Consider the following 57,671-nt stretch of genomic DNA (forward strand, 5'->3'; position numbering starts at 1 on the left):
GCTTCAATATTGCAGTCGTATTACCTTACTTTACAAAAATGCCAGATATTTATAAAATACAGTGCGAAGAGGTTGCTACGTTTTCTGTCGAAGTTGGTTGGCGTCATCAATATTGTGGTGTCAAGCAACTGATTTTAAAAGGGATTTCGTAGTACTTTATTGATAATTTATATTATTTTGATCGTGAACAATTGTATGGTTATGAGGATGACGCTGAACGCTTTGCTTTCTTTTCATTGGCGATTATTAAAATGCTTGAAAACATTGAGTTTAGACCTGATGTAATTCATGTCAATGATTTCCATACCGCAATGATCCCTTTTTTAATAAAAGAAAAATACCAAACAGTTGAAAACTTTCGTGCAATAAAAACAGTATTGACTATTCATAATATTGAGTTTCAAGGAGCTTATAGTAAAGATTTACTCCCGGATCTTTTTGGAATGGGGTCGGAACGGTTTAATGATGGTGCTACTCGTTTTCGGGATGGTGTCAATTATTTAAAAGCGGGGATCTTATATGCTGATCGTGTGAACACGGTGAGTCCTACTTATGCTGAAGAAATCAAAACAGCTGAATTTGGGTTTTGTTTAGATGGAATCTTACGTTTGGAGCAGGGAAAATTAAGTGGTATTTTAAATGGCATCGACTATGAAATGAATGACCCTGAGACGGATCAACTGATTTTAGAAAATTTTTCTTTAAACGATTTGTCCGGTAAACAGAAAAACAAACAAGCGTTACAAAAAAAAAACTGAACTTACCTGTTAGGACAGAGGTACCCTTGATCGGAATTGTTAGTCGTTTAATTTTTCAAAAAGGATTTCATTTAGTTTTGGATGAACTAACCAATTTTTTGGAACAAGATGTACAGCTAGTTTTATTAGGAACGGGAGATCCCGGAATCGAACATTCTTTCCGTTCTTTTGGAGAGCGTTATCCAGATAAAATTAGCGTAAATATAAAATTTGATGTGTCGTTAGCACAATTGATCTACGCTGGTGCTGATTTGTTCTGGATGCCCTCTGAAACTGAACCATGCGGATTATCTCAAATGATTGCTATGCGTTATGGAACGTTGCCGATCGTCCACGAAGTAGGGGGGGTAAAAGATACGGTTCCCCCGTATGATCTGACCACAAAAACGGGAACAGGCTTTGGTTTTTCTGAATTTAGCTCGAATTCCTTGATGTATAGTACGCTAACCGCCATTGATCTTTATAGAAAGGATCAGCAGACATGGCAACAGCTAATCAAAAACGAAATGAAAAAAGATTTTAGCTGGGAAAAATCGAGTCAAGTCTATTTGGATTTATATAAAGAGATCATTCAAGTAGGATAAAGCAATGCTGTTTTTCGTTTTTAAGTATTGACGACAGCATAAAACCAAGGTATACTTTTAGCGAAAAATGAATAGCCAAAGAAAATTATGAGGTGTTTTTGTGAGTGTAAGTATCTAACCTAAGGAAATGAATAGCTGAAGAATAAACGACCATTTTTAGATGGCTTCTTTAGTGTACTTACGTTGATACCTATCTTAACTCATACAAAAATACCAGATAGACTGCAGGATGACTGTTTTTATTTAGTGATTATTGAGGGATGAAGGGGACACTTCATCCCTTTTTCTATTTTCAAGCAAAATCATTGCTGTAGCTAAAAAATAAATTCTTTGTCCTATTCAAAAGAAGATAGGTATCTCTTAATTAAAAGGAGAGATACAGATGAATCAAGAAACCTATAATAAAACACAATTTAATCAAATCAAAGAAAAATTAATGACCTATGCTATCAGTTACTATGGAAAAGAGCTAATTAAGCGACTAAAACCAAACAGTCACTTAGATGTAGTGAAAAAACGATTACAAGAAACTTCCGAAGCAAAAACGCTGCTTATGGCCAATTTACATGTCCCATTTATGGGATTAAACAACATTGAGCATTTGACCAGCCAAGTTGAAAAGGGCTTTATTTTAGAACCAACTGAATTAATCAGCTATGCAGATTTTCTTAGGAGTAGTCGTTTGATCCAAGCTTTTATGCAAAAAAATAAATTTATTGCACCGCTTTTAGCCAGATATAGTGATTCATTACAACTATTTTCAATGATCGAATTGGAGATCTATCAAGTCATTCGGAACAATCAAGTGGAAAATGATGCTAGTCGTGAACTACGTAAAATTCGTAGAGCTATTCAAGAATGTGAAAAAGAAATTGAAGCGAAACTAACGTCATTTCTTAGAAATACGCAAAATAAACCTAAAATTCAAGAAGCAATCGTGGTTAAAAAAAATGACCGTTATACCATACCAATCAAAGCTACCTATAAAAATCAAATTTCTGGAACCGTCGTGGATGCGTCCTCTAAAGGAACAACGGTTTTTGTAGAGCCAACAACGGTAACGAAGTTAAATGACAAACTCTATCAATTGAAAATGGAAGAAGCGACAGAAGTCTATCAAATTTTATCGACACTGACTGGTCTGATTGCCGAACAAATGGTTGCTATCCAGTCAAATCTAGAGGTAGTGGCACAATATGACATGATCTTTGCGAAGGCTAAATATAGTCGAGAGATCAATGGAATCGAACCAGAAATTAACCAAGACGGCATTATTGAGTTTGTAAATGTAAAACACACTTTGTTAGGTGAAAACGCTGTTCCGTTAAATGTAACACTAGGACAAGATTATCGAGGATTAACAATCACGGGTCCGAATGCAGGGGGTAAGACGGTTGTGCTCAAAACAGTTGGACTGATTACCTTACAAACGATGATGGGTGTACAAATCATTGCGGATGTTGGGACAAATGTCGGGATTTTTGATCAGATTTTTGTGGATATTGGGGATCAGCAAAGTATAGAAAACGCCTTAAGTACCTTTTCAGGTCATATGCAGAATATCTCTGAAATTCTTGCTAAAACAAAACGAAATAGTTTGATTTTATTAGATGAAATTGGGAGTGGAACAGAACCAAACGAAGGAGCCGCGTTGGCGATCGCAATCATGGAAGCTTTTTATAAAAAAGGAAGTATCTTGATTACAACGACCCATTATGGTGAAATTAAACGATTTTCAGAACAACATGAAGACTTTCTAACCGCAGCGATGGCCTTTGATTCTGAAAATTTAATGCCGAAATACCAGTTGATTCTAGGGGAAACTGGGGAGAGTAACGCTTTTTGGATTGCGAACAAAATGAATTTGGATGAACACGTCGTAAAACAAGCGCAAAACTATTTACACAATCGCAATTACTCGACTGAAAAAGAACACTCATTGCAAAAGGTAAGAAAGCCAAAAGAACAAACGATTTTTCCAACTTATGAAAAAGGGGATCGTGTATTTTGGACAGAGAAAAAGACAATCGGACTAATTTTTGAATTAATCGAACTATCAGATGAGGTCATCATTTTTGTAGAAAACCAAAAGGTAAGAGTACCTAAACGACAATTGAAATTGGATCGTAGCGCAAAAGAATTATATCCACCAAACTACGATTTAGACTCTTTATTTGACGATTATCATGAGCGTAAAAAGATCCGTGATCTAGAGCGAGGCTCTAAAAAAGCCCATAAGAAATTAAGAAAAGAGATGCAAGCGAGAGCGATTCAAAGAGAAGAATGACCGTACTAACGATTTTAAGCAAACGAGAGGAAGACAAAAGTCTTGCTCTTATTTGCCAGTCAATACTTCTTTCACAACCACATCTTACAAGTTTTCAAGGCGGTTTTTCAATGGTATAATAGCCACGGAGGAATATATATAATGAATGAAAATCAATTATCAAAACGTTTAGCGCGTGTGGGAGAATTAGTTCCAGAACAAAGTCGTTTAGCAGACATCGGTTCTGACCATGCGTATTTACCTGTAGCATTAGTTTTACAAAATAAACTTGATTTTGCGGTGGCAGGAGAAGTTGTAAGAGGTCCTTTTGAAGCGGCTAAAAAGCAAGTACAAAAAAATGGCTTGAATGATCAAATTATTGTCCGTTTGGCAGACGGTTTAGATGCTGTGGAACAGACAGACGGGATTACTGCCGTGACGATTTGTGGGATGGGTGGTGTTTTGATCCGAGATATTTTAGAGGCTGGTTGGAACAACCAACGGCTTCAAGGAAATGAGTGCCTCGTTTTACAACCAAACATTGGTGAAAAGCCGTTACGTGATTGGTTGACAGTACACGGTTTTACAATACTTGAAGAAGATATTATAGAAGAAAATAATAAGATTTATGAAATCATTGTGGCGTCAAGACTTGAAACTAGAGTGGCTTATTCAGAAAAAGAACGACTCTTCGGTCCACTGTTACTGCAAAAGCAGTCCGCTGTTTTTCGTAAAAAATGGTTAGGGGAACTAAATCAGCGTGAAACGATTCTAGCACAATTGGCCAAAGCATCTGGTGACCAAACGGTTAGAATCCACCAAATAGAAAAAGAAATTGCTGAAATCAAGGAGGTTTTGTCAGATGAGTCTTGATGGAACGTTATTTATTGAACACTTTGAAGCCTATTGTCCTCAGTGGTTAGCTGAAGCAGATGATCCTGTGGGGTTGCATATTGGCACTTTAAATAAAAAGCTAGACCGAGTAATGGTTACTTTAGATATTCGGCCAGAAGTCGTGGCTGAAGCAATCGAAAAGAAAGTTGATTTGATCATTGCCAAACATCCACCGATTTTTAGACCAGTCAAACGATTAGATACAGATGATTTTCAGACAAAAATGTATGCAGATTTATTGAAACATGATATTGCTGTTTTTGCTGCACATACGAATATGGATATTATTGAAAATGGCTTAAATGACTGGTTTTGCGATTTATTAGGAATTGAAGATACTACCTATTTAACCAAAACGCACACCGTCGGTTATAAGAAGTTAGCGGTTTTTGTACCAGTCGATCATGCTGCCAAGATGCGAAAAGTTCTTGGCGAAGCGGGTGCAGGTACGCAAGGGGATTATACCAACACTAGTTACTCAATGATTGGCACAGGACGTTTTACACCAGCTACTAATGCTAATCCAACAATTGGTACAGTAGGTGAAGAGGCGGCTGTTCAAGAGGCTAAAATCGAAGTGATTTTTCCAGAAACGATTCAAGCAAACGTGATTCAAGCAATGCTGTCAGTTCACCCATATGAAGAACCAGCCTATGATCTTTACCCGATAGAAAACATTACCAAAGAATATGGGTTAGGACGAGTAGGGAATTTAGCTAAGGCTGTACCGCTAAAAGAATTTGTTGCTTTTATTAAAGAAAAATTTGCTTTGGATGGTGTACGGATTGTAGCAGAAGATGAGACAAAATTAGTCCAGCGTATTGCGATTTGTGGTGGCAGTGGTGAAAAATTTTTCCGTGATGCTCTCAAAAATCAAGCGGATGTTTATATCACGGGCGATGTCTATTATCATACTGGCCATGACATGCTGACAGAAGACCTACCAGTGATCGATCCAGGACATTATATCGAGCAATTATGCAAACCAAAGTTGGTTGAACTATTCAATCAATGGAAAAAAGACTATAATTGGGATATAACATTTATCGAATCTGAGGTAAATACGAATCCTTTTAAATTTAGATAAAGTAGAAAGAGGGAACGAAACGATGTATGAAAATTTATTGCCACGTTTTTTACGCTATGTAAAAACAGAAACACGCTCTAATCCAGCTAGCGAAACAACACCTTCAACACAAACGCAAGTAGCTTTCGCTCAAACGTTAAAAAAAGAGTTAGAAGAACTTGGTATGAGTGATGTACTATACAATGAAAAAAATGGTTTTGTGATCGCTACATTACCAAGTAATATAGAGAAAGACGTTCGTTCGATCGGCTTTATTGCTCATATGGATACAGCAGATTTTAATGCTGTTAATGTGAATCCGCAAATCATCGAAAAGTATGATGGTGAGTCAACGATTAAATTAGATAGCGAGGGTAAATTTACTTTAAATACAAAAGATTTTCCTAACCTAAAAAATTATGCTGGTCAAACGTTGATCACAACCGATGGAACTACGCTTTTAGGCGCTGATGATAAGTCAGGGATCGCTGAAATCATGACAGCCATGGAAATTTTGATCAAAGATCCATCAATCAAACATGGTACGATTCGTGTTGCATTTGGTCCAGATGAAGAAATCGGTGTGGGGGCTGATAAATTTGATGTCGATCAATTTAATGTGGATTTTGCCTATACGATGGACGGCGGCCCAGTGGGAGAATTACAATACGAAACCTTCAATGCAGCTCAAGCTGAAGTAACGATCCAAGGAAAAAATGTCCACCCGGGAACAGCTAAAAATACGATGATCAATGCATTACAGTTGGCAATTGATTTTCATAATCAGTTACCGCAAAATGAAGTGCCCGAAAAAACGGATGGCTATGAAGGATTCTTCCACTTAGCGCAACTGAGCGGCACACCAGAAGAAGCGAAAATGACCTATATCATTCGTGATCATGATCGTGAAAAATTTGAAGCGCGTAAAGCGCTGATTACAAAAGTTCAAGAAATCATCAATCAGTCTTTTGATCAAGAACGGGTACAAGTTGATTTATTTGATCAATACTACAACATGGGTGAAGTAATCGAAAAAGACATGAGTATTATTGAATTAGCCAAAAATGCGATGATCGAACTTGATATCACGCCATTGATCGAACCTGTTCGCGGCGGAACAGACGGTTCTAAGATCTCCTATCTAGGTATTCCCACGCCTAATATTTTTGCTGGTGGCGAAAACATGCATGGTCGTTTTGAGTTTGTTTCATTACAAGCAATGGAAAAAGCTACAGATGTTATTGTGAAAATTGCAGAGAATAACGCTAAATAATCAGTATTTAGTAAAAATTGAAAAGAGGGAGTACAGTTACAAGGTGTGACTTACTTCCTATTTTTCTGTCAAGGTTGGATCATTTGCTACACATTTAAATCGGAAGGAAACGTGATGACAATGGAAAATGTAATGATTCTTTTTAATGAAACATCAGGGAAAGACAAAGGCAAAGAATTAGCAGAACAGTTTGTTGATTATGCAAGAAATCATGGACAAGCGGACACTCATTTTCTATTAGAACAAGTAGGACCAGATTGTGATAGTCAAAAAATCGTTGAGAAATCCAAGCGTGAAATGATTGATACACTGATTTTTATTGGTGGAGATGGTACGATCAATCATAATGTGGCAGACTTCAAAGAGGAATTACCACATCTAAAAGTCGGTTTGCTGCCTGGCGGGACGGTTAATAATATGGCAAGAGTTTTAGAAATTCCGCTGAAATTTGAAGATGCTGCCGCTGTTATTTTAGGAGGAGTTACCAGAAAAATAGACTATGGAATGATCAATCAAAAAGTAATTGTCAGTACAATGACTATTGGGATTTTAGCTGACACAGCGGCTCGTATCAGTCAAAAAGAAAAACAAAAATATGGGAAATTGATTTTTGTGAAAAATTTTTTCAAATTATTGGCTAAGAAAAAACGTTATCGCTTAGAGATCAAAACTGAAAAAGAACAATGGCAAGGGAAAACACAATTAGTTACAGTGACAATGACAAATTCTGTTGGAGGATATACAAATTTTGACGATTCAGCTTCTCCAGATGATGGTTTGTTCCATCTAACTATTTTACCTAAACTGAATTTTTTCAAATTGGCCTTTTATCTGCCAAAAATTATTTTAGGTAAAGTCTATGAAATTCCAGATGTGAAGTATATGACTGCAGCTGAACTATCGATTAAAAGTTCGAACGAAAAGAAAATTGGTACTCGTGTTGATGGTGATCCAAGTGAGGATCTACCTGTTGAAATGACCGTCATCAAACATGGTCTAACTGTTTTTGTACCAGAGCAAAAACAGTGATATTGTCGAAATAACTTTACATCTTATACTCTTTCAAGGTATTCTATTAATACAATGATTTTGGAGGAAGAAGGATGACAGGTTTGTTGAAGCATTTACCATGGGTGTATTTACTCATTGTAAATTTGGTTGAGTTTTTTATAATGTACCTTGATAAACAAAGAGCGAAAAGAAGAAGATGGCGAGTCCCAGAGTCTGAACTCTTATTTATTGGCTTGATTGGAGGAGGATTTGGCGGTTTACTTGCTCAACAACTTTTTCATCACAAGACAAGAAAATTACGCTTTTATTTTGCTTTTATTTTTGGTACACTTGTGACTATTGCAATTATTTATTATCATTATAAAAGATAATCGTGAATACAATTTAGTGGGGAGAAACTATGAAAAGCAATTCCAAGACAAAAGTTTTTCTAAATATCGGCTTGTTAGCTATTTTTATTGGAGTGATCATCTATGTGATGGATAATTCACTCAGTGATATCTTTGCTCAATTAATGAAGACAAGTTGGATCGTTGTTGCCCTAGTTATCTTACTAGGAGTCGTTTACCAGATAGTGGAAGGACGCTCGATCAAAGAGATTGCTGCCTATTTTCAAAAGGATTTTACGACAAAAGATGGTTTTTTTACCTCTTGTTATGTGGCTTTTTATCGCGTAATTTCTTTTGGGACGGGTACATTGCTCTCTGAAATTTATTTTTACAAGAAAAAAGGACTGGCTGTTTCCCAAGGAGTTGGTGTGACGGCTCTGCATATGATCATGTATAAAGTAGCAGTGATTTTTCTATCTGTTCTCGGGTTGATTTTTCAGTTCTCTTTATTTTATGAACGTGCACCAAAAATGATTCCTTTTATCTTAGTTGGTGTTGGGCTGACCTTTGTTATTATTTTTTCATTATTGATTCTTTCAAGCAGCATCAATCTTCAAGTGATTTTAATAAAGTGGACGAATAAACATTTTAAACGTAAAAGATTGCGTGACTGGGTGGATAAGTGTAATCTTCAAATTTATTCATTAAGAGAAACGGTTCAAACTATCACAAAAGACCGTTCAGCGATGATTCGAATTTTTTGCTGGAATGTAGCGAAGTTGCTTTTCTGGTATGTGATTCCTTATGTTGTGCTCGTTGAGAATCATCCAAATATTGATTTTCTTTTGGTTCTTTCTTTTACAAGTTTTTCGGTTATTTTGTCGGGAGTATTTCCAACCCCAGCTGGTATTGGACCGTTTGAATTCGTTTATTTATTGCTATTCAAACCGCTTGTTGGAACGGTCGATGCAGTATCTTCGTTGTTATTGTATCGTTTTGGCAGTTTTGTTTTGCCTTTTCTGATTGGATTTATTTATGTATTGATTCAAAAAAGAAGAGATATTAAAACGGATCTTTCCGCAGCAAGAAAAGAGAAAAAGGAAACGTTAGAAGAATAATGTGTAGGCAAGCTTTGAGAATCGAAAGATTTTTAAAGCTTTTTTTTTATCGATTTTGCAAAATACTATGGTATACTTTAGATAAGTACTAGGGGAGTCATTTTGACTGAGATGTTCGCTTGAACGGACCCTTTGAACCTGTGAGTTGAGACTCGCGTAGGGAAGTAGTCTAAGAAATAGAATAACACGGCTAAACTCTATGAAATGGTTCTTTAACATTTTATGGCGTTTTTTTCTGTTTTTAAGATTCTTCTCAAAAATATCGAGGAGGAATTGTATGACATTTACTGAAGAAATAAGAAAATCTGCTGATATAATTTGGCAGGAAAGTAAGGACCATCCATTTATCTTAGAGTTAAAAGCTGGAACATTACCACCAGAAATTTTCCGATTTTATCTGATTCAAGATCGGTATTATTTGGAGCAATTTAGTAAAATTCATTTAAAAGCTGCAGAATTAGCAATAGATAAAGAAGTCAGAAGCTGTTTTTTAGACGGTGTAAAAAGTTTAGAAGCCGCAGAAATATCAGTTAGAAAAACCTTTTTCAAAAAATTAAAAGTCTCAAAAGAGGAAATCAGTCAAACACCGATTGCACCAGCAGCCTATCATTATACCTCACATATGTATAGAGAAGTTGAAAGCAAAAGCATAGCTAGGATTGCAGCAGCCTTATTGCCTTGTTATTGGTTATATCAAGAAATTGGCGAAGAATTAATAGCAAATGGTTCACCAGATCCGTTGTATCAAAGGTGGATCGAAACCTATGATAGTGAAAGCTATCAGAATGCGGTTCGCAGGCAAATTCAATTGACGGATCAGCTAGCCCACCAAGCTTCTTTCGATGAGCAATTATTGATGAAGCAAGCCTTTATTGTTAGTAGTTATGAAGAATTGAATTTTTGGGAAATGGCTTATACAAAACAAAAATGGGGGTTAAAAAGATGATCAACTATCAATTGATTGATACCTTACGCATGAAAAATCCGTTAGTTCATACTATTACTAATATTGTGGTTGCAAACGATTCAGCTAATGGATTACTGGCAATCGGAGCATCACCATTTATGTCGAGTACACTTGCTGAAATGGAAGAAGTGGCGGTGATTGCTGATGTTATAGTGTTGAATATGGGGACGTTGAATGACGAACAATTAGCTGCGATGATTCTTGCTGGTAAAAAAGCGAACGAATTAGGAAAACCGGTTGTTTTAGATCCTGTTGGCGCCGGCGCGACAAATTATCGTAAGCAGGCGGTTGAGCAATTATTGAGCCAGGTCAAACCAACATTGATTCGGGGAAATGCCGGAGAAATTGCAGCGTTAAGTGGAACGGCTTGGGCTGCTAAAGGAGTAGATGCTGGAACTGGATCAGCAGATATTACTGAAATTGCCGAAAAACTAGCACTTGATGTGAATTGTTTTATTGCAGTAAGTGGTGAAACAGATACGATAACAGATGGCAAGCAAACTTATTTTGTTAAAAATGGAACACCATATTTTACGAAGATGACCGGAGCAGGTTGTTTACATGGATGTGTTTGTGGAGCTTTCTTAGCAGTTGCTAAGGAGTCTACTTTAGAAAGTGTCGTTGTTGCAAGTACAATGTATGCTTTAGCAGGAGAGCTTGTAGCGGAGCAGTTAACAAGTGTTTCTGTCGGGTCATTTAGAACGTACTTATTAGATCAACTATCGGGATTAGATAGTATATTGGTTCAGGCAAAAGCGAGAATTGAAAGGATGGCTGAAAAATGAATGAAACGATCCAAGCGTTAACGATTGCAGGGTTTGACAGTGGCGGCGGAGCGGGAATGCAAGCTGATTTAAAGACCTTTCAAGAGCGTTTTGTATTTGGGACCTCTGTTTTAACGGCGTTACCGATTCAAAATACGCAAGGGGTTAAAAAGGTTTATGATATTCCCCTAGAAGCAATTCAAGATCAGTTAGACGTTATCAATGAAGATTTTAAAATCTCAGCTGTAAAAACGGGTATGTTGTTTACAGCTAGTATCACGCAACTTGTTTCAGCATTTTTAAAGACGGTTGATTTTGGTCCTTTAGTTGTTGATCCTGTAATGATTGCTAAAAGTGGTCATGCTTTACTAAAAGATTCCGCTGTTAAAGCTTTAATCGAAGAGCTGTTGCCGCAAGCTTTTGTTATTACGCCAAATATTCCAGAAGCTGAGGTGATCACAAACATGACCATCACAACGAAAGAGGATATGGTAATCGCTGCAAAAAAAATCCAATTGCTAGGTGTGAAAAATGTCGTTGTAAAAGGCGGTCATCATCTTGAAGGAACAGAATCCTCTGATTTATTGTTACTCGAAGATGGCCAACAAGAATGGTTGTCAGCAACAAGGATCGAGACGAAAAATACACATGGTACAGGCTGTACTTTTTCGGCTTGTATTGTAGCGGAATTAGCCAAGGGAAATGATGTAAGGGCGGCCGTTCATACTGCAAAAGGATTTATTCAAGTAGCTATTGCAGATGGTATTCAAGTGGGCTGTGGCAATGGACCAACCAATCATTGGGCTTTTAGAAAGGTAGAACACAATGAAAACTAGTCAAGAAATGTTAGCCATTTATTTTATTGCAGGAACACAAGATATAATGGATAGAACTTTACCGGAAGTGTTAGAACAGGCTTTAAAAGCTGGAATCACATGTTTTCAATATCGAGAAAAAGGTGAAGGGAGTCTGACCGATCCTAACGACAAAAAGCTGATGGCAAAAAGATGCCAACAACTATGTAAAGAATATCGAGTGCCATTTTTGATCAATGATGATGTAACGTTAGCCTTAGAAATAGAGGCTGACGGAATTCATGTTGGGCAAACAGACCAAGCAATCCAAGATGTATTAGCTTTGTTCTCTGATAAAATCGTTGGTTTATCTTGCTACGATGAAAAGGAAGTCAAAACCGCTAATAAAGTGCCCGCTATCACGTATTATGGTATTGGACCTGTTTACGGTACGCTATCGAAAAAAGATGCTAAACAACCGATCGGTTTAGTAAAACTACAAAAATTGACAGAGCTAGCAGAAAAGCCTGTTGTGGCAATAGGCGGTATTAATACTGGAGATGTTGAGCAGATAATAGAAACAAATGTTGCTGGTGTCGCAGTGATCTCCGCAATCACACAGACCAAAGATATTCACGAAGCTGTTAAAAGCTTAAGCTAAGCGGGTTAGATGCATACGCAAGGTTTTTCAAAGAGCAAATAAAACCATTTCGTTGGATTTTATTTGTTCTTTATTTTTTATTAAAAAGAAATTGAATTTTTTTTGCAAGTAGTGTACTATCTAACTAGAACACTAGTGAAGGTGAAAATCAATTGGAGGTAAAGCCATGGATTTCCATACAGATCGGCCGATTTACTTACAAATAATGGATTTTATCATTCAGCAAATCGTTTCTGAAAAATTGCAACCGGGAGACAAAGTAAAAGCCGTGAGAGAAATGGCAGTTGAATTAGCTACGAATCCAAATACCGTGCAACGTGCTTTGCAAGAATTGGAGCGGGAGGACATTCTGTTTTCTAAACGCGGCTTAGGGCGTTTTGTAACAGAAGATACTGAAAAAATTAAAGATTTGCAAAATCAAGCGGTTGAACAAGTCATTGAGAACTTTTTAGCTGAAATGAACAAGTTTGGATGGTCAGAAAAAAAAGCGAGCGATTTATTGGGAGAGTATATCGAAAGGAAGAAATAACATGGAGGAATTAGTTAAGATTCAACAATTAAGCTACCGTAAAGGAAGAAAACAAATTTTTAACCAGTTGGATTTTTCTGTTTCATCAGGGAAAATCATTGCCTTGATTGGTGAAAATGGTTCTGGAAAAACAACCATCATGCGCTTGCTTTCTGGCTTAGCATTAAATTGGAAAGGAAAAATGTTGATCGATAATTGCGCCGTTGGAACAAAGACCAAATCATTTGTGGCGTATTTAGAAGATCAAAATAATTTTCAAGCAAATCAACAATTAGAAGAAGTTATTTCATTCTATGCGCATTTTTATCCAGATTTTGATAAACGAAGGGCGTATGAATTGTTGCGTTTCATGAATTTGAGTGAGTCGGAAAAAATAGGAAATCTATCAAAAGGGAATGCAGAAAAATTTGCTTTAAGCATGACCTTAGCTAGGAGAGCCAAATTATATTTATTAGATGAACCATTAAGTGGTGTTGATTTATTATCAAGAGAAAAAATCATTCAATCCTTACTGAAATGGTTTGATGAAGGAAGTACGATCATTATCACAACACACCAGTTAAGAGAAATCGAAACTATTATTGATGAAGTGATGTTTTTACGAGATGGACAGATTATTTTACATGAGTCGTTAGAAACAATCAAAGAAGTAAAACATAAAGATTTAGAAGATCTATATCGTGAGGTGTACGAAATATGATCAAATTATTTCGTTTATTCTTTTCAAAAAAAAATCTATTCCTGTATAGCACTACGTTGATTCTTACGTTCTTACTTGGACTTGCCAATGTCTATAACATAAATCAACAATCCACAGATTTTAGTCGGGCCTTTTTACTTTTTTCATTGATGATTTACTTTTTACTTTTTTTCGTATTAGAATCAAATCGGATCTACCAATTTTTTCGGACAGCCGATTTTCGATTACTGCCGATCAGTACAAGCAGGTTGTATGTTTATAATTTAATTTTTAGTATGCTTGTAGGAATTATCTTTTTTATAGGAAACGTGATTATTGGTGTAATGATCAATTATCTGGCACTCAAGATACCATTTATTTTGGATGCGACGTGGATTGAAGTTGTGGCTGCAGTCATCGATAGTGTAGTGTTGTTTTTAGTGGTGCAATTTCTGGTTTGTATTTATTCTGCTATGAATCAGTTCGTACAAAAAAGATTTCGCTGGGTTTTAGAAATTGTTTTATTCATTTTATTTATGATTCTGATCGATTATTTATCAGGGTTTGATTTAGGGGCAGCAAAAGGGATTGTAATGACCTATTTTGGTTTACAACACGAAGTCTATTTCCGGATGATTGTACAATTAGTAACCGCTAGCCTTTATTTTAGCTTAAGTATTTGGGTAATCAATCGATATGTGGAAGCGGGGGATTAATAAATGTGGTTGCTATGGAAGGAATATCGAAAAGAAAGTCGGTTATTTTGGGTATTCAGTAGTTTTGCTTTTCTATTGATTGGTGGATTCATGATATATAAAGTAGGGTTTCAGCACATTCATATTGAAGGAATAGCGCAGATTATTTTGGTCTTAGTGTTTTTCTTCTTGCTTGCTAGTTTTGTTTGGGAGATGTACCGTCAAATCAAAAGTTGGAAAAAAAGTCAGTACCGTTTACTACCAATCAGTGAGGGAATGTTCTATTTTAGTAATATTTTATTTAGTTGGTTCACAACGACGATGCTTTCATTTATTTACTACTTTGGCTTTGTTGGATTAGTTTTTCTTTTGGATAAACAAGTGGATATGTTCGCTTTTCAAGAATATTGGAAACATCTTTTTATTGCTAGTTATCTGTTTTTTTCAGCATCAGTCTTATTTCAATTTGTTTATTTATTAAGCAGTTTGATCAGTGCTAGAGTAGCAGTTAAGTTACAAAGGGTTTCAAAGTTGCTACTTTTTCTTCTATTGTTTACAGGAGAAGTAACCGTTAGTAACCAACTTTTAGAGGGGTACAAAAAAATTGCGTTTATAGATAATCATCAGTTTAAAATTATTATCGGCTATGTCCCTTTGTATCTAGAGGATTTAGTTTTTGATATGCTTTTACTTATCCTATGTAGTATAGCAAGTATTTTTATTTTAAGAAATTATATTGAAGCAGAAAGAGGGTAGCGTATGGAGAATAAACAAGTATTAAATGTTGAAACGATTTCCAAACATATTGGTAAAAAAAAGATCATTAAAGAAGCGTCATTTACGGTTGCTAGTGGGAAAGTTACTGGTCTGTTAGGACCTAACGGCGCTGGGAAAACTACGATCATTCGCATGTTAGTAGGGTTGATGAGTCATGATCAAGGCTCAATCCAAATCAATGGTCAATCCCTTTCTACCAATTTCAAAGAAGCAATGGCACATGTCGGGGCTATTGTTGAAAATCCGGAATTTTATAATTATATGACGGGTAGGGAAAACCTCATGCAGTATGTTCGCATGGCCCAAAAAACAATAACCGATGAAGCATTGAATCAAGTGATTTCTAGTGTTCATTTAGAAAATAACATCGATCAAAAGGTTAAAACCTATTCATTGGGAATGCGTCAAAGATTAGGTGTGGCACAAGCAATTTTACATCAGCCGGATCTCTTACTGTTGGACGAACCAATGAATGGGTTAGACCCAAAAGGAATGCGCGAATTTCGAGAAATGATTCAAGCGCTGAAAGCTCAAGGTGTTGGGGTGCTGATTTCTAGCCATCAATTGAGTGATATGGAGTTATTGTGTGATGACTTAGTCATCGTTCAAAAAGGGGAAATTACCTATGTCGGGCCAATGAATAATCCAGCAGATGAAAATAAGTTAGTTCTATTAGTAGAAACAGATCAACAAAAACAAGCGTTGGATTTCTTAAAAGAAGCTGACTACGTTGTAAGCGTAGACGGTAATTACCTAAAGATTGAACTGAGTGAAGATACTCGAACAGTCTTAGTCAAACAATTAGTAGAAAATGGGATTGGAATCAAAGAGTTGAAAGTGCATGTCGATTCTCTAGAAGAAAATTTCTTGCGCTGGACAGAAGATGGAGGATTATAAGATGAGCGTGCTGATAAAAAATGAATGGCTAAAACTAATTAAGAAGAAATCCTCTTGGATCATGTGGCTTATATTAGTCGCAATGACGTTTGGGATTACGTTGTTAGTTAGATCAACAACCAAATCACATAATGGAGAAATCATGATGAAAGCCAATGATTTGTTTGCAAGTTTGACTGAAATGACTTCATTTCTTAATTTATTTGTTGTTATTGTAGCGGCCTCGATCGTAGCGGAAGAGTTTAGTCGAGGAACAATCAAATTTTTGTTGATTCGTCCATTTTCAAGAAGTCAGATTCTTTTTTCAAAATTTGTTGTTTGCTTGATTTATAGTGTAATCGGAACGGTTATTTTGTATATTAGTAGTCTTGTTTCGGCAAATTTATTGCTAAATAGCCAATCACCATTTGATGTGGTCAATGGTTATCACGGTTGGAATGCGTTGACGGTCGCGGGTGCTCATGCAGGAGCAAATCTATTGCTCCTTCTATTATATAGTACGATCACATTATTTATCTCAGCTGCAATTCGTTCACAAAGTTTAGCTGTGGGTGTTGGATTAGGTGTTTTGTTTGGTAGTAGTATTATTAATTCATTTTTAAATGTTGTGATCCCAAAACATCAATGGTTGAAATGGAATCCGTTTAATATGCTCAATATCAAGAATACGATCATGGAGAACACTGGTGCTGAGAATAGTTATCCAGCGTACTTGAATTTCTGGCAAATGGCTGGCGGAATTTTAGTGTATAGTTTGATTATTTATTTAGTCATGCAGCTATTGTTCAAGAAGCGAGATGTTTCACTTAGCTAATCGTTTCGTACAGAGGTGTTAGCATGATTATTGAAACCATTGTAAATGTTTGTCTGCAACGGTTCAATTGTTCCGAGTTGATTGATCCATAGGTGTATGAATTTCTGTTCTTCTTTAGTATTAATAGTCATATTTTAATATGGATGAGAAAAAACAAATAAATTAGAAGTGACGATAATGTCCGAAACTTTGTATTAGAAAGGTTTCGGTCTTTTGTTTTAAAAAAGAAGAAATCTTTTATTAGAGAAGCTGGATATTCGGAATTTTAATCTAATAAATTGCTGATAAAATCAATATTTATGCATGTGAAAGCTTGTCTAAACTCTTAAAAATGATTATGATTAAAAAGATATTTTATAGTTGATTATGAATAGGAGTGTTTTGATGGAACAAAAGCAAATGCGATGGTTTACCGTTGGCCTAATTGCCTTCAACATGGTTTGGGGCTTAGGTAATGTAGTGAATAACTATGCACAACAAGGGATTTCCGTTGTAACGTCATGGGTATTGATTTTGGTCTTATATTTTATTCCCTATGCGTTGATCGTCGGACAACTTGGGTCAACTTTTAAGGAAAGTAGTGGCGGAGTTAGTTCTTGGGTCCAAAATACGAGTACGAAGCGTTTAGCTTATTATGCTGCTTGGACATACTGGGTCGTACATATTCCGTATTTAGCCCAAAAGCCTCAGCTAGTCTTGATCGCTTTTGGTTGGGCAGTACAAGGCAATGGTGATATTGTAAATAATTTTTCTGTTGTAGGGATTTCGTTGATTTCGTTGGCGATTTTCTTGATTTTCTTACTATTGTCTACTAAGGGGTTAATGACCTTAAAAGTTATTGGGGGAATGGCAGGAACGGCAATTTTTGTCATGTCTATGCTATTTATCCTACTAGCAATTGGTGCACCAATGATGAATTCTAGTGTTGAATTTGCGACACCTCATATGGATAAAATCAGTACGTATATTCCTAAATTTGATTTTAGTTACTTTACGACAGTTTCCATGTTGGTATTTGCTGTTGGTGGGGCTGAAAAAATTTCACCTTATGTGAACTCAATGAGAAATCCAGCAAAAGAATTTCCAAAAGGGATGATTTTCTTAGCGGCAATGGTTGGTGTTTCAGCTGTCTTAGGTTCATTTGCGATGGGGATGTTATTTGCAAGTAACAATATTCCAGAAGACTTGATGGCCAATGGAGCCTACACTGCTTTCCAACTATTAGGTGAGTATTATGGTGTAGGGAATTTATTAATGATCATCTATGCAATCACTAATGGAATTGGGCAAATATCTGCTTTAGCCTTCTCAATCGATGCTCCATTACAAATTCTTTTGGCCGATGCAGATCCTGACTACGTTCCAGCAGCATTACGTAAAAGAAGTAAAAAAGGTACCTTGGTCAATGGCTATTTGTTAACAGGTATCTTAGTTAGTATTATTATTGTCTTACCAATGTTTGGGATCGAGAATATCAAAGAATTAGTCAAATGGTTGACCAACTTAAATTCTGTTGTGATGCCGATGCGTTACCTATGGGTGTTCTTTGCTTATATGATGCTAAATAAAGCGTATAAAAATTATCAATCTGAATACAAATTTATTAAAAATCCTAAAATCGCTTTTGGATTTGGCTTATGGTGTTTCTTATTCACAGCATTCGCTTGTATTTTAGGAATGGTACCAAAGGTCGATTTTACGGTAGACCCGAAAGCTTGGTTCTTCCAATTAGCTTCTAATATTATTACACCCGTCGTGTTGATTTTATTAGGGATGATTTTACCTGCTTTAGCTCGTCGTGACAAAAAGAAAGCGCAAGTTAATTAAAATAAAGAGGGAAAGAGACTCAATAAGAGTGTTTTTCCCTCTTATTTTTTATTAGACATAAACGATTGTTAGTATTGAAAAAAATATTTTTTTCTGAACCTGTAATCATATTTAAAATGAAATCTTTATCATGATTTTCTTTTAATTACGTATATTCGTAAAAAAATGAGAACATTTTTTTCTTTTTATCGGTATAATAGAGAGGAAGACTGTTTTTTTTTCTAAAAAAATGATACGATTTATAAAGGAAAAAAATTGAGGAAGTGAGAACGATTAGTAAGCGACAACGTCAATCAGAAAAAGAAGAAAGATCAACATATCTTTGCAAAGAAGTTGATCCCGATTATTTAGGTCGTGAGATTTACGCCGATAATGTTGATACGCCGTATTCATTTTATTTAGTGCGAAAACTAAATTTAGCAAAAGATTACCAAAATTTAGCTGAAGGTGAAGCTTTTTTTGAAGCAATCTGCGATAGCTGGGACGAAACCGAAGAGTTTGAAGAACTGGTAGTCAAGAAGATTTATATGTATGTTGAAACTGAAATTATGTACTATACATTATTAATGGGAAGTTTTGAGCCTACGAGAAGAGAGCTTCGGATGAACTTAAAGCAGTGGTTCAAGGAAATTACGCTTGAAAAACAAGACCGATCTCTAGCTTATAAAGGTGAGCCTACATTAAATTCTGGAGAAATACAGGGAATGATGAAGCAGATGCTTGAAACGTCAAATGAGATTTTCCGTTTACGTAAAATGATTACGGATTTAACTGAGACGATCAATCACGGAAAAATGGAGCTATCTGCAGCTAAAAATGACCCCATTATTTCAAGAAGTATTCAAACGATTCATCTTAAACGAGCGCAACCTTTAGTGATTGAAGAAGACAAGGTTGAAGAAACAAAAATCACTGATTCTGATGAAACAGTTGCTGTTGATATGGATATTAAGCTTGTTGAAGAAGCGGTTGTTGAAGCAGAAATTGTAGCGGATACTACAGAACTCCCAGTAGAACCCAAGGAAGCAGCAGGAGCGCAACCAGAAAAAAAGCTGGAGAACGAATTGGCGAAAAAACCAATTCAAGAAGATTCCCTAGCAGAAGAAAAACCTACAGCTTCACAAATGCAAGAACCCGAAAATAATGAACCATTGAAAAAAGAACGCACATCAATCAAGTTGAAACGTAAACAAATGGCGCAATCCAACGAAAGTGCTGAAACTGAGACAACAGATGCAACACAGCAAGAAACCACTGAGTTAGAACCGTTGGATCTTCGATTGCTTGTATTCAAAAAAAGAAAAACCAAAAAAGCAACACCAAGTAATTGGCCGCGTTTTTCTAAACAATTGAAAGCAAGTAAACGTATTGAATCTCCAGCTAAAATCCCTAATTTTTCTAAGAGTGAAATGGAAAATTTAGAAGATGAAATCTATCTATGTTTTATGAATAAACGGATGCGCTTAGGAACAAAGAAAAACGCTACTCAAAAGAAGAGTGTTTTACGATCTGACTTACTTGCTCAAATCAGCCAAGCTGAATATTTGAATTATTCTTGGGGACAAGTATTGCGACAACGTAAAGAAGATGTCTTGATTTGTGGTCGCTTGAGTTGTGGTGGTTTAGTTTCTTCTTTAGATGATTTCCTAAAGGAGATGCGCGAGATTGCCTATAGTCGTTCGTTATTTGGTAAAAAAGTTCGCTGTTCAGTTGATTTATTACGCCGTTTAGAAGGCTATATTTTAATGGATCAGTATATGCAAAATCTAAGCCTGATGCCAGTTGAAAAATAGTTATCAGGATAAAATGAATAAATTTTGAGAGCGAGACAAAAGCTTATTTTTGAAAGAGCTGCTTTTGTTTCGTTCTTTTTTGTATTCTTGTAAAATAAACTATGAACAAGTGAAAAGTGATCTTGATTGGTGAAAAAAGTTTTCTACGGTATGATTAGATTATAAAAAAACGGATAGTGATCGATCATAATGGAGGTAAATACTATGAAGAAAAATGGCGAAAAGAAGCTTGCAGAAGGAAAAAAATCATTTTTTAAGAAAGTAAAACCGAATCCCAAGCAAAAAGAAACGTTAGTTGTAGAGGACAAAGAAGAAAAAGAATTTGAATCTTTTTTTGCTGAAGTAATCAAAAAATTTCCTCAAAAGACAGCTACGATCATTTTGAATAGTTATGGAAAATCGAAAGAACGTGCTGAACAAATTTTAGCTAAAAGCAAAAATCAATTTGATGGTATTTTTGATGAGTTTTTGCAGGGCGTGGATGCAGAGACTCGTAAAAAATGTCATAAAACTGTTCATGCAGCATCCTTGACCGCTGCAATCATCGGTTGTTCACCGATCCCTTTTTCAGATGCAGTGTTACTTGTCCCTGTGCAATTAACCATGATGGCTCGTTTGCATAAGTTATTTGGCCAATCATGGTCAGAAAGTACGGGGAAAAGTATCGGTAAAGAAATCATCGTTGTGGGCCTAGGAAAAAGTGCTGTTGGTAATATACTCAAATTTATTCCAGCAGTGGGGACTGTTGCGGGAGCTGCAATCAATGCAACAGTTGCAAGCACAATTACTGAAACTTTGGGATGGGTGACGGTAAAAATGTTAAATGATGGCGAAGATATTTTTGAGCAGACAATGACATTTAAAGGGCAATTTCAAACATTGTTTAAAGCAGTACAAAATTCGGGAAAAAAAACAAAATAAAAAATACTTGTCAATAAAAGTTGAAAAATGATTCTTCTATTTGACTACGCTACTTTTTGATTCATTATCCTAAACGAGCTTGTAAAGGCAGCGAGTAAGAGATAAAGTAAATATAGACGTATGAAAAATGGAGGGATTTGAACTTGAAAAAGATAATTGTGACCGGTGCTGGAGGCGGACTTGGCAAGGCCATCTGTGAGAGGAGTGTCAATGAAGGCTTGGGTGTAATTGCCGTAGACATAAATGCCGCCTCTCTCAAGGAACTTGAACAGTTGCCAAATTGTCAAACTAGCATCCTTGATATTAGTCATTATAATGATACACAACAATTTTTTAATCAGTTAAAAGATGATCCTACTATAATTGGACTAGTGAATAATGCAGGTATTTACAAAGGGAAAAGTCTTCTGGATTATAATGAAGCAATGATGGATACTGTTTTAAATGTTAATATTAAGGGACCAACGATCTGCTCAAAATTTTTTATAGAAAATCTGCAATTGAATAATTAAAAAGGGAAAGATCATCAATATATCTTCTATTTCGGGACAAGAAGGCAGTTCAGATGCGCTATACGGTTTATCCAAAGCAGCGATTATCGGGTTAACAAAGAGTTTAGCACTACGTTTTTTTGAAACTGTTTTGGTCAATACTGTTGCGCCAACGATGATCGAGACAAAAATGATGGAAAAAATTCCTACATGGCGAAAAGAAGAATATTACGCTCATCATCTGATTAAAGAAGCAGTATCAGCAAATGATGTGGCAAATACTGCGAATTTCTTACTATCAGATGAGAGTAATCATTATACTGGAGCTACTTTTGATTTGAATAATGGTGGTTATTTAAGGTGAATGAAAATAGGATAGTGCTTCTAACTTCATAGGGAGGAGAAAGGACTTACTGATTCGTATAAAAAAGATTGAGTTCAAACTGACGAATTCAGAAACGCTAAAACCAAAAAGGAGCTCTTTTTATGAAACAATCGATTGTTCACATTGCTTTAGTCGTTGATGATTATGACGAGGCAATTGCTTTTTATACTCAAAAACTTCATTTTACTTTGATAGAGGACACGTATCAACCAGAGCAAGGAAAAAGATGGGTGGTAATAGCACCACCAAATTCAAAAGGTACAACTATTTTATTAGCAAGAGCATCGAAACCGATTCAGCATGAGTTTATTGGCAATCAAGCAGGTGGCCGAGTATTTCTATTTTTAGCTACGGATGATTTTTATAGAGATTATACTCACATGGTTGCAAACCAAATCGAGTTTGTTAGAGAACCTAAAGAGGCTGACTATGGAATCGTGGCCGTGTTTAAAGATCTTTATGGTAATTTATGGGATTTAGTCCAGTTTGATGAAGATCATCCTATGAGTGAACGATTATAAGGTGATAACTAAGTTTATTTCTTTAAGAGGGGGAAAAGATGATTAAAAATAATGGTGATTCTATAGCAATTGGTATTTGTTTAGGTGTAGCATTTGGTTTGATTTTCGATAATTTAGCTTTAGGAATAGCCTTAGGTGTAGCCATAGGAGCTGCTGGAATTTTTGACAGCAAGAAAAAAGCAAAAAATAAAGGAGCCAAAAAGGATTGAAATGAAAAAACTACATTTTAAAAAGATGCTACCTTTTTTTAGAAAACGTAGAAATTTTCTAAACCTTTCTATAGTATTAATTGCAATTTCCATTTTTAGCGGTTGTGGAAATAATAAAAATGAGAGAGCAATTAATGGGGCGAGCACTGATACTAGTCTAAAAGATACAGCAAAGATTTCTACATCAAGTTCAACATTCGATAGTAATTCAAAGCAAGAAGCAGGAATAAAAAGTGAAGCTACCGCACAATTAGAATTAAATTATGAAGATTCACAAATAGAGTACGCTCGAGTAATTGCTAATCTAGGCGTTGGGAACAAAATAGGATACACGATAGAGAGGGTTAGAAGCAATCAAATAACATTTAATACATCGGTATCAGATGTGTATAAAAGCATCCACATTCAAGAACTAGGTTCTGAGGATAGATATATATATTATTTGCCTTTAGGGGATGGTTTTATAGAACATTATGGCATGAAAAAATATCCCTCTGCTCCAACTACATCACCTGCTAAGGTTTATTTAAAAACTGATTATGACGATATTGCTTTAGCTCTGTTAGAAAACCAAAAGGATATCTCTGATAATGATTTAAATATTGAAGCGATAAACAATGGCGATTTCACTTCGTTGATCGGAACCTGGAAAAACGGTAAGAATGATGTTTTAATCATAAATACTGACGGTACAACCAATATGGCGTTTGTAGTTCATGGGGTACCGGAATCTGATAAAACAAGTAAGGTTCCATTTGCAAGTTTAAGCGCAGGTGGTCCTGGTGGTGCAGCACTTGGTCTGTATAAAATAGGGTTCAAAAATCCGGATGGTGATAGTTCAGATAGTACGAAACCTAGGTTAATAATCACACAGCAAGGTGGAAACTATTCTTCAGATAGTTATTATTACAGACAATAAATTAGACAGAATCAATTTAAAAAAAGCTGATTATAGAAAAATAAAGTAGAGGTAAGCGTTTAGGCCCGAGAATAAGTCAGTATTCACGAAAATTGTTCTTCGAATTTTTGTGAGTGCTGGCTTATTTCAGGAGCCTTCAACACTTAATGCTTCAGCACTTAGAAAATGAAGGAAGCACGTGTTTTTCAGTGCGCATCGCCGAATCACTTCCAAAAAAGCAGCTAAAATCCTTTTACTTTCAAACCTTTTAAACTAAGACTAAAAAAAACTTCTGTTTTGTAGTATAATTTTCAAGGATAGAGGAAAGGCGGGGAAGTCAATGAGAAAGAAACAAACATACGCAGTAGTGGATCTAGAGACGACGGGAACCGATCCAAAGGTAGATCGGATTATCCAGTTTGGCTGTGTGTTGATCCAAGAAGGAAAAATCATTTCCCGTTTTGCTACTGACATCAACCCCAATCAGGCCATTTCCAAACAGATTCAGCAGTTGACAGGTATTAGTAATAGCCGTGTACAAAAGGCGCCTTATTTTGAGGATGTGGCACTAACGATCTATAACTTATTAGCTGATACGGTATTTGTGGCACATAATATCTTTTTTGATTATTCATTTTTAGCGCAAGAATTGACCCGTTGTGGTACACCAAAATTGCAGATTCCAGGTATTGATACGGTGGAGTTGGCTCAGATTTTTTTACCGACAGAAAAGAGTTTTCGTTTAGGGGATTTGTCTGAGAGTTTAGGTTTAGTACATGATAATCCTCATCAAGCGGATAGTGATGCACAAGTGACGGCTGAACTATTACTATTGATCGAAGCAAAAATGCGCCGCTTACCATTAATTACAATGGAAGTAATCGACCGCTTAAGTCAACAAACAGGTATGGATACTAGCTCTTATATCCATCATATATATGAAGAAATGAAACAAGATATTCAACCTTTGGCAAAAGAGCAACATGTTGTTTCTGGCATTGCGTTAAGAAGAAAAGAAGTTCCGCTTTATGAAGAAAAGTTATATGAACATGCCGTTTTTCCTCATAAGAAAAAAGCCAAGGAAAAACTTTTTAAAGATAAGATCGTTTATCGTTCAGAACAAAGTCGTATGATGAACTTAGTCTATGAGCATTTTACAACTGCTGAAAACAAAAATTTATTTATTGAAGCAGCGACGGGAACGGGAAAAACGCTGGGCTTTTTATTTCCATTAAGTTATCTGGCTACACCAGATAATCCAGTTATTATCAGTACGGTTTCGATCGTCCTGCAAAATCAATTGATAGAAAAAGATATTCCTTTAGCAAATCAAATTTGTCCTAAATCACTCAATGCTACGATCATTAAAAGTCATCGTCATTATCTAGATTTACAGCGGTTTAAGGATACTTTGAAAAACCCTTTGCAGCAAAAGCAATATGCTCTATATCAAATGGGTGTCTTAGTTTGGTTGGTGGATACAGAAACAGGTGACCTTGATGAGTTGCAATTAACGAATTTTAATCATGTTTTTTGGCGGGACGTTGCCCATCGTGGGATTGATTTTTTATCTAATCAAGATCCCTTGTATCAGGAAGACTTTGTTCATTTTCTTTATAAGAAGGTCAGACAAAGCAATGTATTGATTGTCAATCATGCCTTTTTGGCACAAGAAACACTAAGGGAAGTCCCACTTTTACCTAAAAGTGCTTATTTGATTATTGATGAAGCACATCATTTGCCCGATATTGCTGGGAAGATTGCAAATCGTCAATTTAATTATACTTCGTTCAAAAAACAAACAAGCTTATATTTAGAGGAAGAACAGTTGTTTGATCAAGTTAACCAAATTTTTGAAAAGAAAACGCAAGAACAACGATTATTGCGTATTTATACGAAAGCCTTGAATGATTTAGTAGAAGAATTTAGTGATTTGTTTTACGAAATAAATCAGTTATTTCCAAAAGCTAAACAGCAGCATATAGAATCCAATCTGTTGACTAAGCCTGTATTCGATCATTTGTCGTTAAATGGTGAGACTTCAATTCAAAAAATTGACATCCTTTTGACCGAGATGCAAGAAATTCAAGCGCGATTGCAGCAGTTGATCGTAAATCAATTGGAAAAAATTACTACCTCTCAACGCATTATATTTGTTAGTTTACTACAATTCTTTGAGCGGATCGTGTTTCTTTATGACTGTTTTGATATCTATGTCAACGAATGGCAGCCACGCTGGATCAAGGAGTATAGCACTACCCCGCAAGGCTATGGGTTACTTTCAATCAATGATTTAGATGCTAGTATTTTGCCAGAGACGACTTGGTATAGTCGTTATGAACGAATCTTATATACTGGTGGAACCTTGAAATTTGGGCATGATAAAAAATATTTGCCGCATAAATTAGGGTTGTCGGATGTCTTATTTAAAACATTGCCTGATCCTTATAATTATGAAGAAAATGCCCGTTTATTTATTCCTACAGAAGCAATTGCAATCAGTCAGGCTGATGCGGCAGAGTTTTCAGGATATATTGCTGAAGTGATCGAAGCATTATCACAGCACCAAGACCGCTCTGTGTTGGTTTTGTTTACGTCACATGAAATTTTATCTAGTGTGTATTATCGTTTACATCCACAATTTCTAAATGCTGGTAGAGAACTTTTAGCTCAAGGAATCAGCGGTAGCCGAGAAAAAATTCTGAAACGTTTTGCCCATTCAAAAAATAGTATTTTATTAGGTGCTGACAGTTTTTGGGAGGGTGTCGATCTACCAGGTGAAGCATTGTCACTTTTGATCGTAACTCGTTTGCCATTTGAAAATCCTAAGAGGCCTTTTGTGAAAGCTCGTTATGATTATCTTGAAGAAAAAGGCATTAATCCTTTTGCCCATGAAGCTTTGCCGAAAGCTTCTTTACGTTTACGCCAGGCTCTGGGCCGTTTGATTCGATCTGACGGTGATAAAGGTGCTTTAGTCGTGTTGGATAGACGATTGATAACGGCTAAATATGGAAAACGTATGTTAAAAGCCTTACCTAAAGATCTACCGGTAAAGGAAGCTGCTCTAAGCGACATCATTTCAGAGCTAAATGAATTTTTAAAATAATAAATTTAGCAACTATACTATTAAAATGAACTGATTTTCTGCTATAATAGTAGCCAGTAAGTTTGGAAAGGGCGAGACGATTGCAAGAACAAGAAGAACGAAATGAAACAAGAAAAACCAAGATTCTTTTAAGTATAATCGCAATTTTATTAGCGATTATCGTAATGATTGCTATTTTTTATGTTCGCTCAACACATCCAAGAACACAAGCGAAAAGAGAAGCAACTGAAATCGCAAAAGAGTATGCACGTTTAAACACAGTTGATAACTTTTATTGGTTTACCAGAAAAGAAACGTATTTCAGTGTAACTGGTAAAGATGATAAAGGGGAAGAACTAGTGGTGATCATTCCTAAATCAGGAGAAAAAGTCACCGTTTTAAATCAAAAAGACGGCCAGAACGAAAGTCAGATCCGCCAAGTTGTTGAAACAAAGTACAAAGAAAAAAATATTCAAAAAATTAGTTTAGGGTTATACAATGCTCAGCCAACTTGGGAGATCGTTACAAAAAACGATGATGGACTATTAAGTTATTACCTCCTATCGTTTGCAAATGCTGAAGAAGTCATGATTATTAAAAATGTCTGACGAGACAAGCTTATGAGAATTATTTGACCAGAATTCAGCCTCGAATAACTATTTTAAATCCTTGATGAAACAAGGCTAAAAAATGAATGGAGTGGAAGTATGGATATATCAAAACGCGCACAAAAATTAGAACCTTCTGTTACATTAGCGGCAGCGGCGAAAGCGAATGCGCTAAAAGCTTGTGGCAAAGATATTTTAAGTTTAACGGTTGGAGAACCTGATTTCACTACGCCTAAAAATATACAACAGGCAGCAATCCAAGCCATCGAAAGTGGCAAAGCCAATTATTATACACCGTCAGCCGGAATCAAAGAATTAAGAGAAGCGGTTGTACAGCACATTGAGACTTACTATCAATTGAATTATCAAGCAAACAACGTAATCATAACAGATGGCGCAAAATTTGCTTTATATCTGCTTTTTCAAGCGGTCCTGAATCCCAAAGACGAAGTAATCATTCCTGTTCCTTATTGGGTAAGCTATGGAGAGCAGGTTAAACTTGCGGAAGGAGTCCCTGTTTTTATTCCTTGTGCACAGGAAAATGAATTTAAAGTCACTGTAGCACAATTGGAAGCAGCTAAAACGGCAAAAACCAAGTTATTGATTTTAAATTCTCCTTCTAATCCAACTGGAATGATTTATTCTGAAGCCGAATTGCGTAACATTGGTGAGTGGGCTGTAGCAAATGATGTGTTGATTGTATCAGATGATATTTATGGCAGACTCGTCTATAATGGAGCAGTCTTTACCCCGATGGCATCTTTGTCACCAGCGATCCAAAAACAAACAATGATCATTAACGGCGTCTCTAAAAGCTACGCCATGACTGGCTGGCGTATTGGTTACGCGGTAGGTGATGAAACAATTATTTCAGCAATGAACGATATTGCCTCGCAATCTACTAGTAATCCTACTGCTGTTAGTCAATATGCAGCACTTGAAGCCTTAAGGGGTGAACAAGATACAGTAGAGTCAATGAGACAAGCGTTTGAAGCACGTTTAAATGAAATTTATCCGATATTTGCTGCATTGCCAGGCTTTAAATTAGAAAAACCACACGGCGCATTTTATCTGTTTCCAAATATCAAAGAAACGTTAACGATGTGTGGCTATAGCGATGTTACAAAATGGGTCGATGACTTGTTATCAGAAGGGGAAGTTGCACTTGTCACAGGGGCAGGTTTTGGTGCTCCAGAAAATGTTCGGATCAGTTATGCAACAGATTTAGAAACATTAAAAGAAGCAGCGAAACGTATCCGAGCATTTATTGAGAAAAAAACAGCAAAATAAACACTACTTAATTCGGGATAGGTAAAAGACTAAATGAATGGAGAGACGATCGTGGAACAAATTCAAATTATCGATTCAAAAAATCATGTGGGAGAAACAGTAAAAATAGGGGCTTGGATCGCTAACAAACGTTCAAGCGGAAAAATTGCTTTTCTACAATTACGTGATGGAACAGCTTATTTTCAAGGAATTGTTGTGAAAAGTGAGGTTCCAGAAGAAGTTTTCCAATTAGCGAAAGGCTTGACACAAGAAACATCTGTCTGGATCACTGGAGAAATTAGAGAAGACAGCCGTTCAAAATTTGGTTATGAAATCGGTGTAACAGGGATCGAAGTGATCGGCGAAAGTCATGATTACCCAATCACGCCTAAAGAACACGGAACCGACTTTTTGATGGATCACCGTCATTTATGGTTACGCTCTTCACGTCAGCATGCGATCATGCAAATCCGTAACGAGATCATTCGTGCAACCTACGAATTTTTCAATAACAATAACTTTGTTAAAATCGATCCGCCGATTTTAACAGCTAGTACAGCAGAGGGTACGACCGACTTGTTTGAAACAAATTATTTTGATCAAAAAGCGTACCTGTCTCAAAGTGGACAATTGTACATGGAAGCGGCAGCTTTAGCTTTTGGTAAAGTCTTCTCCTTTGGACCGACTTTTAGAGCGGAAAAATCAAAGACTCGTCGTCACTTGATTGAGTTTTGGATGATTGAACCAGAGATGGCTTTCATGCATCAAGAAGAGAGTTTAGAAGTGCAAGAACAATACGTAGCGTTCCTTGTTCAAAGTGTATTAGACAATTGTGATCATGCTTTGGATGTTTTAGAACGTGATAGAGAAGTCTTGAAAAAATATACACAATTGCCATTCCCACGTATTTCATATGATGAAGCAGTTGAATTATTGAAGAAAAATGGCTTTGATGATATTGAGTGGGGCGATGATTTTGGTTCACCGCATGAAACGTTTATCGCAAACTCATTTGATCGTCCAGTGTTTATCTTAAATTATCCAAAAGCAATCAAGGCCTTCTACATGAAACCACATCCTACTCGTGATGATGTTGTGATTTGTGCGGACATGATCGCACCAGAAGGATACGGTGAAATCATCGGAGGTTCTGAACGAGCGATCGATCATGATTACTTATTAGAACAAATCCGCAACCATAATCTAGATGAAAAAGAATACTCATGGTATTTAGATTTACGCCGTTATGGTTCAGTGCCTCATTCTGGGTTTGGTTTAGGCTTAGAACGCACAGTAACTTGGTTAGCTGGAATCGAACATGTTCGTGAAGCAAGCCCATTCCCACGTTTGTTAAACCGTATTTATCCATAAAAATAGTCATTCAGTTAGTCGTTGGAAGAAGCATTCTGCTTTACTCCAGCGACTAATTTTATGAAAAATACCATGTTGAAAAAAATAACCCCAAGAAAACAGGAAAAAATAAGGCAAATTGTTTAGAATTCTGTTTTTTTATGGTAGAATTGACAGAAAGTAGATTAAAGGAATGACTCGAATGGAAAACCCAACACAAGTTAAAAGAAAACATTTTCGTTTTCCAGCCTATGATGATGAATTAGGTGTAAAACTAGTTTCTGAAAATAAACGAACATTGTTTCAAGAAGAACCAATGCTCGCTAAACAATCAGCAAAAGTACAACAAAGTGCACCAGTGATTGATCCAATCACAGTTCAACCAGTATTACAGAAACAACCAACACAAACGAATAATCAGCATGTTTCACATAGCCAAGAACAAGTCGCAGAATTAGCACGCCATAAATCCAACTTGCCGAATTATATGATGACGCATAACAAGCCAACATCACCAAAACAAAAAACAAATTTATTTGGCAATATGCCAAAAAGAAGCTCTTTTGGTTTTGGTTCTCAGCAAACACCGAATAAAAATAAGGCGGCCTTTTCAAAAGATTTCACTTATGATACTCGTTCTTATTTTGTACCCAAGTATATTCCAGCTTCTGTAATTCCAGAAGAAAAAGCGCCTGTTTTGACAGAGCAAGAATTAGCGGAAGCGATGAAAAAAGATAAAAATTCTTATTTGCTTTTCGATGATGAACCAGCAGCATTTCAAGCGATAGGAAATGAAGACCCAACGGTTCAAAAATTCAACATTCCTAAAGGCACACCAGAAATTCCTGTGACAAGACGCCAATATCAACAAATCAAGCCTGATATGGAACGATTTGGTAAAGAAGAAGACCTTAGTCACGCATTGCCACGCTCTAGAAAAGAGCTGAAAACTGCAAAAGAGAATGCGAAAAGTCAGACAGCTTATGGTCAAAAAGTAGCCGAAGCAGAGCAGGAAAAAAAGAAAGGGATTTTAGACAAATCCTTAAGTGGTATAATTGAAGATTCAAGTATGGAGCTTGAAAACAGTAAGTACTTTAATTAAAACAAACTCTGAGACAAAACGAAATCTGGTTTTGTCTCAGCTTTTTACTGTGAATCACAGCTTTTAAAACGGCTGAGTTAGCTATTTTCATGCAAGTCCAAAACGAAAAATGACTGTTATTTTTCAAGGGAAAAGCATCTGTTTAGTCGTTTTTTAGTTGATTATTTCACAATTATGTACGATAATGGATAGCATACGCTTAAAAAAAATTTAAAAAAGCTACGTTTTATATAGAGTTTAAGAGAAGAGGATTAAAATGAGCAATCAAGAACATAAATTACATCATTTTGTTGGGATCAAAGGATCAGGCATGAGTTCATTGGCCCTTGTGTTATTTGAAAAAGGCTACCAAGTGCAAGGCTCAGATGTAGAAGAGTACTTCTTTACGCAACGTGACTTAGAAAAAGCGGGCATCACTATTTTGCCTTTTAATGCAGATAATATAACCAAAGATATGATCGTCATTGCGGGAAATGCTTTCCCAGACTCGCACGAAGAATTAGTTCGTGCCAAAGAATTAGGGGCTGAAATCATTCGTTATCATGATTTTATTAGTCGCTTTATTCAACCGTATACAAGTATTGCTGTAACTGGTTCCCACGGAAAAACAAGTACAACTGGTTTACTTTCTCATATCTTAACAGGGCTTGCACCAACGAGCTATTTGATTGGTGACGGAACTGGACATGGCGACCCTAACGCTGAATTTTTTGCTTTTGAAGCTTGTGAATACCGCCGTCATTTTCTAGCTTATTCGCCAGATTATGCGATCATGACAAATATTGATTTTGATCATCCAGACTATTTTAAGAGCATTGAAGATGTTTTCTCTGCGTTTCAAACGATGGCTGAACAAGTCAAAAAAGGGATATTTGCTTATGGCGAGGACAAATATTTACGCCAATTGAAAACAAATGTACCCGTTTATTATTATGGCTTAGCAGCAGATGATGATATCCAAGCAAAAAATATCCAACGCACAACAGAAGGCTCTTCTTTTGATGTGTATCATAATGAAGACTTAGTTGGACACTTTGTATTGCCTGCTTTTGGTCAACATAATATTATGAATGCTTTAGGTGTGATTGCTGTAGCATACTTTGAAAAATTAGATATGAAAAAAGTTGCAGAAGAAATGTTGACGTTTGAAGGGGTTAAACGCCGTTTCACTGAGAAAAAAGTTTCTGATATGATCATTGTGGATGACTATGCGCATCACCCAACAGAAATCACAGCAACTATCGATGGTGCTCGTCAAAAATATCCTGAAAAAGAAATCATTGCCGTTTTTCAACCTCATACATTTACACGGACAATTGCGTTGATGGATGAGTTTGCTAAAGCCTTAGATTTAGCCGACGCGGTTTATCTTTGTGATATTTTTGGTTCAGCTAGAGAACAACAAGGCGATGTCAAAATTGAAGATCTAGGCAATAAAATCCAAAAAGGTGGACAAGTTATTAAAGAAGAAAACGTGTCGCCATTATTAGACCATGAAAATGCTGTAATGGTCTTCATGGGTGCTGGGGATGTTCAAAAATTTGAACAAGCATATGAAACGTTACTAAGTAATACAACTAGAAATGTGTTATAAAAATAAAATCAATAAAATGTGAAGAAGGAATTTCAACAACTCATTGTGATGATTTGTTGAAGCTCCTTCTTTTTAACTTGCCTTTTATCGTCATTTTGGTACAATTATCTTATCATTAGTGGAGGTGTACTAATTTGAATATCGGAAAACCGAGAAAATTAGGCAAAACCATCGAAGATATTGAGGAAGGCGATTCGCTGTCTTTAACCGAATCGATCGAAGATAAAGATTTACTTCTTTATTTGGGCTTAACAAACGATGCCAATCCCTTATATATCCAACATGATTATGCCCAAAAAACAGAATATGGCAAACCAATCGTACCATCGATCATGTTGATGGGAATCATTACTAGTGCTATTTCAAAGCATTTACCTGGACCAGGTTCTCATGTGGTCAATTTTTCAGTGAACTTTGTAGAGCCAGTTTTTCATTATGAAACATTGACGTTTCAGTTTGAAGTGATCAAGGTAGATAAGATGAAAGATGTTGTAACGATTTCGATTGAAGCTGTTAATGAAGAAGAAAATCGTGTACTTGATGCGGTCGTAATGGTGCAACCCCCTCAAGTAACGTTAGCAGATTTAGAGCAGAAAGAAGGAGATATGAATGAATAATGGAGTAGTAGAAAATGTTGGTTTAAATAAGTTTTATTCAAAAATTTATGCATTTTTAGCGATAGGAATCGGGATCAGCGCAATCGTATCTTATTTAGTATTAAACGTATTTTTCTTTAAAATCGTTATGTTTTTATATCAGTATCCCTTTGCATTTTATGGGATTTGGATTGCGGAACTTGTTTTAGTTGTCTTTTTAGGCTTTAAAGCAATGAAAAATCCGACACTGGCAATTAGTGGTTTTATCTTGTATTCCGTTTTAAATGGTATTACATTAGCGGTTACTTTAGCAATGTATACAGAGGGAACTGTTGTAACGGCGTTTGTTAGTGCGGCTGCTACATTTGGCGGCATGTCGTTGATTGGAATCTTTACTAAAAGAGATCTATCAGCAATGGGGCACGCGGCCTATAGTGCTTTAATTGGCTTGATCATCGCGATCTTCCTAAATGCATTTATCCTGAAAAGTGAACCAGTTGATTACTTGATTTCAATTTTGATGGTGATTATCTTTGCTGGTATTACAGCTTATGACAACCAAAAAATCCGTACATTATATACTCAAACGGGTGGACAACCAGGAACCGGTATTGCTGTTTTTATGGCTTTACAATTATATCTTGATTTCATTAATTTATTCTTGGCTTTCTTACGTATTTTTGGTAAAAATAACTAATTTTTAATACTGTTTAAGCATCCAGAAAATCTGGATGCTTTTTTTGTCTTAACAGTATATAAATGCAATATTAGTTGCTTAATAAAATTTTTTTATGCATAAAAATACCGAAAAACTTTGTTTTATGATATAAAATCCATTGACTATCTGATCGCTTTGATTTATACTTTTATGAAATTAGAGAAATATTTCGCTTAAATTAGTATTGATTGAGTATGTACGGGAAGGTGTTAGTTATGGGAAATGAGATAAAGGTACCGAAAGGCTTTAAATTTTACGGAACGCATGTTGGTATCAAGAAAAAACGAAAAGATTTTGGTTTGATTGTTGCAGATAAGGTCTGTCATGCTGCAGCAGTTTTTACCAAAAATACATTTTGCGGTGAGTGTATCCCGATCGGAAAAGAACATATAAGCAATGCTGAACTACAAGCCGTTGTAGTAACTAGCGGTATTGCTAATGTTGCCACTGGCAAAGTGGGCAGAGAAAATGAATATAGAATCATGGAGTGCTTAGCCAATAAATTACAGGTTGAGAAGGAAAATATTCTGCCTTCTTCGACAGGTTTGATTGGACCACAGTTACCAATCGATTTAATTGAAAATTTTTTGAAAACAGAGTCAATCGAGATGAAAGAGAACTATGAAGATTTTGCTCAGGCAATTTTGACAACTGATCAACAGATGAAAGTTCGTAGTCTAAAAGTTGGCGATGCAACACTTTTGGGGATCGTCAAAGGCTCAGGGATGATCGAACCAAATATGGCGACGATGTTAGCCTATGTTTTGACCGATGCCAAAATAGCGAAAGAAGCAATTTATCCTATGCTGAAAACGGCTGTGGATCAATCCTTTAATACAATCAGCATCGACTCAGATACTAGCACTAGTGATACAGTTGCTCTATTGGCTAGCAATCACTATGAAGTGGACCAAATAGCATTTCAAACCGGTCTAAATCAACTCTGTAAGGGTTTGGCCCTAGCGGTTGTCAAGGATGCTGAAGGTGCTACAAAGACGATGTTCGTCACTGTGAAAAATGCTGTAAGTCAGGAGCAAGCAAAAAACGCTGGAAAGTCGATCATTAATTCACCACTAGTTAAGACAGCACTATTCGGAAATGATCCAAACTGGGGTAGAATTGCGATGGCTCTTGGAAAAACGGAAGGATTGATTTTTGACCAGAATAAAGTCGCAGTCTATTATGGACAATATCCGATTTTTTCAAATAATAATGAGGAAAAACAAAATATTAGTCAAATATTAGCGTATATTGAACAAAACGAAGATATTTATTTAACAGTTGATTTACATCAAGGAACTGAGCAGTTTGAAGTGATTGGCTGTGATTTAAGCTATGAGTATGTCAAAATAAATAGTGATTATTCGTCTTAACCTATATCTGTTTCAATTGTATAGTCTTATAACATAAAAGTGGAATGGGAAAATAGCTCATTCCACTTTTAATTTGCGAATGTATGTTCTATAATAAGGAGTGATAGGTGGGGTTGAATATGCAGAATACGCAAAGAATCGCAGTCCGCAGATTAGTGGAATTTATTTTACGCAGAGGTAGTATTGATGCTAGACACACAAGTGAACATACAGCATTAGAAGGAGCTAAGATCCATCGTAAGCTTCAGAAAGCTGCTAGTGAGAATTATCAAAAAGAAGTCAAACTGGCGATCGACATAGAATTAAACCAACAAACGTACATAATTGAAGGCCGGGCCGATGGTATTTTTATGGATGCTGAGAATAGAACCGTTATCGATGAAATCAAAACGTCAGAGCCAGCATTTTCTGAATTACTGGAAGAACAGATCGAGATGTATTGGTATCAAGTGATGTGTTATGGGCATATATACTGCCAACAAGAGAACTTAGCAGCAATCACTTTACAGTTGACGTATTATCAAACGACGACGAAAGAAATCACGAGGCAAGAAAAAGATTTTACCAAAGCAGAATTAAAAGATTTTTTTGACGACTTAACGCAAAAATATGAACAATGGCTGATTTTTAGAGCCAATTGGCGTAAACTACGAAATCGCTCACTTCAACAGTTGACTTTTCCTTATGGAGAGTATCGAGCAGGTCAAAGAGAGCTAGCTGTTGCCGTTTATAAAACGATTTTAAGTGATCAGCGACTCTTTGTTGAGGCACCAACTGGAACAGGAAAGACAATTTCGACTTTGTTTCCGACGCTGAAGGCAATTGGAGAAGAACAAGCGGAAAGAGTTTTTTATTTGACCGCTAAAACCATCACTCGTCAAGTAGCTGAAGATGCAGTAGAAGCGATGAAACAAAAAGAGCTCCAGTTAAAGAGTGTGACAGTAACCGCAAAAGATAAAATTTGTTTTTTGACAGAAAGAAATTGTACACCAGAGGCTTGTCCATTTGCCAACGGTTATTATGATCGTTTGAATGAAGGCCTATGGGATTTGTTGAATCATGAGAGTCAGTTTACGCGGGATGTGATCGAAGTCTATGCACGTAAACACACGTTATGTCCCTTTGAACTGTCGTTAGATGTCAGTTTGTGGTGTGATTTAGTTATTTGCGATTATAATTATTTATTTGATCCTGTTGTCTATTTAAGGCGTTTCTTTGAAGAGCAATCAGAAGTGAAAGAGAATATTTTTCTAGTGGATGAGGCTCATAATCTAGTCAATCGCTCGCGGGAAATGTATTCAGCAGTTTTATCAAAAAGTAAGATTTCCGCCTTGAAAGAAACTCTTGATAAAAAACAAAACAAGCTAATCCGAGTACTTAACAAAGTAGAAAAAGAATTTGACAAAATAAAACAGGTCTGTGAGGAAGAAGGCAAAGAGTTTATCCATCAAAATGCGCCAATTGATTCTCTAGTTAAAGTCGCGTATTCTTTAGCGGAAAAAATCAAAGAGTGGCTTCCAGAAAATCAAGAGCATACGAATGTAGAGCAAATCTTGTCTGTTTATTTTGATGTACTGAATTATACTAGAATCAGTGAAGGATACGATAATCATTATTGTACCTATGTCAATTGTCAGAATTATGATATTACAGTTAAACAATTTTGTATCGACCCAAGTTATCTTTTGCAGCAAAAACTTGATAAAGGCAAAGCTAGCATTTTGTTTTCGGCCAGTTTAACACCATTGGATTATTACCAAGAAATACTAGGTGGAAGAGAGGATAGCTTACGTTATCGGATTCCTAGTCCTTTTCCGAAAGAAAATCAACTACTAGTAATCGAAAACTATATTCAAACAACATATAAAGAACGTGAAAATAGCTATGAAAAGATCGTTATAAGTTTGACTAATATGATCCAACAAAAAGCGGGCAATTATTTTGTATTTTTTCCATCCTATTCATACATGGATATCATTTATGAACTGTTTCGCCAAAAAAATCCTCATATTAAGACAAAGATTCAAGCAAGTATGATGAATGAAGGCGAACGAGAAGCCTTTCTAGCTGAGTTTGTTATAGATCCTAAAGAAACGTTAGTTGGTTTTTGTGTCTTAGGAGGTATTTTTTCCGAAGGAATTGATCTAAAAGGTAGCCGCTTAATCGGAACTGCGATTGTTGGAGTCGGCCTGCCACAGATCAATCATGAGCAAGAATTGATCAAGGGCTATTATGATCAGGAAAAAAATCAGGGATTTCAATTTTCTTACCAAATTCCTGGGATGAATAAAGTCTTACAAGCTGCAGGTCGAGTGATTAGAGATACCGCTGACCAAGGAATTGTTTTGCTTTTAGATCAACGCTTTTCAACCGCAGCTGTTCAGCGTTTTTTCCCGCCACATTGGAATCAGGTGCAGACCTCCTTTTCAACGGAACGAACAAAGCAGCTGTTACAACAATTTTGGCAATCAAATTGAACAGATGATGGTAGGAAAAAATAGCTCTTACTGGTATACTAGAACAAGAATTGAACTGCAAATAGCATGATTAAAAAAAGCCGAAGTGTTGATTGTCGGCTCTTTTTTGAGCGTAAATAGGAAAGAATGAGTGAAATAAAAGCATGATAGGGAGACAAAAAATGAAAACAATCCTAGTAATACATACAGGTGGCACGATTTCGATGTCAAAAGAAGCAGATGGAAATGTGACGACAAACAGCATGAATCCATTGCTTGACCAAGAAGAATTATTAGCTGGAAAAGTAAACTTAGTCGTTGAACCGATCTTCAACATTCCTTCTCCTCACATGACATTAGAACGAATGTTAGAGTTAAAGCAACGAATTCAAAAAGCATATACAGAAAATATTGATGGTGTGGTCATCACCCATGGAACAGATACCTTGGAAGAGACTGCCTACTTTTTAGATATTACGTTGGAAAATAAAATCCCAGTTGTTTTGACAGGTGCGATGCGTTCAAGCAATGAAATTGGAACAGATGGGTTGTATAACTTTATTAGTGCTGTTTGGACAGCGTGTTCTGATGAGTCATACGGTAAAGGCGTGCTCGTTGTGATGAATGATGAAATCCATACGGCTCGTTATGTAACGAAAACCCATACGACCAATGTTGCGACATTTCGGACGCCGACTTTTGGTCCAATCGGTATGATTGCCAAAGAACGAACGTTTTTTGCAAGTGAAGTATGTCGACAAGAAGTGTGTGATATTCAAAAAGTATCAGGTGAAGTCTATGTGATCAAAGCATACGCTGGTATGAATGGTAGTTTATTTGACTTGGTAGACAATGACCAAACAGATGGCATTGTGATCGAAGCGTTAGGAGCTGGCAATCTTCCGCCAGAAACGTTACCAGCACTCGAAAGATTGCTAGCAAGAAAAATTCCGATTGTTTTAGTTTCACGCTGTTCTAACGGAATCGCTGAGGATATTTATGATTATGAAGGCGGCGGTGTTAACTTAAAGAAAATGGGGATTGTTTTTTCTAGAGGATTAAATGGACCTAAAGCTCGGATTCGTTTGATTGTTGGCTTAAACAGTGGGAAAGATCTGCACGAATTATTTGATTTTTTAAGCGAATAAAATAAATCAAAAGAGTATAACGAGCAGGGAAGAGAATCGCTTCAGCTCGTTATACTCTTTTAATTAACGGAAATTGGTAAATTGTAGTTCTACTGGTAAATCTAGATTTCTAAGTAAAGTAATCACTTTTTGTAAATCATCACGGCTTTTTCCAGTGACTCTGATTTGATCTTCTTGGATTTGTGATTTCACTTTGATACCAGAATTTTTGATTGCCACATTGATTTTTTTTGCGTTATCTTTATCGATTCCGCTGATTAAATCACCATATTGACGTGCAGAACCACCAAGAGCTTTTTCACTTGTCGAGAAGTGAATGTTTTTGATCGGAACGGCTCGTTTGACTAATTTGCTGAATAAGACATCTTTTACTTGCTCGATTTTATAGTCGTCCTCTGCAACCACTACTAATTTATTATTTTCTAACTTGATATCTGCAATCGAACCTTTAAAGTCAAACCGGTTTTTGATTTCTTTTAGTGCGATCTGAATCGAGTTTTTGACTTCTTCCATGTTCATTTCAGATGTTACATCAAAGCTTGCTTCTTTTGCTGCCATATGCAAATCTCCTCTCACTATTTCTTACTTTTATAGTACCATTAAATAGGTAAGAAACAAGTCTAAATCATCGTTTGATGTAAAAACAGCGTAAGAAACAAAAATTGATCATAATAGCAATGAAAAAGAATAAAATAATCCTCATTTTCTGCTTTTTTTCTTTTCTTTTTTTGAGTGAACTGTTATCCTAATTCGAGGGATTTTATGTTAGTAAGTAAAGTATAGGAGCTGGAAAGAGTATTTTAGCTTTTCAGAAGATGGGGAGGTTCTGAATGAGTAAATGGGTTATCACCTATAAACGAAGTGAGACATTGAAAAAGTTTGCTGTGATTTTTGTTACCGGGATTTTAGTAGCAATCAGTTTGAACTTTTTTTTAATTCCGGCAAAAGTCTTTTCTGCTGGAATGAATGGGGTTGCACAAATTATCGCAACACTATTGCATACGCATCTAGGGATTACGATCGATACTGGTCTTTTTATTTTGTTATTAAATATTCCAATTTTTATTTTAGGATTTATGAAATTAGGCAAAGAATCAACGATTTACAGTTTTTTAAATGTAGCATGGGTTTCCTTAACGACTATCTTGATTCCCATCGAAGTGATCACCACAAACCCACTGATGAATGCGATCGCTGGTGGCGTCTTGATTGGTATCGGGGCAGGGCTGTCGCTTAAAATGGGCTTTACAACTGGCGGGATGGATGTGATTTCACTTGTTCTATCCAAAACGACGGGTAAGACAGTAGGCAATTATATGTTTATGCTGAATGGAATCATTGTTGCGATTGCAGGTTTTGTATTTGACTGGGAAAGTGCGTTGTACACGATTATTTCGATTTATTGTATGACCCAAGTAGTTGATACGATCCATACTAGTCATCAAAAAATCACAGCGATGATCGTGACTGTTCAACCAGAAGTTGTGACACAAGCGATTTCAAAACAGATGATTCGAGGAATGACTTTGTTGCCATCTATGGGTGGCTATTCTGGTGTTGAAGGGCGAATGATCATGATGGTCATCACACGTTACGAGTTATATGATCTAGAACAAATTGTTTATGAAGTAGATGAAAATGCTTTTATGAATATTATTCCTACACATTCTGTCTTGGGACGCTTTGCAAATGAAGATGAGCAGCGGATCTTTAAAAGCACAGGCAGTTTTCCAGAAATGAAGAAACATAAGATGAAACAGAAATAGAATAATCAAGCAAAATCACTGATAGTCTAAATTCGATTAGAGTGTTTGGTGATTTTTTTATTGAAAAAACGTGGTAAATTTCCCAAACATTGACACTTTTTCTCTGGTTATAAACTGACTTCCCTAAAATGCTTCAATATATTGATAGCGTATTCATCAGATGGTATAAATAACCTGTAAACAACTAAATAGAAAGAAGGTGTTTCACTAGTGATGGAAAAAGTGCAGCGGTTTGGAGGAGCCATGTTTACCCCAGTGTTACTATTTTCATTTTCAGGAATTATGGTAGCGCTTGCGATTATCTTTAAAAATCCGATGATCGTTGGGAGTATTGCCAACGAAGGAACAGTTTGGTATGGGATTTGGTCTGTTTTGGAAAGTGGGGCCTGGACAGTCTTTAATCAAATGGAATTATTATTTGTGATCGGGTTGCCAATTGGCTTAGCTAAAAAAGCGAATGCTCGAGCGGCAATGGAAGCTTTTGTCATCTATCTGACCTGTAATTATTTTATCAGCAGTATGTTGGAGTATTTTGGTTCATTCTTTGGTGTTGACTTTACCCAAGAAGTTGGCGGCGATAGTGGCATGAAGTTGATTGCAGGCATCAAAACATTGGATACAGGAATTATTGGGGCTATTTTTATTTCAGCAATCGTGGTTTGGTTGCATAATCGCTATTTTGACACAAAATTACCAGATTTTTTAGGGATTTTCCAAGGATCTTCTTTGATCGCAATTTTAGGCTTTTTCGCCATGTTGCCTATTGCCTTTTTAATTTGTCTGATCTGGCCAAAAATTCAAATGGGTATTGGTTCAATGCAAACATTTTTAGCAAGTGCTGGCACTTTTGGCGTTTGGTTGTATACGTTTTTAGAAAGAATTTTGATTCCTACAGGGTTACATCATTTTATCTATACACCGTTCGTCTTTGGACCAGCAGTTGTTGAAAATGGGATTACGAAATATTGGATGGCCCATTTAAATGAATATGCGCAAACAACAACACCAATCAAGCAGTTATTCCCACAAGGTGGTTTTGCTTTACATGGAAACTCAAAAATCTTTGCCTCACCTGGGATTGCGGCAGCCTTTTATTTCACAGCTAAACCTGATAAACGGAAAAAAGTCTTAGCGATTTTAATTCCGGTTACCTTAACAGCTGTTTTAGCGGGAATCACGGAACCGTTAGAGTTTACCTTCCTATTTGTAGCGCCACCATTGTTTGTTCTACATGCAGTGTTAGCTGCAACAATGGCTGCGACGATGTATTTCTTTGGTGTTGTAGGTGATATGGGTGGTGGTTTCATCGACTTATTGGCAAAAAATTGGATTCCACTATTTGCTAATCACAAAGGGATGATTTTCACTCAGCTGCTGATTGGCTTGTCTTTTACACTGATTTATTTCGTTGTCTTTCGGGCATTGATCTTGAAGTTTAATTTTGCCACACCAGGAAGAGAAGCAGAAGATCAAGAAGTGAAGCTATATAGTAAGAAAGAGTACAAAGAAGCGAAAAAAACGGGTGCTCTGGGTGACATTTCCATTGCTGGTGCGAATCAATATACAGAACAAGCCGCTGTTTATTTAGAGGCGTTTGGCGGGAGTGATAATATCGAAAAAGTGAATAATTGTGCTACCCGTTTGAGGATTACAGTAAAAGACGCAGGGATCGTTTTACCCGATGGCGCCTTTAAAGAAGGTGGCGCCCATGGAGTGGTTCGTAATGGTACGGCTTTTCAAGTCATTGTCGGCTTAGATGTTCCTCAAGTGAGAGAGCAATTTGAAAATTTATTAGCATTAGGCAATCAAAACAAACTAAATGAATAGAATGAAGGAGCTGGATAAGAAATGAAGAAATTTTCGATCGTAATTGCAGGTGGGGGAAGTACATTTACCCCAGGAATCGTGTTAATGTTATTAGATAATTTAGAAAAGTTACCCATTAGACAGATCAAATTTTATGACAATAATCTAGAAAGACAAAAGCAAATTGCAGATGCCTGCGAAATTATCATTAAGGAACAAGCGCCAGACATTGAATTTTTGGCGACAACAGATCCTAAAACGGCGTTTACTGATGTTGATTTTGTAATGGCTCATATTCGTGTTGGACTTTATGCTATGCGGGAAAAAGATGAAAAGATTCCACTGAAATACGGCGTGATCGGTCAAGAAACCTGTGGACCAGGCGGAATTGCTTATGGTATGCGCTCCATTGGTGGAGTATTGGAGTTGATCGACTACATGGAGAAATATTCACCAGATGCCTGGATGTTGAATTACTCAAATCCAGCAGCGATCGTGGCAGAAGCAACGCGGAAGTTACGTCCGGAAAGTAAAATTATTAATATTTGTGACATGCCAGTCGGTATTGAGGAACGCATGGCGAAATCTGTTGGGCTGAGTTCTAGAAAAGAGATGGTTGTACGTTATTATGGTTTGAATCACTTTGGTTGGTGGACAGATATTAGAGATCAAAAGGGCAATGACCTAATGCCGCAAATCAAAGCCCATGTCAAAGAGTATGGTTACTCTTTAAAAGAGGAAGTGGAAGAATCACAACATACCGATGCTAGCTGGATGCATACATTTGCCAAAGCCAAAGAAGTCTATGCGGTGGATCCAACCACTTTACCCAATACGTACTTGAAGTATTACTTTTACCCGCAAGACGAAGTAGCACAGGCAAACCCAGAATATACACGAGCAAATGAAGTTATGGCTGGACGTGAAAAACATGTTTTTGGTGAATGTAATCGGATCACCAAAGCAGGCACCGCCAAAGGGACGACCTTGGAAGTGGATGAACATGCTTCTTATATTGTCGATTTAGCCAGAGCAATCGCCTATAATACCCATGAAAGAATGTTGTTGATTGTTGAAAACCAAGGTGCTGTCGTCAATTTTGATGAAACTGCTATGGTAGAGGTTCCGTGTATTGTTGGCAGTAACGGACCGGAACCGATTGTTCAAGGAAAGATTCCTCGTTTCCAAAAAGGGCTGATGGAACAACAAGTGGCGGTCGAAAAACTAGTTGTTGAGGCTTGGACAGAAGGCTCGTACCAAAAATTATGGCAAGCGTTAATGTTATCAAGAATTGTGCCAAACGCTCGAATCGCACAAGAAATTTTAGATGATTTAATTGAAGCCAATCAAGCGTTTTGGCCTAAGTTGTCGTAGCAATCGATTAGTATCGTTTTCCTTAGAAAATTCCCTTAGTATCGTTTTAATTTTTCATCCTTTATACTAAGGGAAGAACACTAAGGAAATGAGGGACCAGATATGAATTTAGAGACGTTGATGCAAAAATACCAAAAGGGTTTAAGTGAGCTGGATTGGGCTATTTTAGGGTATATTTTAGAAAATGAGCAACAGGTTATGCAACTTAGTATTGTTGAATTGGGAGAGAAAGTTCACAGTTCCAAATCATCGATTTTACGATTAACTAAAAAATTAGGTTTTTCTGGTTATTCAGAGTTTAAGTATTTTATGCGGCAATCGAAACAAAATAACATTGGGACGACAGACACGGATTTGATTGATTTGCAGACCAAAGATATTGAAAATACAGTTAAACTAGCACAACAGACAGATTTTACTTCTTTGAGTAAAGCAATTCAACAAGCAAATACTGTCTATTGCTATGCAACGGGTTACTCCCAACGAAAAGTGGTCGAAGAATTTTCTAAGATGCTGATGATTTGTGACAAACGTTCGATCATCATTCCTGTTAAAACCGAACTTGACATTAGTATGTCAATGATTACGAAAGAAGATATTGTTTTGTTTGTATCGTTAAGTGGAGAAACAGATGACGTCAAAGAGAATATTCTTTCGTTAAATGCGCGAAACATTCCAATTGCGGCAATCACAGCTTTTTCCCATAATTTTTTTGCCGAACACGCTCAATATGCCTATTTTTATTACTCAACTCCTTTTACTGTTTCTGGAAAAGAGCATATTGCCCAGTCCTTAGTTGGGTTAAGTGTATTGGTTGATTTGATTTATAGAAAATATGTGACATTTTTGAATAAACAATTTGAGGAGGAAACCTGATGGCAAGCTTTTTGCATCCAACTAAAATGAAGCGAGTACTATTTGGCTATTGGTTAATGATTCCACTAGTGTTTGGTCTTTACATCTCGATTTTAGCAGCGGTCAAAAATGTTTCAGTGTCTATTCTTTTTACAAGTATTCCTAGTTTGACTTTAACAAGTATTGTGATTTTTTTACTTTTTTTTCAACTATTTGGGTTATTCATGGTTGGAAACACGAGTGATTGTCGTCATTCTTTGTTAGGATTCTATTTAAAATTCAGTATGGTTCAGCAATTATTTTCATTGAATATTCCAGGATTGATTTTGTGTCTATTTGTTTATCGAAGTCTCGTAGATGCAAAAGAGAAAGTGAATGTGTCAAAACAAGTTCAATGGGCAGTTTATATGTTGATAGGGGTTATCGGTTCCATTACTATTTTACTAGTTTGGATTCGATTATCATTATAATGTTACAAAGAGTGGCGTTAGTTGAATCAACTGTGTCACTCTTTTTTTGGACAAAAAGCAGCAAGTGTCTACAGTTTTGTGAAAGTCTGGACAAAAGTTTTCTGAAAAAGTCAATTTTAGTAGAAAAGTACTAAAAAGTCTGCTAAAATGTAACTGTTGGTTAAGGATGTCCTTAACAAATAAAGTTTTTTTAAAACTTAGGAGGAATTTTATTATGCCATTAGTATCAGGAACAGAATTTCTTAAAGCAGCTCGCAAAGGCGGCTACGGTGTCGGAGGATTCAACACAAACAACCTAGAATGGACAAAAGCGATTCTTGAAGCAGCAGAAGCTAAAAAAGCGCCAGTTTTGATCCAAACTTCTATGGGTGCGGCTAAATACATGGGCGGATACCAAGTATGTTACGATTTAGTAAAAGACTTGATCGATTCAATGGGCATTACTGTACCAGTAGCGCTTCATTTAGATCACGGTGAATACAAAGATGCATTAGAATGTATCGAAATCGGCTATACTTCAGTTATGTTTGATGGTTCTCATTTACCATTTGAAGAAAACATCGAAAAAGCCAAAGACGTTGTTGCTAAAGCACACGCTAAAGGTGTTTCTGTAGAATGTGAAGTTGGTTCAATCGGCGGCGAAGAAGACGGAATCATTGGTTCTGGCGAATTAGCTGACGTTCAAGAATGTGTACAAATGGTTGCTACAGGTATTGATTACCTAGCATGCGGAATCGGTAACATCCACGGTTCATACCCAGACAACTGGACTGGTTTAGCATTTGACCACTTACAAGAAATCGCTGACGCTGTTGGTGACATTCCATTAGTATTACACGGTGGATCAGGTATTCCTTTAGAACAAGTTCAAAAAGCAATCTCAATGGGCGTTTCTAAAATCAACGTTAACACTGAGTGTCAAGAAGTATTTGCAGCTGCAACTCGTAAATACATCGAAGAAGGCAAAGATCTTGAAGGTAAAGGATTTGACCCACGTAAATTATTAGCACCAGGAACAAAAGCTGTTACTGAATTAGTTGAGCAACGTATCGAATGGTTCGGTTCTGCTAACAAAGCATAATTTAGTTCTAGACTAGTAAAAAAGAGGCCGAGATAAAAGCGTTTAGATCCGAGAAATAAGAAGAAATTCACGAAAATTGCTCTTCAAATTTTTGTGAATTTCAGCTTATTTCCGAAGGAGCTGCTTTTTTCTCGCCGTTTATTCGGATTTAGAGAGTGAAACAAAACTGATCATTAGTTTTGTCCGCTCTCTTTTTTTTATTTTAAGATTTTTGTTGCTCAGCGATTTTTATAGGCAAGTTTCCTTTTATTTACCGCTAAAATGATATAAAAACGAATAAATGATGAAAAACAAGCAAATGCGAATGGCTGTTGGCTTTTTTATTGTTCCTTAATATGTTAGAATAGTTTGGGTATATTACAAAAAAAATAAAACTTTTTGTTTTACATAGATAGGTGAGAATAATAAATGAAAAAAATCGTAATCAATGGTAATCGTCCATTAACAGGAGAAGTATCTATCAGCGGAGCAAAAAACAGTGCAGTAGCATTGATTCCCGCAGCGATCTTAGCTGATTCACCAGTAACATTAGATGGTGTACCTGATATTCAAGATGTTCATTCATTAATTGAAATTTTAGAAATCATGGGTGCTAAAACAACCTTTACTGACAATACACTCGTTATCGATCCAACCGAAATCGTTTCTGTTCCGATGCCAAAAGGCAAAATCAATAGCTTACGTGCTTCATATTACTTTATGGGCTCATTATTAGGAAAGTTTGGCGAAGGTGTTGTTGGCTTACCTGGTGGCTGTTATTTAGGGCCTCGTCCAATTGATCTTCATATCAAAGGCTTTGAAGCTCTTGGTGCAAAAGTAACGAATGAACATGGTGCGATGTACTTAAGAACTGAAGAGGGACTTCAGGGAACAAGAATTTTCATGGATATGGTTTCAATTGGCGCAACAATCAATGTGATACTAGCAGCTGTTAAGGCAGAGGGCAAAACGATCATTGAAAATGCTGCTCGTGAACCAGAAATCATTGACGTTGCAACCTTGTTAAATAATATGGGTGCCAACATCCGTGGTGCTGGAACCGATATTATCCGCATCGAAGGTGTTGAGACGCTGCATGGCTGCCGCCATTCGATTATTCCGGATCGAATCGAAGCAGGGACTTATTTAGCTCTGGCTGCTGCAATGGGTGAAGGAGTAAAAGTTCGTAATGTCATTTACGAACATCTAGAAAGTTTCATTGCTAAATTACAAGAAATGGGCGTTAAGATGACGATCGAAGAAGATATGATCGAAGTTCATCCATCTCATGATTTGAAGATGACAACCGTTAAGACCTATCCTTATCCAGGTTTTGCAACTGATTTACAACAACCAATCACACCTTTGATGATGAAAGCTAAAGGGACTGGCGAAGTGATTGATAGTATCTATGCACAACGAACAAAACATATTCCTGAACTTGTGCGGATGGGTGCAGATGCGTCGATCGAAGGTAATATGATCGTCATCAATGGACCAACGCAGCTCCATGGTGCCGAAGTAGTAGCTTCAGATCTTAGAGCAGGTGCTTGTTTAGTGATTGCTGGCTTGATGGCTACAGGGACTACAACAATTTATAATGTAGAATACATTTTACGTGGTTATGACCACATTATTGAAAAATTAACGGCACTTGGTGCAGATATTCAAATGATCGAAACAGAAGAAGAAATCGAGGTGGCTAAATGAGTGACTATTTAACGATGGCGGAGCTTGAAAATAGTACATTGAAAGATATCTATTCTTATGCTAAAGAATTCAAGATCCCTTATTATAGTCAAATGAATAAAAAAGAACTCTCTCTAGCTGTTATTCGCGCACAAGCTGAGAAACAAGGATTTTTCTTCATGGAAGGAATCCTTGATATTGTTTCTCAGGATGGCTATGGTTTTTTACGACCAATCAATTACGGACCGAGTGCAGAAGATATCTATATCTCATCTTCTCAAATTCGTCGTTTTGGCTTACGTAATGGTGATAAAGTTGCAGGAAAAGCACGTCCACCTAAAGAGTCTGAACGTTATTATGGGTTGATGCATGTTGAAAGTGTCAACGGGAAAGATCCAGAAGAAGCAAAAGAACGCCCGCATTTTCCAGCCTTAACACCGCTTTACCCCGAAAAACAAATCAAATTAGAAACAACTCCTGGTAGACTATCGACACGCATGATCGATATTTTTTCTCCTGTTGGTTTTGGTCAACGCGGTTTGATCGTAGCACCACCTAAAGCAGGGAAGACGAGTGTCTTAAAAGAAATTGCCAATGGTATTTCAGAAAATTATCCTGATGTAGAATTGATCCTTCTTTTGATTGATGAACGACCAGAAGAAGTCACTGATTTAGAACGTAGTGTCAATGGTGACGTAGTTTCTTCAACTTTTGATCAGCAACCACAAAATCATACACGAGTTTCCGAATTGGTTTTAGAACGAGCGATGCGTTTGGTTGAAGACAAACGCGATGTGGTGATTTTGATGGATAGTATTACGCGTTTAGCGCGTGCGTATAACTTAGTGATCCCAGCTAGTGGACGTACACTTAGCGGCGGGATCGATCCAGCAGCGTTTTACAAACCAAAACGTTTCTTCGGTGCTGCTAGAAATATCGAAGAGGGCGGCAGTTTAACGATTCTTGCTACAGCTTTAGTGGATACAGGAAGTCGTATGGATGATGTTATTTTCGAAGAATTTAAAGGAACGGGTAATATGGAGTTGCACTTATCTCGTGACTTAGCAGATCGCCGTATTTTCCCTGCAATCGATATCAAAAAATCGGGTACACGTAAAGAAGATTTATTAATGTCTGCTGAACAGTTAGAAGAAACATGGAAATTACGTAACCATATGACGGGTGATTCTTTAGAATATACCGAGCAATTCGTCAAATTCTTACGCAAAACAAAAAACAACCAGAAATTCTTTGAAGAATTTCATGATGTTTCCTTTGGGAGACAAGCCAAAAAAAATGTTAAAAGATAATTGCATCGATAAACGAATCATGCTATTATAGTACTGTTGTATATCGACAAATAAACTCTGATGCAGCAAATGGATCAGGGCAAAGGAGCGAAAAGACTATGAAACAAGATATCCATCCAGAATATCACCCAGTAATTTTTATGGACTCAACTACAGGCTTTAAGTTTTTATCAGGTTCTACTAAGCACTCTGATGAAACAGCTGAGTGGGAAGACGGAAACACTTACCCAGTAATCCGTGTCGAAGTTACATCTGACTCTCATCCATTCTATACTGGACGTCAAAAATTTACACAAGCAGACGGACGTGTGGACCGTTTCAACAAAAAGTATGGTATCAAAGATGCCAACGCCAACCCAGAAGGTTAATTCAAACAGCAATGTTGATAAGACTCAACTCATTTATGAGTGGGGTCTTATTTTTTATGGACCTATTTCAATGAGTTGTGGTCAATGAGTGAAGAGATTTTAGCATTTTCGTTAAGGCAAGGGCTTTTTGTTATGAATTATTCCTCTAGTTTTGTACACTTTAATAAAGTATTTCGACACTATTGAGGAGGAGATGTTATGAACTGGTATCAAATGACAACCGAGCAAGTGTTAACGACACTAAAATCAGGTTTAAATGGACTCGACAGAACTCTGAGAAAAAAGAAACAAGAAGAAGGCAGTAATACACTCTCAAAAGAAAAAGAAACAAGCAAGCTACAAAAATTTCTTCATCATTTTCATGATTTGTTGATTTATGTATTGCTTGTATCAGCTATCTTAAAAGGAGTCAGTAGTCAGTTTATTGATATGTCGATTATTTTATTGGTGGTAGTCATTAATGCGATTATCGGTTATGTCCAAGAAGCGAAAGCATCCGATTCTTTAGAAAGTCTCACTTCAATGATGAGTTCAGAAGCAGTTGTATTAGTGGAAGGTGAAAAAGAAACGGTTAAAGCAGAAACTTTAGTTCCAGGCGATATTGTCTATTTAAGTCCAGGTGATATTGTGCCAGCAGATCTTCGCGTAATTGAAGCCTATAATTTAGTGATTGATGAAGCGATGTTAACTGGTGAGTCAACGCCTGTTGAGAAAAATAATCAAACACTTCAAGAAGATGCAGATTTAGGTGATCACACCAATATGGCTTATTCAGGTACCTTGATCAATAGTGGAACGGGTAAAGGGATCGTGGTTCAAATTGGTGATCAAACTGAGATTGGAAAGATCAATCAGCATTTGAAAAATGTAGGTAGTAACGAGACACCATTGATCAAAAAGATGAAGCAGTTAAATAAACAAATCTTTCTATTTTTAATAGCTTTGATCATTTTTCTGGTCCTGTTCAGTTTATTTTTCCGGGATCTATCGGCTAGTGAATTACTTTCTTCAATGATTGCTTTAGCTGTTTCAGCTGTGCCGGAAGGATTACCGGCTGTATTATCTATTATTTTATCAGTCGGTGTCACCAGAATGGCCCGTCAACACGCGATCATCAAAAAGATGCCAGCTGTTGAAACATTAGGCAGCATGGGCGTCATCTGTTCTGATAAAACTGGAACGCTGACAAAAAATGAGATGGAAGTTGTAGCACTTGTTACATCAAAAGAAACGATCGATACCACCGTCAATGGTGCTGAATCAGAGACTATGCGTCAAGTTGAACAAGATAAGTCCTTGAGAAAAATGGCAGAAATCGCTTCGTATTGTAATGATACAAAAATTACGTATAAAAATGGCGTGAGAGAAGTGATCGGCAATCCAACTGAAGGTGCTTTACTGGATTGGGCTAATCATATGGCTCTTGTAGAAGAAGAGCATGATATTAGTAAAATTCCGTTTGATTCAACGTATAAATATATGGCGACACTAGTAGATATTCAAGGTAAACGTTACATTTATTTAAAAGGTGCGCCAGATGTTTTGCTAAATATGGTCGATTATCAACTTTCTGATGATAATACGGAAACGTTTGATGAAGACTATTGGCAGCAAAAAATCAGCCAACAAGCAAGAAAAGGACAACGAATTTTAGCGGCTGCTTTTAAAGAAGTCACGCAAGCACAAACAACACTTGCCCACGAAGATTTACACAGTGGCATGATCCTGGCTGGTTTATTTGGGATCATCGATCCTCCAAAAAAAGAAGCGATCGAAGCCGTTCGAATCAGTCAACAAGCAGGTATTTCAGTAAAAATGATTACAGGTGATCACAAAGATACTGCAGTGGCCATAGCCAAAGAAATTGGTCTTGAAAACTATCAAAATGCTTTAGTAGGCCAAGATATTGAACAGCTTAGTGATGAAGAATTAGCAAAGGTTGTTCTATCGAACGATGTGTATGCTAGAACAACACCAGAGCATAAACTACGTTTAGTTAACGCTATTCAAAGCAATGGGCAAATTGTCGGGATGACTGGAGATGGCGTCAATGACGCTCCAGCGCTTAAACAAGCAGATATTGGTATCGCTATGGGAATCAAAGGAACAGAGGTAACGAAAGATGCGGCTGATATGGTTTTAGCAGATGATAACTTCGCAACGATCACTGTTGCGATTAGAGAAGGTCGACGCGTTTACGAGAATTTGAAAAAAACAATTTATTTTTCTTTACCAACGGCTTTTGCGCAAGGTCTGTTAGTAGTTGTTTCCTTGTTATTAGATAGACCACTACCGTTGACCTCTGTCCAAATTTTATGGCTGAATATGGTGACTACAATCACATTGTCCTTTGCTTTAGGGTTTGAACCGTTAGCAAAAAATGGCATGAATCAGCCACCTCGTGATCCAAAGGAAAACATTTTAGATCGATATGCTGTTTTTCGTATCGTTTACGTCTCACTTTTATTAGCTGCTTTAGGTTTTTTAGTCAATGGATTTTTAGAAGGTCGCCATGCATCAGAAGCAGTTATGCAAACGACATTGATTACTACAATCGTGTTTGGTCAAGTTTTCTATATGATTAATTGTCGGGAAATTTATCGATTTTCGATCAATAAAAGTATATTGGCAAATAAAGTATTGTGGTTGTCCTTGCTAATTCTAGTCATTTTGCAAGCTTTGTTGATCTATACACCGATCATACATCTAGCACTCGGAACAGCAACGATCGGTTGGCCGTATATAAAATTGGCCTTACTTTCTGGAGTTGTTGTGTTTATAGTTGTCGAGCTTGAAAAATTGATTACACGAAAATTAAAAAAATCATAACATTTAACGAAGCTAAGCCGAAGTGTTTAGCGCCCAGCGAACTGTGACTATTGTTTATTCAGGTATAGAGAGCGAAGCAAAACTGATCTTTAGTTTTGTTTCGCTCTTTTCTATTGTTTGTTTAAAAATAAAAAAAGTCATCTAGGGTTTTAGGGGAGGAAAGTTATTAGTTGTTATAAGTGCAACGTGACAAAAAAATTGTAAATCTAAACAAAAGTCGTTTAAAATGAAGTTTAAAGAAATTAATGCTGTGAAAGATGATAAAATAGTTTTAGTTACTCAATTGAAAAATTGATTTCAAACGAAAGAGAGATGACAGTATTGAATATCAGTAATCAAAAATTTGGAGAAAACGCTATTTTGTATTCGCTTACGAATGATAATGGTTTGACGATGAAAGTCACGAACTTAGGTGCTAGAATCGTTGAGTTGATTGTACCAGTTAAGGGAGAGCAACGCAATATTATTTTAGGCTTTGATTCTGCGGAAGAATATGTGGCGAAAGATATGTATTTTGGCGCAACGATTGGGCGGGTTGCGGGAAGAATCAAGCATGGCTCGTTTTCAATAGATGAGCATAACTATCAGTTACCGATTTCTCCAGAAAATGGTCATACTTTGCATGGTGGTTCAAAAAGCTTTGAGTCAAGGATTTGGGAAGCGGAGATAGCAGAAACCAATGAACAAGTTTCTGTATTATTTTCTTATCTGAGTCCTGACGGAGAGAATGGTTTTCCAGGAGAATTACAAGCACGTGTGACGTATACACTAACTAATAATAATGAATGGATTCTAGATTACTATGCTAAAACAGATCAACCAACGCTTTATAACCCAACGAATCATGTTTATTTCAATTTAACTGGGGATGTCACGCAACCCGTTGATCAGCATTTGCTATTTGTTGATGCGGACCGATTCGCTGTAGTTGCTGACGATACAACCGTTACGGGTGAACTGCGCTCAGTTACAGGAACGCCTTTTGATTTTAGGAAGCCGCAGAGCATGAAGCAGGTATTTCAGACAGCCTATGAGCAAAATCGTTTAGTAGGTGGATTGGATCATCCGTTTATTTTGAATCAGACTGGTTTTGATCAGGCACAAGCAATGATTATAGCGCCACAAAAGGACCTGACGGTTGAAATGTACACGGATCGCCCGGCAGTTGTGATTTTTACAGCACAATTTGGTGATAATGGGCCAGAGGTTCGAGGGCAAAAATTAGTCAGTCATGGTGGGATTACGTTGGAAACCCAAGTTAGCCCAGGAGCTGTTGAATTTGAAGGATTTGGTGATATTCAATTACGTCCAGAAAACCCCTATCAAAGTCGAACCCTATTTAAAATTAAGTAAAAGTATCAAGTTCATACTCAATTGAAGGATAAACTATATTTAGGAGTGACCAAAATGACAGAGAAGTTTTTAGGAAGTATTGAAGCAGGCGGCACAAAATTTGTATGCGGCATAGGGAATGACCAACTTGATATTATTGAAAGAGTCAGCTTTCCGACGACAACACCTGAGGAAACGATGGCTTTGGTGATTGGTTTTTTTAAGAAATACCCCTTAAAAGCAATTGGGATCGGATCTTTTGGACCAATCGATATTCATAAAGATTCAGCAACTTATGGTCAGATTACGTCTACTCCGAAACTAGCTTGGCAGGATTATGATATCGTTGGTGCCATGAAAAAAGAATTTAATATACCGATTGCTTTTACAACGGATGTCAATGCAGCAGCTTATGGAGAATATGTGGCGGGCGCTGGTAAGGGATTATCTAGTTGTGTCTATTATACAATTGGGACTGGCGTAGGTGCTGGTGCCATTCAAACCGGTTCTTTTATCGAAGGGTTTAGTCATCCTGAAATGGGACATATGATCGTAAAACGTCATCCAGATGATTCATTTGAAGGAAGCTGTCCATTTCATCGTGATTGTTTAGAAGGGATGGCGGCAGGTCCTGCAATCGAAAAAAGGGCTGGGAAAAAAGGACAAGAAGTAGCTGAAGATGATCCGATTTGGACTATTGAAGCTTATTATGTTGCTCAGGCAGCTTATAACACAACCTTGATGCTTGCGCCAGATGTGATAATTTTAGGTGGCGGCGTGATGAAACAACGCCATATGTTGCCAAAGGTCCATCATGAATTTGAGAAATTGGTCAATGGATATGTAAAAATACCACCGTTGGAACAATATATCGTAACACCAGCATTAGAAGATGATCCGGGAACGATTGGATGTTTAGCATTAGCTAAAAATGAACTACAGAAATTATAAAAAAATAGTAGCAAAACATAAGTAAGCAGCTATGGCGAACAATCACATAGCTGCTTACTTTTTTATTTTTAGCTGTAGTGATAAATTAAAGCATTAACCGCTTATCGTGCATTAACTGGATCTGTATACCAAAAGGATCTTCAACAATACCGTAGGCTCCGCTAAAGACATTTTGACTCAAGGAAGTGATGATTTTTACCCGGCCATCTGAGACTAGGCTAGAATAAAATGTTTGTATTTCAGCTAAATCAGCGCTTTGAAGACATAAAGAAAAATTATTGCCAAGCCTAAATGTTTCTGTAGGATCCATTGAATTTTCTGCGATCATAATCTTGTTTTTACCAACTTGCAAAACAGAATGCGAGAGAAAGTGTTTCGTTTCTTCTGTTACCTGAAAACTAGGGTCTTTTTTAGCCATCTGTTCATAGGTTACGACGAATAATTCTTTAGCATCTAAATGCTTTTTATAAAAAGCTAAAGCTTCTCCAGCACGTCCATTCATTGATAAAAATACAGCAATTTCTAAAGTCATCTAAATTCCTCATTTCTTTTATTTTCTTGACACGTTTAGTATACTGTTTAAAGGTATCATAACATGACACTTATAGGAGGCGTTATGAAAAAAGCAGAACGCATTAATGATATGATCCTTTTTCTAGCGGATAAAAATAGTTTCAATTTAAAAGAATTAATGAATCGATATACTATTTCAAAAAGTACTGCATTACGAGATGTACAGTCCCTTGAAGAAATCGGATTGCCAATTTATTCAGAGCTTGGTAGATACGGAAAATATCAACTATTGGATACTCGAATCATTGCGCCGGGTCTATTCACGGAAGGTGAAATTTACGCCTTATATTTCGCCTTATTAACGCTAAAAAGTTATCGATCTACACCTTTTAACGTGGGAGTTACTACGCTTGAATTAAAATATAACCAGGTTCTTCCAACTAAACTGCAACAAGAACTTTTATTAATGAACAAAATCATCTCTCTTGAACAAATCAATCATAGTAACACTAGTTTGTTTTTAAAAGACATCGTTAAAGGTATCCTTCGCGAAACGGTTTTTACTATACGCTACCTGAAAAATCAAGAACAACAGTCGATGACAGTTCAATTTATCCAGCTTTCTTCTAAATTTGGCCAATGGTACGCTAAAATCTGGAACATGGAAACCAAAAAAATTCGAGTGATTCGCTGTGATAAAATCCAAGAACTAGCTGAAACAGATGCTTTTGAACCAAGACTGCTAGAAGAGCTATTAAAAAAAACCGCAACTTTTTATCAAAAAGATCCATTACGTTCATTTTCAATTGAAGTTGATGAAAAAGGTAAGGATATCTTTTCAAAGGGACATTATCCATCTATGACAATCGAACCCTACCAGAAAAATTATCTCATTAGTGGTCAGTACCAAGCGAATGAGGAAGACTTTATCATGGACTATTTGCTTCAGTTTGGTCAATCAGTTCTCCAGATCGAACCGCTCCACTTACAAAAGAGGATTTTAAAAAGAGCCATTGCTATCGCTGATTATTGGCAAAAGCTGTAAAGTTGTCTGAAGAGGACAAATACAAGCAAACATGTTAAAATGATATTTTCGCTTACTAAAAGTAAGTATCTGACAAATAATAAAAGGATGATTCTAAAGTTAAATTGGAAGGATGAGGTTGAACATGCAGTACATATTTGAAGAAGGTCAAGCGCAAGGGAAAAAGTTATTATTGCTTCATGGAACCGGTGGCGATGAAACGTCATTACTAGAGATTGCTCATTACTTAGATGAAGGAGCAACCGTGCTGTCTTTTCGTGGAACAATTCAAGAAGCTGGAATGAATCGTTTTTTCAAACGGAATGGTTTAAATCAATTTGACTTAGTTAGTCTGGAAGCTGAAAGTGATCGACTGCTGCAAATGATCCTATCTGTCAGTGAAGAAAAAAAGATACCAGTAGAAGATTGGACCATTGTTGGCTATTCAAATGGCGCCAACATCGCAGCTCACATGCTTTTAGAACGTCATTTTGCGATTAAGCAAGCCATTTTGTTTCACCCAATGTCTTTAGGTGTAGATACACAAAAATTCTCACTCTCTGAAAAGAAACTGTGGCTATCGATCAGTGAAAACGATCCGATCATTTCGGCAGAAGCGTTTGATCAGTTAATTCAACAGCTAGAAAAACGTCAGGCAAACCTCACGATTACGTCAACAAGTACAGGGCATCAACTAACAATGGATGAAATCAATCAGGCTAAAAAATGGTTGAGTGAACATTAAATAGTAAGTTATTAAGAGCAAAGCGAATCTTTTGTAGCAAGTTTAAAATGATGTTATGCTAGTTATGTAGTATAAATTAACTAGGAGGGATTTTCACATGGCAGATTTAAATGGACGCTTTGATGATGCAAAAGACAAAGTTGAAGGAACAGCAAAAGAAGTTCAAGGTAAAGTAACAGATGATAAAGGTAAAGAACTTGAGGGCAAAGCGCAATCAGCTTTTGGCGATGTTAAGGACAAAGCTCGTGATGCCGGTGATGATATCAAAGAAGGCGCTGAAAAATTAGGCGACAAAATCAAAGAAGGCTTTGAAGATATCAAAGAAAAATTCCATAAACATGATGATAAATAAAAAATAA

At 36.7% G+C, this 57,671-nt stretch carries 53 protein-coding genes, 1 pseudogene and 1 riboswitch (1 of these 55 only partly in view); of the genes and pseudogenes, 52 read left to right on the forward strand and 2 right to left on the reverse strand.

Going from position 1 to position 57,671, the window contains the following annotated elements:
• The 37 genes and pseudogenes from glgA to A5819_RS15885 form a co-directional block, all read left to right on the forward strand.
• Nucleotides 1-1,342 (forward strand): annotated as a pseudogene (glgA, locus tag A5819_RS15715) (glycogen synthase GlgA); it begins 100 nt to the left of the window's first position.
• Between the two features lie 382 nt (nucleotides 1,343-1,724).
• Nucleotides 1,725-3,629 (forward strand): mannonate oxidoreductase, encoded by a 1,905-nt coding sequence (locus tag A5819_RS15720; protein ID WP_086281686.1) that lies wholly within the window; start codon nucleotides 1,725-1,727, stop codon nucleotides 3,627-3,629.
• Between the two features lie 141 nt (nucleotides 3,630-3,770).
• Nucleotides 3,771-4,481, forward strand: coding sequence for a tRNA (adenine(22)-N(1))-methyltransferase TrmK (locus tag A5819_RS15725; RefSeq protein ID WP_086281685.1), 711 nt, complete (start codon nucleotides 3,771-3,773; stop codon nucleotides 4,479-4,481).
• Complete coding sequence (locus tag A5819_RS15730; protein ID WP_086281684.1) at nucleotides 4,471-5,589, forward strand: Nif3-like dinuclear metal center hexameric protein; 1,119 nt, start codon at nucleotides 4,471-4,473, stop codon at nucleotides 5,587-5,589. Before A5819_RS15725 ends, A5819_RS15730 begins: the two co-directional genes overlap by 11 nt.
• 22 nt (nucleotides 5,590-5,611) lie before the next feature.
• Nucleotides 5,612-6,841 carry a peptidase T gene (pepT, locus tag A5819_RS15735; RefSeq protein ID WP_086281683.1) on the forward strand — a complete coding sequence of 410 codons (1,230 nt, stop codon included), beginning with the start codon at nucleotides 5,612-5,614 and terminating at the stop codon, nucleotides 6,839-6,841.
• Between the two features lie 120 nt (nucleotides 6,842-6,961).
• The gene (locus A5819_RS15740; protein ID WP_176271491.1) at nucleotides 6,962-7,870 is read left to right on the forward strand and encodes a diacylglycerol kinase family protein; all 909 of its coding nucleotides are present in this window, start codon (nucleotides 6,962-6,964) and stop codon (nucleotides 7,868-7,870) included.
• A 74-nt stretch (nucleotides 7,871-7,944) separates the two neighbouring features.
• Complete coding sequence (locus tag A5819_RS15745) at nucleotides 7,945-8,223, forward strand: DUF1294 domain-containing protein (protein WP_086281681.1); 279 nt, start codon at nucleotides 7,945-7,947, stop codon at nucleotides 8,221-8,223.
• Between the two features lie 29 nt (nucleotides 8,224-8,252).
• Nucleotides 8,253-9,299, forward strand: coding sequence for a lysylphosphatidylglycerol synthase transmembrane domain-containing protein (locus A5819_RS15750; RefSeq protein WP_086281680.1), 1,047 nt, complete (start codon nucleotides 8,253-8,255; stop codon nucleotides 9,297-9,299).
• 80 nt (nucleotides 9,300-9,379) lie between these two features.
• A riboswitch (TPP riboswitch) is annotated at nucleotides 9,380-9,479 on the forward strand.
• A gap of 97 nt (nucleotides 9,480-9,576) precedes the next feature.
• Nucleotides 9,577-10,245, forward strand: a complete 669-nt coding sequence (gene tenA, locus A5819_RS15755; RefSeq protein WP_086281679.1) for a thiaminase II — start codon at nucleotides 9,577-9,579, stop codon at nucleotides 10,243-10,245.
• Nucleotides 10,242-11,051 (forward strand): hydroxyethylthiazole kinase, encoded by an 810-nt coding sequence (gene thiM / locus A5819_RS15760; protein ID WP_086281678.1) that lies wholly within the window; start codon nucleotides 10,242-10,244, stop codon nucleotides 11,049-11,051. Before tenA ends, thiM begins: the two co-directional genes overlap by 4 nt.
• On the forward strand, nucleotides 11,048-11,866 hold the full coding sequence (gene thiD / locus A5819_RS15765) for a bifunctional hydroxymethylpyrimidine kinase/phosphomethylpyrimidine kinase (RefSeq protein ID WP_086281677.1): 819 nt from the start codon (nucleotides 11,048-11,050) through the stop codon (nucleotides 11,864-11,866). The genes thiM and thiD overlap by 4 nt, the downstream gene beginning before the upstream one ends.
• Nucleotides 11,856-12,485, forward strand: a complete 630-nt coding sequence (thiE, locus tag A5819_RS15770; RefSeq protein WP_086281676.1) for a thiamine phosphate synthase — start codon at nucleotides 11,856-11,858, stop codon at nucleotides 12,483-12,485. The genes thiD and thiE overlap by 11 nt, the downstream gene beginning before the upstream one ends.
• Before the next feature lie 166 nt (nucleotides 12,486-12,651).
• Nucleotides 12,652-13,014, forward strand: a complete 363-nt coding sequence (locus A5819_RS15775) for a GntR family transcriptional regulator (protein ID WP_086281675.1) — start codon at nucleotides 12,652-12,654, stop codon at nucleotides 13,012-13,014.
• Between the two features lies 1 nt (nucleotide 13,015).
• Complete coding sequence (locus tag A5819_RS15780) at nucleotides 13,016-13,714, forward strand: ATP-binding cassette domain-containing protein (protein ID WP_086281674.1); 699 nt, start codon at nucleotides 13,016-13,018, stop codon at nucleotides 13,712-13,714.
• Complete coding sequence (locus tag A5819_RS15785; protein ID WP_086281673.1) at nucleotides 13,711-14,409, forward strand: hypothetical protein; 699 nt, start codon at nucleotides 13,711-13,713, stop codon at nucleotides 14,407-14,409. Before A5819_RS15780 ends, A5819_RS15785 begins: the two co-directional genes overlap by 4 nt.
• A 3-nt stretch (nucleotides 14,410-14,412) precedes the next feature.
• Nucleotides 14,413-15,144 (forward strand): hypothetical protein, encoded by a 732-nt coding sequence (locus tag A5819_RS15790; protein ID WP_086281672.1) that lies wholly within the window; start codon nucleotides 14,413-14,415, stop codon nucleotides 15,142-15,144.
• Between the two features lie 3 nt (nucleotides 15,145-15,147).
• Nucleotides 15,148-16,062 (forward strand): ABC transporter ATP-binding protein, encoded by a 915-nt coding sequence (locus A5819_RS15795; RefSeq protein ID WP_086281671.1) that lies wholly within the window; start codon nucleotides 15,148-15,150, stop codon nucleotides 16,060-16,062.
• Nucleotide 16,063: 1 nt separating this feature from the next.
• Complete coding sequence (locus A5819_RS15800; protein ID WP_086281670.1) at nucleotides 16,064-16,876, forward strand: ABC transporter permease; 813 nt, start codon at nucleotides 16,064-16,066, stop codon at nucleotides 16,874-16,876.
• A 384-nt stretch (nucleotides 16,877-17,260) separates the two neighbouring features.
• Nucleotides 17,261-18,703: an amino acid permease gene (locus A5819_RS15805; protein WP_086281669.1), complete on the forward strand. Its 1,443-nt coding sequence runs from the start codon at nucleotides 17,261-17,263 to the stop codon at nucleotides 18,701-18,703.
• A 263-nt stretch (nucleotides 18,704-18,966) separates the two neighbouring features.
• Nucleotides 18,967-20,496, forward strand: a complete 1,530-nt coding sequence (locus tag A5819_RS15810; RefSeq protein WP_086281668.1) for a hypothetical protein — start codon at nucleotides 18,967-18,969, stop codon at nucleotides 20,494-20,496.
• A gap of 204 nt (nucleotides 20,497-20,700) precedes the next feature.
• Nucleotides 20,701-21,417, forward strand: coding sequence for a YcjF family protein (locus tag A5819_RS15815; protein ID WP_086281667.1), 717 nt, complete (start codon nucleotides 20,701-20,703; stop codon nucleotides 21,415-21,417).
• Between the two features lie 143 nt (nucleotides 21,418-21,560).
• Entirely contained in the window at nucleotides 21,561-21,929 is a 369-nt protein-coding gene (locus A5819_RS19520; protein ID WP_217808603.1) for an SDR family NAD(P)-dependent oxidoreductase, read from the forward strand.
• A gap of 28 nt (nucleotides 21,930-21,957) precedes the next feature.
• On the forward strand, nucleotides 21,958-22,272 hold the full coding sequence (locus A5819_RS19525) for an SDR family oxidoreductase (RefSeq protein ID WP_254907330.1): 315 nt from the start codon (nucleotides 21,958-21,960) through the stop codon (nucleotides 22,270-22,272).
• Between the two features lie 122 nt (nucleotides 22,273-22,394).
• On the forward strand, nucleotides 22,395-22,814 hold the full coding sequence (locus A5819_RS15825; protein WP_086281666.1) for a VOC family protein: 420 nt from the start codon (nucleotides 22,395-22,397) through the stop codon (nucleotides 22,812-22,814).
• Between the two features lie 38 nt (nucleotides 22,815-22,852).
• Nucleotides 22,853-23,023, forward strand: a complete 171-nt coding sequence (locus A5819_RS19340; RefSeq protein WP_176271478.1) for a hypothetical protein — start codon at nucleotides 22,853-22,855, stop codon at nucleotides 23,021-23,023.
• Nucleotides 22,977-23,942 (forward strand): DUF6287 domain-containing protein, encoded by a 966-nt coding sequence (locus A5819_RS15830; RefSeq protein WP_139843558.1) that lies wholly within the window; start codon nucleotides 22,977-22,979, stop codon nucleotides 23,940-23,942. The genes A5819_RS19340 and A5819_RS15830 overlap by 47 nt, the downstream gene beginning before the upstream one ends.
• A 319-nt stretch (nucleotides 23,943-24,261) precedes the next feature.
• On the forward strand, nucleotides 24,262-27,027 hold the full coding sequence (locus A5819_RS15835) for a helicase C-terminal domain-containing protein (RefSeq protein ID WP_086281664.1): 2,766 nt from the start codon (nucleotides 24,262-24,264) through the stop codon (nucleotides 27,025-27,027).
• 80 nt (nucleotides 27,028-27,107) lie between these two features.
• Nucleotides 27,108-27,614, forward strand: coding sequence for a DUF5590 domain-containing protein (locus A5819_RS15840; protein ID WP_086281663.1), 507 nt, complete (start codon nucleotides 27,108-27,110; stop codon nucleotides 27,612-27,614).
• Nucleotides 27,615-27,713: 99 nt separating this feature from the next.
• On the forward strand, nucleotides 27,714-28,904 hold the full coding sequence (locus A5819_RS15845) for a pyridoxal phosphate-dependent aminotransferase (protein ID WP_086281662.1): 1,191 nt from the start codon (nucleotides 27,714-27,716) through the stop codon (nucleotides 28,902-28,904).
• Nucleotides 28,905-28,955: 51 nt separating this feature from the next.
• Nucleotides 28,956-30,254 carry an asparagine--tRNA ligase gene (gene asnS, locus A5819_RS15850; RefSeq protein ID WP_086281661.1) on the forward strand — a complete coding sequence of 433 codons (1,299 nt, stop codon included), beginning with the start codon at nucleotides 28,956-28,958 and terminating at the stop codon, nucleotides 30,252-30,254.
• 181 nt (nucleotides 30,255-30,435) lie between these two features.
• A complete protein-coding gene (locus A5819_RS15855) occupies nucleotides 30,436-31,335 on the forward strand; it encodes a hypothetical protein (protein WP_086281660.1) in 900 nt (299 codons plus the stop codon).
• Nucleotides 31,336-31,591: 256 nt separating this feature from the next.
• Nucleotides 31,592-32,929, forward strand: a complete 1,338-nt coding sequence (gene murC / locus A5819_RS15860; RefSeq protein ID WP_086281659.1) for a UDP-N-acetylmuramate--L-alanine ligase — start codon at nucleotides 31,592-31,594, stop codon at nucleotides 32,927-32,929.
• Nucleotides 32,930-33,063: 134 nt separating this feature from the next.
• On the forward strand, nucleotides 33,064-33,546 hold the full coding sequence (locus tag A5819_RS15865; RefSeq protein ID WP_086281658.1) for a MaoC/PaaZ C-terminal domain-containing protein: 483 nt from the start codon (nucleotides 33,064-33,066) through the stop codon (nucleotides 33,544-33,546).
• Nucleotides 33,539-34,222 carry a Bax inhibitor-1/YccA family protein gene (locus A5819_RS15870; RefSeq protein ID WP_086281657.1) on the forward strand — a complete coding sequence of 228 codons (684 nt, stop codon included), beginning with the start codon at nucleotides 33,539-33,541 and terminating at the stop codon, nucleotides 34,220-34,222. Before A5819_RS15865 ends, A5819_RS15870 begins: the two co-directional genes overlap by 8 nt.
• 236 nt (nucleotides 34,223-34,458) lie before the next feature.
• Nucleotides 34,459-35,616, forward strand: a complete 1,158-nt coding sequence (argJ, locus tag A5819_RS15875) for a bifunctional glutamate N-acetyltransferase/amino-acid acetyltransferase ArgJ (protein WP_254907326.1) — start codon at nucleotides 34,459-34,461, stop codon at nucleotides 35,614-35,616.
• Nucleotides 35,617-35,735: 119 nt separating this feature from the next.
• A complete protein-coding gene (locus A5819_RS15880) occupies nucleotides 35,736-38,093 on the forward strand; it encodes an ATP-dependent DNA helicase (protein ID WP_086281655.1) in 2,358 nt (785 codons plus the stop codon).
• A gap of 161 nt (nucleotides 38,094-38,254) precedes the next feature.
• The gene (locus A5819_RS15885) at nucleotides 38,255-39,220 is read left to right on the forward strand and encodes an asparaginase (protein WP_086281654.1); all 966 of its coding nucleotides are present in this window, start codon (nucleotides 38,255-38,257) and stop codon (nucleotides 39,218-39,220) included.
• Between the two features lie 63 nt (nucleotides 39,221-39,283).
• Here A5819_RS15885 and A5819_RS15890 read toward each other — a convergent pair whose 3' ends face one another.
• Nucleotides 39,284-39,778 carry a YajQ family cyclic di-GMP-binding protein gene (locus tag A5819_RS15890; protein WP_025871011.1) on the reverse strand — a complete coding sequence of 165 codons (495 nt, stop codon included), beginning with the start codon at nucleotides 39,776-39,778 and terminating at the stop codon, nucleotides 39,284-39,286.
• Nucleotides 39,779-40,050: 272 nt separating this feature from the next.
• Between A5819_RS15890 and A5819_RS15895 the strand changes: the two genes are divergently transcribed.
• The 12 genes from A5819_RS15895 to scrK all read left to right on the forward strand — a co-directional run bounded on the left by A5819_RS15895 (nucleotide 40,051) and on the right by scrK (nucleotide 55,030).
• Entirely contained in the window at nucleotides 40,051-40,986 is a 936-nt protein-coding gene (locus tag A5819_RS15895) for a YitT family protein (RefSeq protein ID WP_086281653.1), read from the forward strand.
• A 210-nt stretch (nucleotides 40,987-41,196) separates the two neighbouring features.
• Nucleotides 41,197-42,813 (forward strand): alpha-glucoside-specific PTS transporter subunit IIBC, encoded by a 1,617-nt coding sequence (locus A5819_RS15900; protein ID WP_086281652.1) that lies wholly within the window; start codon nucleotides 41,197-41,199, stop codon nucleotides 42,811-42,813.
• Nucleotides 42,814-42,834: 21 nt separating this feature from the next.
• Nucleotides 42,835-44,166 carry a 6-phospho-alpha-glucosidase gene (locus A5819_RS15905; RefSeq protein ID WP_086281651.1) on the forward strand — a complete coding sequence of 444 codons (1,332 nt, stop codon included), beginning with the start codon at nucleotides 42,835-42,837 and terminating at the stop codon, nucleotides 44,164-44,166.
• A gap of 102 nt (nucleotides 44,167-44,268) precedes the next feature.
• The gene (locus A5819_RS15910) at nucleotides 44,269-45,042 is read left to right on the forward strand and encodes a MurR/RpiR family transcriptional regulator (RefSeq protein ID WP_086281650.1); all 774 of its coding nucleotides are present in this window, start codon (nucleotides 44,269-44,271) and stop codon (nucleotides 45,040-45,042) included.
• A complete protein-coding gene (locus tag A5819_RS15915; RefSeq protein WP_086281649.1) occupies nucleotides 45,042-45,491 on the forward strand; it encodes a hypothetical protein in 450 nt (149 codons plus the stop codon). Before A5819_RS15910 ends, A5819_RS15915 begins: the two co-directional genes overlap by 1 nt.
• A gap of 214 nt (nucleotides 45,492-45,705) precedes the next feature.
• On the forward strand, nucleotides 45,706-46,572 hold the full coding sequence (locus tag A5819_RS15920) for a class II fructose-bisphosphate aldolase (RefSeq protein WP_086281648.1): 867 nt from the start codon (nucleotides 45,706-45,708) through the stop codon (nucleotides 46,570-46,572).
• A 408-nt stretch (nucleotides 46,573-46,980) separates the two neighbouring features.
• The gene (locus tag A5819_RS15925; RefSeq protein ID WP_086281647.1) at nucleotides 46,981-48,261 is read left to right on the forward strand and encodes a UDP-N-acetylglucosamine 1-carboxyvinyltransferase; all 1,281 of its coding nucleotides are present in this window, start codon (nucleotides 46,981-46,983) and stop codon (nucleotides 48,259-48,261) included.
• Nucleotides 48,258-49,550: a transcription termination factor Rho gene (rho, locus tag A5819_RS15930; RefSeq protein WP_086281646.1), complete on the forward strand. Its 1,293-nt coding sequence runs from the start codon at nucleotides 48,258-48,260 to the stop codon at nucleotides 49,548-49,550. The genes A5819_RS15925 and rho overlap by 4 nt, the downstream gene beginning before the upstream one ends.
• A 98-nt stretch (nucleotides 49,551-49,648) precedes the next feature.
• Nucleotides 49,649-49,918 carry a type B 50S ribosomal protein L31 gene (locus A5819_RS15935; protein ID WP_069654216.1) on the forward strand — a complete coding sequence of 90 codons (270 nt, stop codon included), beginning with the start codon at nucleotides 49,649-49,651 and terminating at the stop codon, nucleotides 49,916-49,918.
• 198 nt (nucleotides 49,919-50,116) lie between these two features.
• The gene (locus A5819_RS15940) at nucleotides 50,117-52,747 is read left to right on the forward strand and encodes an HAD-IC family P-type ATPase (RefSeq protein WP_086281645.1); all 2,631 of its coding nucleotides are present in this window, start codon (nucleotides 50,117-50,119) and stop codon (nucleotides 52,745-52,747) included.
• A 312-nt stretch (nucleotides 52,748-53,059) separates the two neighbouring features.
• On the forward strand, nucleotides 53,060-54,100 hold the full coding sequence (locus A5819_RS15945) for an aldose epimerase family protein (RefSeq protein ID WP_176271479.1): 1,041 nt from the start codon (nucleotides 53,060-53,062) through the stop codon (nucleotides 54,098-54,100).
• Nucleotides 54,101-54,154: 54 nt separating this feature from the next.
• On the forward strand, nucleotides 54,155-55,030 hold the full coding sequence (gene scrK, locus A5819_RS15950) for a fructokinase ScrK (RefSeq protein ID WP_086281644.1): 876 nt from the start codon (nucleotides 54,155-54,157) through the stop codon (nucleotides 55,028-55,030).
• A gap of 85 nt (nucleotides 55,031-55,115) precedes the next feature.
• Here scrK and A5819_RS15955 read toward each other — a convergent pair whose 3' ends face one another.
• Nucleotides 55,116-55,562 carry a VOC family protein gene (locus tag A5819_RS15955; RefSeq protein ID WP_086281643.1) on the reverse strand — a complete coding sequence of 149 codons (447 nt, stop codon included), beginning with the start codon at nucleotides 55,560-55,562 and terminating at the stop codon, nucleotides 55,116-55,118.
• An 84-nt stretch (nucleotides 55,563-55,646) separates the two neighbouring features.
• Here A5819_RS15955 and A5819_RS15960 point away from each other — a divergent pair, with 84 nt between their 5' ends.
• The 3 genes from A5819_RS15960 to A5819_RS15970 all read left to right on the forward strand — a co-directional run bounded on the left by A5819_RS15960 (nucleotide 55,647) and on the right by A5819_RS15970 (nucleotide 57,664).
• Nucleotides 55,647-56,588 (forward strand): YafY family protein, encoded by a 942-nt coding sequence (locus tag A5819_RS15960; protein WP_086281642.1) that lies wholly within the window; start codon nucleotides 55,647-55,649, stop codon nucleotides 56,586-56,588.
• 124 nt (nucleotides 56,589-56,712) lie between these two features.
• On the forward strand, nucleotides 56,713-57,312 hold the full coding sequence (locus A5819_RS15965; protein WP_086281641.1) for an alpha/beta hydrolase: 600 nt from the start codon (nucleotides 56,713-56,715) through the stop codon (nucleotides 57,310-57,312).
• A gap of 97 nt (nucleotides 57,313-57,409) precedes the next feature.
• Entirely contained in the window at nucleotides 57,410-57,664 is a 255-nt protein-coding gene (locus tag A5819_RS15970) for a YtxH domain-containing protein (RefSeq protein ID WP_086281640.1), read from the forward strand.
• The last annotated feature ends 7 nt before the right edge of the window (nucleotides 57,665-57,671 follow it).

It is taken from the genome of Enterococcus sp. 7E2_DIV0204, from assembly GCF_002140855.1.
GTDB classification, from domain to species: Bacteria; Bacillota; Bacilli; order Lactobacillales; family Enterococcaceae; genus Enterococcus_L; species Enterococcus_L lemimoniae.

Coding starts and splice junctions, on each gene's coding strand:
- A5819_RS15720 (WP_086281686.1), top strand. CDS start 1,725: ATGAATCAAGAAACCTATAATAAAACACAATTTAATCAAATCAAAGAA.
- A5819_RS15725 (WP_086281685.1), top strand. CDS start 3,771: ATGAATGAAAATCAATTATCAAAACGTTTAGCGCGTGTGGGAGAATTA.
- A5819_RS15730 (WP_086281684.1), top strand. CDS start 4,471: ATGAGTCTTGATGGAACGTTATTTATTGAACACTTTGAAGCCTATTGT.
- pepT (WP_086281683.1), top strand. CDS start 5,612: ATGTATGAAAATTTATTGCCACGTTTTTTACGCTATGTAAAAACAGAA.
- A5819_RS15740 (WP_176271491.1), top strand. CDS start 6,962: ATGGAAAATGTAATGATTCTTTTTAATGAAACATCAGGGAAAGACAAA.
- A5819_RS15745 (WP_086281681.1), top strand. CDS start 7,945: ATGACAGGTTTGTTGAAGCATTTACCATGGGTGTATTTACTCATTGTA.
- A5819_RS15750 (WP_086281680.1), top strand. CDS start 8,253: ATGAAAAGCAATTCCAAGACAAAAGTTTTTCTAAATATCGGCTTGTTA.
- tenA (WP_086281679.1), top strand. CDS start 9,577: ATGACATTTACTGAAGAAATAAGAAAATCTGCTGATATAATTTGGCAG.
- thiM (WP_086281678.1), top strand. CDS start 10,242: ATGATCAACTATCAATTGATTGATACCTTACGCATGAAAAATCCGTTA.
- thiD (WP_086281677.1), top strand. CDS start 11,048: ATGAATGAAACGATCCAAGCGTTAACGATTGCAGGGTTTGACAGTGGC.
- thiE (WP_086281676.1), top strand. CDS start 11,856: ATGAAAACTAGTCAAGAAATGTTAGCCATTTATTTTATTGCAGGAACA.
- A5819_RS15775 (WP_086281675.1), top strand. CDS start 12,652: ATGGATTTCCATACAGATCGGCCGATTTACTTACAAATAATGGATTTT.
- A5819_RS15780 (WP_086281674.1), top strand. CDS start 13,016: ATGGAGGAATTAGTTAAGATTCAACAATTAAGCTACCGTAAAGGAAGA.
- A5819_RS15785 (WP_086281673.1), top strand. CDS start 13,711: ATGATCAAATTATTTCGTTTATTCTTTTCAAAAAAAAATCTATTCCTG.
- A5819_RS15790 (WP_086281672.1), top strand. CDS start 14,413: ATGTGGTTGCTATGGAAGGAATATCGAAAAGAAAGTCGGTTATTTTGG.
- A5819_RS15795 (WP_086281671.1), top strand. CDS start 15,148: ATGGAGAATAAACAAGTATTAAATGTTGAAACGATTTCCAAACATATT.
- A5819_RS15800 (WP_086281670.1), top strand. CDS start 16,064: ATGAGCGTGCTGATAAAAAATGAATGGCTAAAACTAATTAAGAAGAAA.
- A5819_RS15805 (WP_086281669.1), top strand. CDS start 17,261: ATGGAACAAAAGCAAATGCGATGGTTTACCGTTGGCCTAATTGCCTTC.
- A5819_RS15815 (WP_086281667.1), top strand. CDS start 20,701: ATGAAGAAAAATGGCGAAAAGAAGCTTGCAGAAGGAAAAAAATCATTT.
- A5819_RS15825 (WP_086281666.1), top strand. CDS start 22,395: ATGAAACAATCGATTGTTCACATTGCTTTAGTCGTTGATGATTATGAC.
- A5819_RS19340 (WP_176271478.1), top strand. CDS start 22,853: ATGATTAAAAATAATGGTGATTCTATAGCAATTGGTATTTGTTTAGGT.
- A5819_RS15835 (WP_086281664.1), top strand. CDS start 24,262: ATGAGAAAGAAACAAACATACGCAGTAGTGGATCTAGAGACGACGGGA.
- A5819_RS15845 (WP_086281662.1), top strand. CDS start 27,714: ATGGATATATCAAAACGCGCACAAAAATTAGAACCTTCTGTTACATTA.
- A5819_RS15855 (WP_086281660.1), top strand. CDS start 30,436: ATGGAAAACCCAACACAAGTTAAAAGAAAACATTTTCGTTTTCCAGCC.
- murC (WP_086281659.1), top strand. CDS start 31,592: ATGAGCAATCAAGAACATAAATTACATCATTTTGTTGGGATCAAAGGA.
- A5819_RS15870 (WP_086281657.1), top strand. CDS start 33,539: ATGAATAATGGAGTAGTAGAAAATGTTGGTTTAAATAAGTTTTATTCA.
- argJ (WP_254907326.1), top strand. CDS start 34,459: ATGGGAAATGAGATAAAGGTACCGAAAGGCTTTAAATTTTACGGAACG.
- A5819_RS15880 (WP_086281655.1), top strand. CDS start 35,736: ATGCAGAATACGCAAAGAATCGCAGTCCGCAGATTAGTGGAATTTATT.
- A5819_RS15885 (WP_086281654.1), top strand. CDS start 38,255: ATGAAAACAATCCTAGTAATACATACAGGTGGCACGATTTCGATGTCA.
- A5819_RS15890 (WP_025871011.1), bottom strand. CDS start 39,778: ATGGCAGCAAAAGAAGCAAGCTTTGATGTAACATCTGAAATGAACATG.
- A5819_RS15895 (WP_086281653.1), top strand. CDS start 40,051: ATGAGTAAATGGGTTATCACCTATAAACGAAGTGAGACATTGAAAAAG.
- A5819_RS15905 (WP_086281651.1), top strand. CDS start 42,835: ATGAAGAAATTTTCGATCGTAATTGCAGGTGGGGGAAGTACATTTACC.
- A5819_RS15910 (WP_086281650.1), top strand. CDS start 44,269: ATGAATTTAGAGACGTTGATGCAAAAATACCAAAAGGGTTTAAGTGAG.
- A5819_RS15915 (WP_086281649.1), top strand. CDS start 45,042: ATGGCAAGCTTTTTGCATCCAACTAAAATGAAGCGAGTACTATTTGGC.
- A5819_RS15920 (WP_086281648.1), top strand. CDS start 45,706: ATGCCATTAGTATCAGGAACAGAATTTCTTAAAGCAGCTCGCAAAGGC.
- A5819_RS15925 (WP_086281647.1), top strand. CDS start 46,981: ATGAAAAAAATCGTAATCAATGGTAATCGTCCATTAACAGGAGAAGTA.
- rho (WP_086281646.1), top strand. CDS start 48,258: ATGAGTGACTATTTAACGATGGCGGAGCTTGAAAATAGTACATTGAAA.
- A5819_RS15935 (WP_069654216.1), top strand. CDS start 49,649: ATGAAACAAGATATCCATCCAGAATATCACCCAGTAATTTTTATGGAC.
- A5819_RS15940 (WP_086281645.1), top strand. CDS start 50,117: ATGAACTGGTATCAAATGACAACCGAGCAAGTGTTAACGACACTAAAA.
- A5819_RS15945 (WP_176271479.1), top strand. CDS start 53,060: ATGACAGTATTGAATATCAGTAATCAAAAATTTGGAGAAAACGCTATT.
- scrK (WP_086281644.1), top strand. CDS start 54,155: ATGACAGAGAAGTTTTTAGGAAGTATTGAAGCAGGCGGCACAAAATTT.
- A5819_RS15955 (WP_086281643.1), bottom strand. CDS start 55,562: ATGACTTTAGAAATTGCTGTATTTTTATCAATGAATGGACGTGCTGGA.
- A5819_RS15960 (WP_086281642.1), top strand. CDS start 55,647: ATGAAAAAAGCAGAACGCATTAATGATATGATCCTTTTTCTAGCGGAT.
- A5819_RS15965 (WP_086281641.1), top strand. CDS start 56,713: ATGCAGTACATATTTGAAGAAGGTCAAGCGCAAGGGAAAAAGTTATTA.
- A5819_RS15970 (WP_086281640.1), top strand. CDS start 57,410: ATGGCAGATTTAAATGGACGCTTTGATGATGCAAAAGACAAAGTTGAA.